At 37.0% G+C, this 57,671-nt stretch carries 52 protein-coding genes and 1 tRNA gene (1 of these 53 running past the window's edge); 24 read left to right on the forward strand and 29 right to left on the reverse strand.

Annotated elements, in window-relative coordinates; translation table 11 throughout:
- Window positions 1-474 precede the first annotated feature (474 nt).
- Window positions 475-996, reverse strand: coding sequence for an HdeD family acid-resistance protein (locus HZR21_RS06730; protein WP_003137028.1), 522 nt, complete (start codon window positions 994-996; stop codon window positions 475-477).
- A 389-nt stretch (window positions 997-1,385) separates the two neighbouring features.
- Between HZR21_RS06730 and HZR21_RS06735 the strand changes: the two genes are divergently transcribed.
- From HZR21_RS06735 to HZR21_RS06745, 3 genes are all read left to right on the forward strand, one after another.
- Window positions 1,386-2,642: a replication-associated recombination protein A gene (locus HZR21_RS06735; protein ID WP_180746995.1), complete on the forward strand. Its 1,257-nt coding sequence runs from the start codon at window positions 1,386-1,388 to the stop codon at window positions 2,640-2,642.
- 63 nt (window positions 2,643-2,705) lie between these two features.
- Window positions 2,706-3,452, forward strand: a complete 747-nt coding sequence (locus HZR21_RS06740; RefSeq protein ID WP_180746996.1) for a hypothetical protein — start codon at window positions 2,706-2,708, stop codon at window positions 3,450-3,452.
- Window positions 3,445-3,630 carry a hypothetical protein gene (locus HZR21_RS06745; RefSeq protein ID WP_003137033.1) on the forward strand — a complete coding sequence of 62 codons (186 nt, stop codon included), beginning with the start codon at window positions 3,445-3,447 and terminating at the stop codon, window positions 3,628-3,630. The genes HZR21_RS06740 and HZR21_RS06745 overlap by 8 nt, the downstream gene beginning before the upstream one ends.
- 49 nt (window positions 3,631-3,679) lie before the next feature.
- On the opposite strand, the gene HZR21_RS06750 is transcribed toward HZR21_RS06745, so the two are convergent.
- Both HZR21_RS06750 and HZR21_RS06755 read right to left on the reverse strand, forming a co-directional pair.
- On the reverse strand, window positions 3,680-4,447 hold the full coding sequence (locus HZR21_RS06750; protein WP_180746997.1) for a sortase domain-containing protein: 768 nt from the start codon (window positions 4,445-4,447) through the stop codon (window positions 3,680-3,682).
- A gap of 11 nt (window positions 4,448-4,458) precedes the next feature.
- Complete coding sequence (locus HZR21_RS06755) at window positions 4,459-5,574, reverse strand: FAD:protein FMN transferase (protein ID WP_180746998.1); 1,116 nt, start codon at window positions 5,572-5,574, stop codon at window positions 4,459-4,461.
- A 228-nt stretch (window positions 5,575-5,802) separates the two neighbouring features.
- Here HZR21_RS06755 and HZR21_RS06760 point away from each other — a divergent pair, with 228 nt between their 5' ends.
- Window positions 5,803-6,576 (forward strand): NUDIX domain-containing protein, encoded by a 774-nt coding sequence (locus HZR21_RS06760; protein WP_180746999.1) that lies wholly within the window; start codon window positions 5,803-5,805, stop codon window positions 6,574-6,576.
- Between the two features lie 89 nt (window positions 6,577-6,665).
- Here HZR21_RS06760 and acpP read toward each other — a convergent pair whose 3' ends face one another.
- Entirely contained in the window at window positions 6,666-6,908 is a 243-nt protein-coding gene (gene acpP / locus HZR21_RS06765) for an acyl carrier protein (protein ID WP_031366850.1), read from the reverse strand.
- Between the two features lie 6 nt (window positions 6,909-6,914).
- The gene (gene plsX, locus HZR21_RS06770; protein WP_180747000.1) at window positions 6,915-7,916 is read right to left on the reverse strand and encodes a phosphate acyltransferase PlsX; all 1,002 of its coding nucleotides are present in this window, start codon (window positions 7,914-7,916) and stop codon (window positions 6,915-6,917) included.
- 160 nt (window positions 7,917-8,076) lie between these two features.
- On the opposite strand from plsX, the gene HZR21_RS06775 reads away from it, so the two are divergent.
- Window positions 8,077-8,736 carry an NAD(P)H-dependent oxidoreductase gene (locus HZR21_RS06775; protein WP_374940022.1) on the forward strand — a complete coding sequence of 220 codons (660 nt, stop codon included), beginning with the start codon at window positions 8,077-8,079 and terminating at the stop codon, window positions 8,734-8,736.
- A 134-nt stretch (window positions 8,737-8,870) separates the two neighbouring features.
- Here HZR21_RS06775 and HZR21_RS06780 read toward each other — a convergent pair whose 3' ends face one another.
- The 4 genes from HZR21_RS06780 to HZR21_RS06795 all read right to left on the reverse strand — a co-directional run bounded on the left by HZR21_RS06780 (window position 8,871) and on the right by HZR21_RS06795 (window position 13,490).
- Window positions 8,871-10,679: an alpha/beta fold hydrolase gene (locus HZR21_RS06780; protein WP_180747001.1), complete on the reverse strand. Its 1,809-nt coding sequence runs from the start codon at window positions 10,677-10,679 to the stop codon at window positions 8,871-8,873.
- A gap of 11 nt (window positions 10,680-10,690) precedes the next feature.
- Window positions 10,691-11,491 (reverse strand): Cof-type HAD-IIB family hydrolase, encoded by an 801-nt coding sequence (locus HZR21_RS06785; RefSeq protein ID WP_180747002.1) that lies wholly within the window; start codon window positions 11,489-11,491, stop codon window positions 10,691-10,693.
- Between the two features lie 53 nt (window positions 11,492-11,544).
- Window positions 11,545-13,167 carry an ABC-F family ATP-binding cassette domain-containing protein gene (locus HZR21_RS06790; protein ID WP_180747003.1) on the reverse strand — a complete coding sequence of 541 codons (1,623 nt, stop codon included), beginning with the start codon at window positions 13,165-13,167 and terminating at the stop codon, window positions 11,545-11,547.
- A 167-nt stretch (window positions 13,168-13,334) separates the two neighbouring features.
- Window positions 13,335-13,490 carry a hypothetical protein gene (locus HZR21_RS06795; RefSeq protein WP_180747004.1) on the reverse strand — a complete coding sequence of 52 codons (156 nt, stop codon included), beginning with the start codon at window positions 13,488-13,490 and terminating at the stop codon, window positions 13,335-13,337.
- A gap of 306 nt (window positions 13,491-13,796) precedes the next feature.
- Here HZR21_RS06795 and trpS point away from each other — a divergent pair, with 306 nt between their 5' ends.
- The 3 genes from trpS to HZR21_RS06810 are packed head-to-tail and all read left to right on the forward strand — an operon-like array spanning window position 13,797 to window position 16,289.
- Entirely contained in the window at window positions 13,797-14,819 is a 1,023-nt protein-coding gene (trpS, locus tag HZR21_RS06800; protein WP_180747005.1) for a tryptophan--tRNA ligase, read from the forward strand.
- The gene (locus HZR21_RS06805) at window positions 14,819-15,457 is read left to right on the forward strand and encodes an HD domain-containing protein (protein WP_180747006.1); all 639 of its coding nucleotides are present in this window, start codon (window positions 14,819-14,821) and stop codon (window positions 15,455-15,457) included. Before trpS ends, HZR21_RS06805 begins: the two co-directional genes overlap by 1 nt.
- On the forward strand, window positions 15,441-16,289 hold the full coding sequence (locus tag HZR21_RS06810; protein ID WP_180747007.1) for a glycerophosphodiester phosphodiesterase: 849 nt from the start codon (window positions 15,441-15,443) through the stop codon (window positions 16,287-16,289). The genes HZR21_RS06805 and HZR21_RS06810 overlap by 17 nt, the downstream gene beginning before the upstream one ends.
- Window positions 16,290-16,313: 24 nt before the next feature.
- Here the strand turns inward: HZR21_RS06810 and HZR21_RS06815 are convergent, their stop codons facing one another.
- From HZR21_RS06815 to HZR21_RS06825, 3 genes are all read right to left on the reverse strand, one after another.
- Complete coding sequence (locus HZR21_RS06815) at window positions 16,314-16,952, reverse strand: hypothetical protein (RefSeq protein WP_180747008.1); 639 nt, start codon at window positions 16,950-16,952, stop codon at window positions 16,314-16,316.
- Window positions 16,953-17,142: 190 nt separating this feature from the next.
- Complete coding sequence (gene recO, locus HZR21_RS06820; protein ID WP_180747009.1) at window positions 17,143-17,898, reverse strand: DNA repair protein RecO; 756 nt, start codon at window positions 17,896-17,898, stop codon at window positions 17,143-17,145.
- A gap of 148 nt (window positions 17,899-18,046) precedes the next feature.
- Window positions 18,047-19,222 (reverse strand): pyridoxal phosphate-dependent aminotransferase, encoded by a 1,176-nt coding sequence (locus HZR21_RS06825; RefSeq protein WP_180747010.1) that lies wholly within the window; start codon window positions 19,220-19,222, stop codon window positions 18,047-18,049.
- 375 nt (window positions 19,223-19,597) lie between these two features.
- Here HZR21_RS06825 and HZR21_RS11605 point away from each other — a divergent pair, with 375 nt between their 5' ends.
- Entirely contained in the window at window positions 19,598-20,185 is a 588-nt protein-coding gene (locus HZR21_RS11605; protein ID WP_219605588.1) for a hypothetical protein, read from the forward strand.
- 24 nt (window positions 20,186-20,209) lie between these two features.
- On the forward strand, window positions 20,210-20,488 hold the full coding sequence (locus HZR21_RS11610; protein ID WP_219605589.1) for a hypothetical protein: 279 nt from the start codon (window positions 20,210-20,212) through the stop codon (window positions 20,486-20,488).
- Window positions 20,489-20,902: 414 nt separating this feature from the next.
- Here HZR21_RS11610 and HZR21_RS06835 read toward each other — a convergent pair whose 3' ends face one another.
- Both HZR21_RS06835 and HZR21_RS06840 read right to left on the reverse strand, forming a co-directional pair.
- On the reverse strand, window positions 20,903-21,613 hold the full coding sequence (locus HZR21_RS06835; protein ID WP_180747011.1) for an ABC-2 transporter permease: 711 nt from the start codon (window positions 21,611-21,613) through the stop codon (window positions 20,903-20,905).
- Complete coding sequence (locus HZR21_RS06840) at window positions 21,606-22,376, reverse strand: ABC transporter ATP-binding protein (RefSeq protein WP_180747012.1); 771 nt, start codon at window positions 22,374-22,376, stop codon at window positions 21,606-21,608. The genes HZR21_RS06835 and HZR21_RS06840 overlap by 8 nt, the downstream gene beginning before the upstream one ends.
- On the opposite strand from HZR21_RS06840, the gene HZR21_RS06845 reads away from it, so the two are divergent.
- The gene (locus tag HZR21_RS06845; protein WP_374940023.1) at window positions 22,299-22,796 is read left to right on the forward strand and encodes a tyrosine-type recombinase/integrase; all 498 of its coding nucleotides are present in this window, start codon (window positions 22,299-22,301) and stop codon (window positions 22,794-22,796) included. The two genes, HZR21_RS06840 and HZR21_RS06845, sit on opposite strands and share 78 nt — an antisense overlap.
- 81 nt (window positions 22,797-22,877) lie before the next feature.
- On the opposite strand, the gene HZR21_RS06850 is transcribed toward HZR21_RS06845, so the two are convergent.
- The 7 genes from HZR21_RS06850 to yajC all read right to left on the reverse strand — a co-directional run bounded on the left by HZR21_RS06850 (window position 22,878) and on the right by yajC (window position 30,427).
- Window positions 22,878-22,950, reverse strand: a tRNA-Lys gene (locus HZR21_RS06850).
- 831 nt (window positions 22,951-23,781) lie between these two features.
- Window positions 23,782-25,635 carry a proline--tRNA ligase gene (locus HZR21_RS06855; protein WP_180747013.1) on the reverse strand — a complete coding sequence of 618 codons (1,854 nt, stop codon included), beginning with the start codon at window positions 25,633-25,635 and terminating at the stop codon, window positions 23,782-23,784.
- A gap of 147 nt (window positions 25,636-25,782) precedes the next feature.
- Complete coding sequence (gene rseP, locus HZR21_RS06860) at window positions 25,783-27,024, reverse strand: RIP metalloprotease RseP (RefSeq protein WP_219605590.1); 1,242 nt, start codon at window positions 27,022-27,024, stop codon at window positions 25,783-25,785.
- Between the two features lie 6 nt (window positions 27,025-27,030).
- Window positions 27,031-28,206, reverse strand: coding sequence for a 1-deoxy-D-xylulose-5-phosphate reductoisomerase (gene dxr / locus HZR21_RS06865; RefSeq protein ID WP_180747014.1), 1,176 nt, complete (start codon window positions 28,204-28,206; stop codon window positions 27,031-27,033).
- A 103-nt stretch (window positions 28,207-28,309) separates the two neighbouring features.
- On the reverse strand, window positions 28,310-29,104 hold the full coding sequence (locus HZR21_RS06870; protein ID WP_180747015.1) for a phosphatidate cytidylyltransferase: 795 nt from the start codon (window positions 29,102-29,104) through the stop codon (window positions 28,310-28,312).
- Window positions 29,101-29,847: an undecaprenyl pyrophosphate synthase gene (uppS, locus tag HZR21_RS06875; RefSeq protein WP_180747016.1), complete on the reverse strand. Its 747-nt coding sequence runs from the start codon at window positions 29,845-29,847 to the stop codon at window positions 29,101-29,103. Before uppS ends, HZR21_RS06870 begins: the two co-directional genes overlap by 4 nt.
- Window positions 29,848-30,061: 214 nt before the next feature.
- Entirely contained in the window at window positions 30,062-30,427 is a 366-nt protein-coding gene (gene yajC, locus HZR21_RS06880) for a preprotein translocase subunit YajC (RefSeq protein ID WP_180747017.1), read from the reverse strand.
- A gap of 190 nt (window positions 30,428-30,617) precedes the next feature.
- Here yajC and HZR21_RS06885 point away from each other — a divergent pair, with 190 nt between their 5' ends.
- On the forward strand, window positions 30,618-31,364 hold the full coding sequence (locus tag HZR21_RS06885) for a DUF975 family protein (RefSeq protein WP_003139542.1): 747 nt from the start codon (window positions 30,618-30,620) through the stop codon (window positions 31,362-31,364).
- 55 nt (window positions 31,365-31,419) lie between these two features.
- Here HZR21_RS06885 and HZR21_RS06890 read toward each other — a convergent pair whose 3' ends face one another.
- Window positions 31,420-31,965, reverse strand: a complete 546-nt coding sequence (locus HZR21_RS06890) for a DNA-3-methyladenine glycosylase I (protein ID WP_180747018.1) — start codon at window positions 31,963-31,965, stop codon at window positions 31,420-31,422.
- A 148-nt stretch (window positions 31,966-32,113) separates the two neighbouring features.
- Between HZR21_RS06890 and trhO the strand changes: the two genes are divergently transcribed.
- Window positions 32,114-33,070, forward strand: coding sequence for an oxygen-dependent tRNA uridine(34) hydroxylase TrhO (gene trhO / locus HZR21_RS06895; protein WP_180747019.1), 957 nt, complete (start codon window positions 32,114-32,116; stop codon window positions 33,068-33,070).
- A gap of 38 nt (window positions 33,071-33,108) precedes the next feature.
- On the opposite strand, the gene HZR21_RS06900 is transcribed toward trhO, so the two are convergent.
- Window positions 33,109-34,149 carry a glycerate kinase family protein gene (locus HZR21_RS06900; protein ID WP_180747020.1) on the reverse strand — a complete coding sequence of 347 codons (1,041 nt, stop codon included), beginning with the start codon at window positions 34,147-34,149 and terminating at the stop codon, window positions 33,109-33,111.
- Window positions 34,150-34,206: 57 nt separating this feature from the next.
- Between HZR21_RS06900 and HZR21_RS06905 the strand changes: the two genes are divergently transcribed.
- From HZR21_RS06905 to addA, 5 genes are all read left to right on the forward strand, one after another.
- Complete coding sequence (locus tag HZR21_RS06905; protein WP_180747021.1) at window positions 34,207-34,971, forward strand: ParB/RepB/Spo0J family partition protein; 765 nt, start codon at window positions 34,207-34,209, stop codon at window positions 34,969-34,971.
- Window positions 34,972-35,331: 360 nt separating this feature from the next.
- Window positions 35,332-36,702, forward strand: a complete 1,371-nt coding sequence (gene dnaA, locus HZR21_RS06910) for a chromosomal replication initiator protein DnaA (RefSeq protein WP_180747022.1) — start codon at window positions 35,332-35,334, stop codon at window positions 36,700-36,702.
- A 169-nt stretch (window positions 36,703-36,871) separates the two neighbouring features.
- On the forward strand, window positions 36,872-38,014 hold the full coding sequence (gene dnaN, locus HZR21_RS06915) for a DNA polymerase III subunit beta (protein ID WP_180747023.1): 1,143 nt from the start codon (window positions 36,872-36,874) through the stop codon (window positions 38,012-38,014).
- A gap of 66 nt (window positions 38,015-38,080) precedes the next feature.
- Window positions 38,081-41,500, forward strand: a complete 3,420-nt coding sequence (rexB, locus tag HZR21_RS06920; protein WP_180747024.1) for an ATP-dependent nuclease subunit B — start codon at window positions 38,081-38,083, stop codon at window positions 41,498-41,500.
- Window positions 41,484-45,137, forward strand: a complete 3,654-nt coding sequence (gene addA / locus HZR21_RS06925; protein WP_180747025.1) for a helicase-exonuclease AddAB subunit AddA — start codon at window positions 41,484-41,486, stop codon at window positions 45,135-45,137. The genes rexB and addA overlap by 17 nt, the downstream gene beginning before the upstream one ends.
- Window positions 45,138-45,181: 44 nt before the next feature.
- On the opposite strand, the gene HZR21_RS06930 is transcribed toward addA, so the two are convergent.
- From HZR21_RS06930 to HZR21_RS06955, 6 genes are all read right to left on the reverse strand, one after another.
- Window positions 45,182-46,636: an oligosaccharide flippase family protein gene (locus HZR21_RS06930; RefSeq protein WP_180747026.1), complete on the reverse strand. Its 1,455-nt coding sequence runs from the start codon at window positions 46,634-46,636 to the stop codon at window positions 45,182-45,184.
- A complete protein-coding gene (gene mfd / locus HZR21_RS06935) occupies window positions 46,617-50,117 on the reverse strand; it encodes a transcription-repair coupling factor (RefSeq protein WP_180747027.1) in 3,501 nt (1,166 codons plus the stop codon). The genes HZR21_RS06930 and mfd overlap by 20 nt, the downstream gene beginning before the upstream one ends.
- Complete coding sequence (pth, locus tag HZR21_RS06940) at window positions 50,114-50,683, reverse strand: aminoacyl-tRNA hydrolase (protein WP_003137906.1); 570 nt, start codon at window positions 50,681-50,683, stop codon at window positions 50,114-50,116. Before pth ends, mfd begins: the two co-directional genes overlap by 4 nt.
- A 211-nt stretch (window positions 50,684-50,894) precedes the next feature.
- Complete coding sequence (gene ychF, locus HZR21_RS06945) at window positions 50,895-52,010, reverse strand: redox-regulated ATPase YchF (protein WP_180747028.1); 1,116 nt, start codon at window positions 52,008-52,010, stop codon at window positions 50,895-50,897.
- Between the two features lie 51 nt (window positions 52,011-52,061).
- Window positions 52,062-52,256, reverse strand: a complete 195-nt coding sequence (locus HZR21_RS06950) for a DUF951 domain-containing protein (RefSeq protein WP_003137902.1) — start codon at window positions 52,254-52,256, stop codon at window positions 52,062-52,064.
- Between the two features lie 103 nt (window positions 52,257-52,359).
- Window positions 52,360-53,262, reverse strand: a complete 903-nt coding sequence (locus tag HZR21_RS06955) for a WxL protein host-binding domain-containing protein (RefSeq protein ID WP_180747029.1) — start codon at window positions 53,260-53,262, stop codon at window positions 52,360-52,362.
- Between the two features lie 293 nt (window positions 53,263-53,555).
- On the opposite strand from HZR21_RS06955, the gene HZR21_RS06960 reads away from it, so the two are divergent.
- From HZR21_RS06960 to tilS, 6 genes are all read left to right on the forward strand, one after another.
- Window positions 53,556-53,816 carry an RNA-binding S4 domain-containing protein gene (locus HZR21_RS06960; RefSeq protein ID WP_003137899.1) on the forward strand — a complete coding sequence of 87 codons (261 nt, stop codon included), beginning with the start codon at window positions 53,556-53,558 and terminating at the stop codon, window positions 53,814-53,816.
- A gap of 106 nt (window positions 53,817-53,922) precedes the next feature.
- Complete coding sequence (locus tag HZR21_RS06965) at window positions 53,923-54,309, forward strand: FtsB family cell division protein (protein WP_003137897.1); 387 nt, start codon at window positions 53,923-53,925, stop codon at window positions 54,307-54,309.
- 47 nt (window positions 54,310-54,356) lie between these two features.
- Window positions 54,357-54,638: a hypothetical protein gene (locus HZR21_RS06970; RefSeq protein WP_180747030.1), complete on the forward strand. Its 282-nt coding sequence runs from the start codon at window positions 54,357-54,359 to the stop codon at window positions 54,636-54,638.
- Window positions 54,635-56,074, forward strand: coding sequence for a 4-hydroxyphenylacetate 3-hydroxylase N-terminal domain-containing protein (locus HZR21_RS06975; protein ID WP_180747031.1), 1,440 nt, complete (start codon window positions 54,635-54,637; stop codon window positions 56,072-56,074). The genes HZR21_RS06970 and HZR21_RS06975 overlap by 4 nt, the downstream gene beginning before the upstream one ends.
- Window positions 56,052-57,371 carry a serine hydrolase gene (locus tag HZR21_RS06980; RefSeq protein ID WP_180747032.1) on the forward strand — a complete coding sequence of 440 codons (1,320 nt, stop codon included), beginning with the start codon at window positions 56,052-56,054 and terminating at the stop codon, window positions 57,369-57,371. Before HZR21_RS06975 ends, HZR21_RS06980 begins: the two co-directional genes overlap by 23 nt.
- Window positions 57,368-57,671, forward strand: the 5' portion of a protein-coding gene (tilS, locus tag HZR21_RS06985) for a tRNA lysidine(34) synthetase TilS (RefSeq protein ID WP_180747033.1). Its footprint extends 935 nt past the window's final position; the window shows 304 of its 1,239 coding nt (coding positions 1-304); the start codon lies at window positions 57,368-57,370; its stop codon lies beyond the right edge, outside the window. The genes HZR21_RS06980 and tilS overlap by 4 nt, the downstream gene beginning before the upstream one ends.

Genomic DNA, 57,671 nt, shown 5'->3' on the forward strand with positions numbered 1-57,671 from the left:
GGGTCTCCTTTTAAACTTAATTTTTCAAGATAGTCGCTATCTCCAAATAAATTCATCTTCAATACCTCGTTAGCTTATTTTTAATCTATTATACCTCTTTTCATACGTTTTTAGAGGTGCCCTTTATTTCATTACGAATTTGAAAACGACGAATTCAAACTCCAAAGCATAATTGAACATGATTTATCCTCAATATAAGCGTTTAATCTATAAAATATAAAGCAAAATGTATCAATTATCAAACTGATACATTTTGCTTTTTTTACTCAAAAACGGTGTGAATTTTTGAGATTAATCCTCTAGCTGTATTTATTTTTAAACTTTTCATATCACGCTTGAATATGTTCAAAACGCCAGATATCTTATCTTTTCAAAAAGAAAAGACTTGATTTCTCAAGTCATTCCTATTTCAGTGAAGAGTCTATATCTCATAAACTCTAAAATTGTTATCTCACATTTGCCGACTAAATTGGATTAGAAAGAAGTCACAATAAAATCAATACCGGCAGTTAAGAAATAAAATCCTACCAAAAAGCTTATGGTTAAAGCTGAAACAATCGGATTAAATAGCATCATGATACCTAAAATTAAGCCTAAGACATTCATAACGATTTTGAACCAGTAATAGCCATTACTTGATGATTTGAAAACATCTGAAACAATCAATTCACCGATTGAGTCAATGATAAACCAAATCGCGAAAATGTATGGCAAGGCAAGTAAACCGAAATTCATATTAAACAAAAGGAACAATCCAATCAGAATATCTAAAATCCCTAATACTAAAATTGAATTTGCTTTATAGCCAGTGTACTCATGTAAACGACTACGAAAGACAAGTTGAATAATACCTTCAAACAACGCAGCAACTGCAAAAACAACAACGATTGCGACTAAACTACTCAATGGATTAAAAAATGATACCAAGCCAGTAACTAGTAAAACTAGTCCTAAAATAAAATGTACCAAATTAAACCCTTTTTTTGATGTTGACATATAATACCTCTTTCTTTCTTTTTTTCAAAAGAATTCCCTTCAGAATATAGTGTAAACCTTTGTTAAATAAATTGCAATTTTTAATAAAAATAAATAACCTCCTTCTAAAATGCTTTCTGTTCCTTTTAATTGCTAACACAAGTTTTGAAACTCTTTTTAATCGAATACCATAACACCTCCTTACGCGATGAGACATTTTCTTGATGACAATTTTGAATCTATCATCAAGCGTACTTACAACACAAATTATGATAAGTCTGATTTTCTACCTGATACTAGCCGCTAACAAATTGGGATGTTTTTAGAGCGCACAAACAGGTTCCGTTAAAAGGTAAATAGCAATAAAATGCTATAATGTAACTATGACATATTTACTAGGAGCTTAAGATATGCAAGCAAATTTGGCGCGACGTTTAAGACCGCGAACGATAGATGAGATTATCGGCCAGCGCCATCTTGTAGGCGAAGGCAAAATCATTCGTCGTATGGTTGAAACCAAGCTACTAAATTCAATGATTCTCTATGGACCGCCGGGTATTGGGAAAACCTCAATTGCCTCAGCAATTGCAGGAACAGCAGACATGGCCTTTCGGACTTTTAATGCAACATCTGACAAAAAAACAAAGTTACAAGAGATTGCAGCTGAAGCCCAGTTTTCTGGACAACTCGTTCTTCTTTTGGATGAAATCCATCGTTTGGATAAACCTAAACAAGATTTTTTGTTACCATTACTTGAAAATGGCGAGATTATTTTAATTGGTGCTACTACTGAAAATCCTTATTTTAGTGTGGTTCCTGCCATCCGGAGTCGGGTTCAAATTTTTGAGTTAAAACCTTTGACACCTGAAGATATTGGCGTTGCAGTTGATCGTGCTATCTCTGATCCTGACCGTGGTTTTGATTTTGAAGTCACCCTTGATGAGGACGCCAAACAATTTCTAATTCATTCTACAAATGGTGATGTTAGGTCTGCTTTGAATTCTCTAGAGCTTGCCGTTTTATCGAGTTCTGAACACCATGTTACCTTGGATGATATGGCTAACTCCTTGCAAAAATCTGCGGCAACCTTTGATAAGGATGGTGATGCTCATTATGATCTCTTATCTGCACTTCAAAAATCGATTCGTGGCTCGGACGTTAATGCTAGCTTGCATTATGCGGCACGTTTAATTGAGGGTGGTGACTTTCAGAGTCTCTCTAGGCGACTCATGGTTATTGCTTATGAAGATATTGGTCTCGCTAATCCCGATGCTAGTGCTCGCACTGTAACAGCTGTCACAGCAGCTGAACGGCTAGGTTTTCCAGAAGCACGGATTCCATTAGCTAATGTCGTGGTGGACTTAGCCTTGTCTCCTAAATCTAATGCTGCCTATAAAGCTATGGATGCGGCTATCGCAGATTTACACAAACATGGTGCATTACCGATTCCTCCTCATTTACAGGATGGCCATTATTCAGGTGCCAAAAAACTGGGACGAGCTGAAAATTACCAGTATCCACATAATTTCCCAGGCCACTGGATTGATCAACAATATCTACCTGATAAGCTAAAACATGTTCATTATTTTCAATCTGACGGTTTAGGGAAGTACGAGCGTGCCTTACAACTTCGTCTGGAAGAAATTAATCGCCACAAGAATAAGTGAGTATCTGAGCATACCTATTAAATATCAACCGTTTACAACTAGATTTACAGATAAAGGAGGCAAATGACTGATCTACTTTTACAAGCCAAGGATCGACTTTTAGCAGCAGTACTTTCTTATCAAGAAGCCTCTGATGCGCTCAATTTTGCGATGAATGAGCTAGAAACAGCCAAAAAAAATCGGTCTGAAGCTCAAAAAAATTTCGATTCCAAAACTTTAAACTATTCTCTCGCCATTCAAAGTGCTGGCTATTTAGAAATACAACCCTATTTATCGGAAGCATCAATTATTGCAGCCAATCATAATCTGGATGTTGCCAAAAAAGAATATGATGCTGCACAAGGCATCAATCAAGAGCAAGAAACGATCAGTCAAGCTGCTTTTTATACGGTCGTTCAAGCTCAAGCTGTCTATGATGCAGCAAAATTGGAATTTGATAGTGCTGATTACGATTACGCACGTATCTTGCGTGAGAGAAAATTACCTTTACTAGGGGAAGGTGAGCCTCTTGAACAACCTGAGATACCACCTGAAAATATTGATTTCTTGATGCAATTTCTCAATCAAACGCCCTTACCTGATTACGAGGGAGCAGAAGATTTAATTGATGAGCAAGTGGAAAATGAGACTGATTACGACGCTAGCCTACCATTTGAAAGACGACCTGCCATAGAAAAACCCGATGCTATCTCTATCACGGAAGAAGAGCTATCTACAAAAGAAAAATCTCGTACAGGACATATCACTTGGCGTTTTAAATCCCCTACACCCAATAATAAAAATGAAATGGAGAAAAAAACTGATGACTAGAGAAGAACTGGAACAACGCATCCGAACTGAATTAGATTTGCCACATTTTAAAGCACAAATTGATGATCAGCGTGATTATAGTGAGGACGACTATCAAGAATTCAAAGATAGCTTAGTCAATTACTATAAAAATTACGTTCAAGATATTGACACTGATTTTCAAGGCGGCCTTGACTAAATTAATAAAAAAACATACCTTTAAGGTATGTTTTTTATTAACTCAAAATTTATGCGGCAAAGACAATCCGTCGTGTCGTTTCATCAATACAAGTTTGTAACACGATTCTCTCACCACCACCTGTTGAAGTAATTTCTCCATACATAGAGGCACCGGTACTAACATCATTACCGTAAGTATCAACGACAACAATTTTGTAAATACTATAATTAAAAGCACGACCATTTGCATCATAAACGGTCACTATCCCACCATTACTCAAATTCATCACTGGATCAAAGGCACCCCAGTGGTGACCAATAAAGTGTGTGTTGAGACCATCTGTACCAGAATAAGGTGATGCACCTCCCCAAGTTGATGAAATACCATTAGGATCGGCATCTATGATGGCTTGTCCACTAGCCATACCACCATTTTGAAATGGTACCATCGTTCCAATCAAGGATAATACATCTGCGCTTACTGGAGCTGGCGGAGGAGTCGGTGCGGGAGCAGGGTCTGGGGTTGGCGCAGGGGCAGGCGTTGGGTCTGGGGCAGGAGCGGGATCTGGAGCAGGAGCGGCTTGCATGTCAGGTTCTACTAACTTGGGAGTAGTTTCAACATTTTGTTCTACTTTAACTACTTTTTTTTCTTCCGTAAAGCGTTGGTTAAAACGCAAGTCAATATCAATTTTTCTTGTTTCCTTATCCTTTTTAGGATCACCTTTTTCCCTAGCTAAAGTTTGTGTTGAAACAACAAAGCTAACTAAAAAAGTGACAGATAGGGTGATTATCTTTAATATTTTTTTATTTTTCATATCAATACCACAAGCTTTCATCAATTATCCTTTTAGTCTTTCGCAACACCTTCTACTACTTTAAATGTTTTATCCAATAACTCAAACTCCCCTGGAATATGTTTAGAGATATGCACTTCTTTGTTTTTGGTAACGAATACGGCATCTAATTCATCATGATCATTAACATATTTCATGCCTTTTTCTAGTCCCATATTCATCAGTACATTACTATAAGCATCATCGTAAGTCGGATTATAGCCAACCATAGTAACACTTAATAAGTCAGTCTCTATTGGATAACCAGTCTTCGTATCAAATAAATGAGAGTAGACTTTATCCCCAGCCTTCAAGTATCGACCATAATTATTTGTCGTGTTAAAGCTTGTGTGCCCACTCATCAATACACCAACAAGTGGACTATCTTGATTTTCACCTAATTGTGGATTAGCAATTCCTACTTCCCAAAAACCATCTTTATGATTTGGATTTTTCCCCATCGTATAAGCATGACCACCTAAGTTAACAACTGCTGTCGTCACACCTTGTTTTTTAAGGGTTTTTAATAATTGCTCTGCTATGAATCCTTTACCAATACCGTCTGCTTCAATCATCATGCCTTTTTTCTTGAGAAAAACAGTCTGATTTTTATCATCTATCACAATATCTTTATAGTCCACTTTATCTAAGGTTGCTTTAACTAATTCATCCGAAGGGACTTGTCCATTAGAAAAACCGATATGCCATAGCTGTGTCATGACGCCAACAGTCGGGTTATACTCACCCTTAGAACTTTTCGCATATTTTTCCAAAGCCTTTGCTAACTTAAAGGTAATATTTGAAACTTTAACTGGTTGAATGCCTGCTTGCGCATTAATTTTATCAAACTCACTCTCACCCTGCTCGTAAACTTCAAATTTTGCTGCTAATTCATTAAGTTGATCTTTAACAACCTTAAAGTCTGCATCGCCGTGCCCTTTATCGTAAATTAAAACTTGAACATAAGTACCTGTCGCAAATTCTTCATTCTTATAAGGTTCTTTCATAAGTTCGACTTTTTTTTCTGATGTTTTATTTTTAACCGCCCCTTGTTTACAGCCAGAACCACAAAGTAAAGCTGGTACCAACAGCAAAACAGCGCCTAATCGCCACCACAATCTTTTCTCCATCCAACCATCTCCTTTCAATGTGAACACACGCATCATCCGATACCCCCTCGAAATAAAGCGTTTTCAACTACTTAATATTATTTTAACTTATTTGTTATTATATAGCAACTAATACCTAACTTTTAATTAATCAAACAATCATAATATTTCTAATAACGTTGACATAACAAAAATACTACGCTAGACTTAGATAAAACGTGTTATAAACAAACCTCACAAGGAGACATCATGCGCACATTTGTAAACAAAGTAGCAGAAAAAGACTACTATGAACATCAGGCAAGCGAGAAGGAGTTTCTGGCTTGGTATGCCAAACAAGATAGACAAACCTATGAAACACCTAGCGTGACAGTTGATAACGTCATCTTTGCTTATAATCCAGTAACTAATCGGGTCAACCTCTTGTTAATCCAACGTAAGGCACATCCTGATTTACATCATTGGGCGTTACCTGGTGGTTTTCTAGATAAAACTGAAGATACAACGCAGGCTGCGATTCGTGAAGTCTATGAGGAAACCCATCTCCAGATTGCCCCAAAATTTGTGGATCAACTCAAAACAATTGCAACGCCTGGACGTGACCCCAGAGGCTGGGTGGTCACTGTTGCACATTTAGTATATCTACCTAACTTCCCACAAACTCAAGCAGGTGATGATGCTGCACGTGCACAGTGGTTTGATTTCACAATAGATCCTGAGGCTCATCAGCTGCACATTACTGGTGTATCGGATCAGTTGCTCGCCTTTGATCATGCTGATATTCTCACAAAGGCTAGTCAAGTCATTCAGGAAAGTTTTGAATCCAAACCTAAATGGCTCAATCTGCTGCCGCCAATTTTTAGCTGGCAAGCGGTCGAGACACTCGCTGAACAGCTTAGCGGACGAAAAATAAGTGAGCAAATCGCCCACTATCGTGAGATGTATATGATCCCAGTCGATACTGAAAAACACGATGATACTAATAAGCCACACGCATTTTTCAGATTAAAGGAACCTATGTAAACTCTTGATTTAGGCCATAAAATAAAACAAAAAAATACAGGATTTGACGGATAGGCCAAAACCTGTATTTTTTTATATTAAGCTGATAATTAATTAATTTTATCAGAGACGTAGTCGACAACTTGACCTAAAGTCAAGATGTGTTCTGCATCTTCGTCAGAGATTTCGATACCAAATTCGTCTTCTAAAGCCAAGGTGAATTCCATCAAGCTAATCGAATCTGCGCCTAAATCTTCAACAATATTCGTTTCTAGCGTGACGTGATCTGCATCAAGTTCCAATGTCTCCACTAAATTTTCTTTTATCTTAGCAAAAAGATCTTCTTTACTCATCGCCATTTATTTGTCCTCCTGATAATGTCGCACTAATTTCCCAACCACGTCAGTTTCTAACATTTTATGCGTTTGTTTAAGTGTCGCAAAAATCGCGTCAGCATTTGAAGAGCCATGACTCTTGATGACTGGTGCTTTTAAGCCAAACAAGACGGCGCCGCCGGCTTTTTCGTAATCTAGCGCATCTTTTAAACTGTATAAAGATTTTTTCATCAGCAAGGCACCAAGTTTTGATGTCATACCGCCATCTTTAATAGACGTTTTCAGTAATTTCATCAAGCTCGATGCTGTCCCCTCAATTGATTTGAGAACAGCATTACCAGTGAAACCATCCACAACGACGACATCAGCCACACCGCTCATCAAATCACGCGCTTCGACATTACCGATAAAGTTCAGACTCTCATCAGCAGAAAGTAGCTCATAAGTCTCTTTTTGCAATGGTGCACCCTTACTGGCTTCAGAGCCGTTGTTTAAAAGCCCGATACGCGGAGACGTCACACCTCTGACATTTGAAGCGTAAAATGATCCTAGAATTGCAAAGTTATAGAGATGGTGTGCAGTATTCTCAGCATTCGCACCGAGGTCTAACATATCGAATCCTTTACCATCCAAAGTTGGTAAGGTTGATAGCAAACCAGGTCGATCAACTTGCTTGATCCGGCCAACTGTAAAGATACCACTCGCAAGTAAAGCACCTGTATTTCCTGCAGAAACAAGTGCATCTGCCTCACCGTTTTTAACCGCTGTCGCAGCTAAAACCATGCTTGCAGTTTTCTTACGACGAATCGCTTTAACTGGATCAGCTTCACCAGAGTCAATCTTCTCAGTCGTGTGGACAATGGTAATGTTAGAATCATCGCTCAATAAGGGTCGAATCTTCGTTTCATCACCAAATAAAATAAACTCAGTGTCTGGAAACTCAGCTCTCGCCAATAGACACCCTTCGACAACAGATTTGGGTGCAAAATCTCCACCCATTGCGTCAATCGCTAATTTCTTTTTCATTCTAACAATATACCACATTTTAGTTTTTTTTTCAATTTTCTAACAAATGTGGTATGTTTCACAAATTAAAAAATTATAGGCTAGCTATTTTAATTGCAAGTTTGTAACAAAATTTACAATCGTAAACAAAGCAATTATTCTTTTTTTTTTATAAAATAGTATGGTAATTAAAAAATTTAGAAATTATGAGGTCTTACCATTGTCGAATACACTTGTTATTAAAGGGCATCCCCTTACATCTGAAACATCATTCTCACTCAAAGCGCTTGACCAATTCTTATCTACTTACAAAGCAGAAAACCCATCTGATACAATTACTGTTCTTGATGTTTTCGCTGACAACGTACCTGAAATTGATGTTGACATCGCTTCAGCTTTCAACGCAATGGCTACCGGAACTGAATTCGGTAATCTCAGTGCTGAGCAACAAGCTAAAGTCGCTCGTTTTGGTGAGTTGACAGAGCAATTCCTCGCTGCTGACAAAGTTGTTATCGCTAACCCACTTTGGAACCTTAGCATGCCAACACGTCTTAAAGCATGGATTGATACAATCAACGTCGCTGGTAAAACTTTCAAATATACTGCTGAAGGCCCTGTCGGTCTTGCTGGCGGTAAAAAAGTCCTTCATATTCAAGCCAACGGCGGCGCATACGACGGAAACGATGCGTCTTCTCAATATCTCAACAGCATCTTAAACTTCATTGGTATTGATGACATTACCTCTGTTTATATTGAAGGTCATGCCTACGAGCCTGAACGCGCTAACGAAATTTTGGCTGATGCTTTGGCTAAAGTTACTAGCATTGCAAAAGAATTCTAATCACTAAAATAGATATAAATCAAAAAAATACGCCTCGTTTGTATTAAATCAATACAAGCTGAGGGGTATTTTTTTGATTTTATACCACAAGTTGTGGGTCATGCTGATGCTATTTTAAAATATAAGAGATAGACTCATATCAAACTTGAAATATAAGTTGCTGTTTCTAGCGGATTACTAATTGGGAAAAAATGACCATCAGTTAATTTTATAACTTGTTCATGATCTATAGGAAGTGCATAACTCTTATCTTGTGTGCCCCACAAAACGTCGTAAGCGCGATGTTCCGAGAGGGTGAGAGCCATGCCTTTTAATACTTTGTTTAACTCTAAGGTCGTATTTAATATTCTGGGCGAATTAAAACTCGCTTTGACGCGTTTTAAATACCTATCAGTTTTTGCTACGTTCGTCAAAATAAGACCATTATGATTAAAGTAGTGTGCTAATTGTTTATCTGATGCTTGTTTTAGCATTAGCTTACTCAACCAAGAATACGGCTCTTTAACGTTTTTTTTGAGAGGTGGTTGTAAAAGGATGATCTTGTCACTTTCTACCAAATAATTTCGATTTGAGGCTTCCATTAATAAGGCTGCGCCAAAAGAATGACCGATAAAAACGGCACCCTCAGGCATTGCTTTTTTGATCGATGCGATCAAATCCAGATAGGGTGTTAAGCTATCTCTTGATTTAACAAAAGGTGACCTTCCAAAACCTGGCAAATCAGGTATGATAATCTCTCTAGCCGTTTGTTTATTTAAGGCTAAACCTAAGTCAAACAAATCGGTGCCATCACTAAATAGACCATGAACCAGCACAAGAGGTTTCCCTTTCCCATCTAAGCGGTAAACGGTAGCCCCCTGTAGACTTGTTCTAGTATAAGGAGCGATAAACTCATCACCATAAGTTAAACGAAAATCTATATCTGCAATCGCAAGAGGAACGTTGGAGGCAGATAGTTTGCTCACCAATTCAGGTTCAAAATCATTTTTAGTCAATTGATTATCAAATGTTCTATTCGTCAAAAAATTTAAACTACTTTTAGGAATCCCAGTGAGTTGACTTCCGCCAAATGTCATCACAAATTTTAATAGACCAAACGGAACAGTCAAACGAGGTTTCTTGATATGCATACTTTCAGAAATTGTCGTCATTAAATCTGAAATATCAGGGTCTAAAGCTTTATCGGAAACAAGCGTATAGGTCATTTTTTCTTGTGTCTCGTTAAATATCGTTTGCACGATAAACTCTGCTATGATATTTTTATTAATTAAAGGCAGTCGATAGTCTTTGCCACCAGGTATAACTGGTAAAGAACCGCCTCTAATGATTTTTATAAATAAACCAAAACCGCCTAATTGTGCCGTATCCCCAGTCTGATCATCCCCAATAACTGTTGGGGGATTAATGACAGCTAAAGGGATATGATTTTTTTTAGCTTCTTGTCGCATATAAATATCTGATAAAAACTTCATCTGCTCATATGGCGGTGTTCCGATTAAAGCTGGATGAACTTCGTTAAAAACATCAGTATCTTCCCATACAGAAGCCTCATCATTAAATGGACTCATATAACCCGCGACATGAATTAATTTTTTTAGCCCCTTTTGTTCCTGAATCTCTTTTGCCAAATCCATGACATAGCGACTGCCTTCTAAGAAGGCTTTTTTAGCCAATGTTTCTGATAAGGTAATATCCATCGGTCCCCCACAATGAAGGATCAGATCACATTTCAAAGCGGTTGCTTTATCCGTCTCATCCAATCCAAGATTCGGTTGCGTTAAATCACCTGTCACTAACGCTATCTTCGAAGGCGCTAATGCTTTCAGAGATGCTGCTCTTGATTGATCTCTCACTAGCAGGGTTAAGGAAACATCCTCCAACGCGAGTTGTTTAACAACTTCTTTTCCGATAAATCCTGTTGCACCAATCATTAATATGTTCAATTCATCCCCTTTTAGAACTGACTATTTTCCAAATAAGCCATCACAGCTTGATCTTTGTGATGACCGATGATTTCGTCTGCTATCTCTTTAATTGGCTCACGTGCATTAGACATAGCAACCGCCCTGCCTGCATAGCTTAACATCTCTAAGTCGTTCAGATTATCGCCAAATGCGACAATTTCCGAGGGCGTGATGTCAAATTTTTCAGCGAGATGAGACAAGCCTGTGGCTTTGCTGATGCCTTCTGGCATAATATCAATCGATTCAAACCCTGTGGTGACTGCCCGAACGCCTGCCGCTTGTTGATTAACCCAAGCTTCACCTTCCAGCACCCGCTCAGCTGTAAAACTGACAGTAAGTTTTAGAATATCATCCACAACTTCCGAAAAATCAGAAACTGCTTGCACCTTTTCATAGTAAAAATTCGCTTTTTTCTTGTAATAGTCGCTTGTCGTCTCTAAAATATAAGACCCATTAGCCCCGCTCAATAAAACAGAATCATCCTGGATATAGTCAGACTTTCTGACGATATCTGAGATTTCTAAAACTTTATTAAAAGGCATTTTCTCTTCAAATAAAATATCATCACGATATTTGACGATGCCGCCATTTTCTGCCACAAAAATAATCCGGTCAGCAAAATCAGCAAACATCGCCTCCAAAGCCAAAAGTTGTCGGCCTGATGCCGCCACAAAATGAATATTAGCTTGTTCTAGTTTTGTTAACAGCGCATCAAAGCGTGTTTTATCATAGGCACCATTGCCATCTAAGAATGTCCCGTCCATATCTGTTGCGATGAGTTTAATTGTCATGGTTTTATTATAACAAAAAAAGCCGTATTCCTACGACTTTAAATAACAAGAGTTTAGTCAGCCCAAAGCGCTTTAACTTTTGCTTGGACTTCATCATTTTCAAGGAACTCATCATAAGTTTCACCGATTCGGTCAATCACACCGTTTTTAGAGATCACGATGATGTGGTTGGCAATGGTTTGGATGAATTCATGGTCATGACTGGCAAAGAGTAGACTACCTTTGTAGTTAGTCAAACCTTCATTGAGTGATGAAATTGATTCCAAGTCCAAGTGATTAGTTGGGTCATCTAAGACAAGGACGTTTGATTTCAAGAGCATGAGCTTGCTGAGCATCACACGAACTTTTTCACCACCGGATAGGACGTTAACAGACTTGTTAACTTCTTCACCAGAGAACAACATCCGACCTAGGAAACCACGAAGGAAAGTATTATCGTCTTCTTCTTTGCTGGCAAACTGACGGAGCCAATCAAGGATTGTTTCGCCACCTGCAAAGTCGCGTGAATTGTCTTTTGGTAAGTAAGCTTGGCTTGTTGTCACGCCCCATTTCACCTCACCAGTGTACTCGATATCGCCCATGATGGCACGAATGAGTGCAGTTGTTTGGATATCATTTTGACCGATGAAGGCTGTTTTATCTCCTGGATTAAGGATAAAACTGATATTATCCAAAATGACTTCGCCATCAATTTTGACTGAAAGATTTTCAACTTTCAATAAGTCATTACCAATTTCGCGGTCAGGTTTGAAGTTGATAAAAGGATATTTACGAGAAGAAGGCACAATCTCGTCCAACTCGATTTTATCCAACATTTTTTTACGAGATGTCGCTTGCTTAGATTTAGACGCATTCGCAGAGAAACGCGCGATAAAGTCTTGCAATTCTTTGACTTTTTCTTCTGATTTACGGTTGGCATCACCTTGCAATTTAAGGGCAAGTTCTGATGATTCTTTCCAGAAGTCATAGTTACCAACAAAGAGTTTGATTTTACCAAAGTCCAAATCGGCCATGTGCGTACATACTTTATTCAAGAAGTGACGGTCATGGGAGACAACGATGACTGTATTTTCGAAGTTAATCAAAAATTCTTCTAACCAGTTAATCGACTGGATGTCCAGACCATTGGTTGGCTCGTCAAGAAGGAGAACGTCTGGTTTCCCAAACAAGGCTTGAGCTAAGAGAACTTTGACTTTTTCACCATTGGTCAATTCTGACATGTTTTGCATGTGCAAAGCGTCAGGAATTCCAAGGTTTTGCAGCAATTGTGCTGCATCAGATTCTGCTTCCCAGCCACCAAGCTCAGCAAATTCACCTTCGAGTTCAGCTGAACGCATACCGTCTTCATCTGTGAAGTCTTCCTTCATGTAGATGGCATCTTTTTCAACTTTAACGTCATAGAGGCGTTGATGCCCCATCAAAACAACGTCCAAAACAGGGATGTCTTCATAGTCAAAATGATTCTGACGTAGAATACTCATCCGCTCATCTGGTCCCATTGACGTGTGGCCAGTGCTTGGCTCAATATCGCCTGCTAAAATTTTCAGGAAAGTTGATTTTCCTGCACCATTGGCCCCGATTAAACCGTAACAGTTGCCTGGTAAAAATTTAATATTCACTTCATCAAACAGTTTACGGTCTGAAAACTGCAAACTAATATCGCTTACTTGTAGCATTTTTGTCCTCTTATCTTCAATTTACGTGTTATTTCTATTTTAGCATTTTTAGTAGGAAAATGATAGGCGCTGATTGGATTTTCGACTGAGTTTGTCAGGAAAATCCTGTGCAAGGATCAAAATTGTCGACAAAATAAGCCTTGCCGTCCTGACACCTTGACATTCCCTTAGAATAATCGTAAAATAAAACCATTAGCAGAGTAAGTAACTTGGTCGATATGCGTACGTGTATCCGAATTTTCAGGGACTTGTCGGTCATTGCGAGACAAGAATTCAACCAAGTGAATGGCCTGCGAAAAGAACTGATGTTCAATTTGATTCAAAACGATAAGAATCACGGCCGTGCTCGATACCGCACAATCCCTTGTTTGAGGGAGCTAAGAGACGGAAAGTATTTTTTCCGTAATTTAAGGTGGCACCGCGTGTTAACGTCCTTGACAAATGATTTTGTCGAGGACTTTTTTGTTTATCAGATTTTCATCACCTCAACTATATACTAATCGAATTTCGGCTCCTTGAGACTAGGAAAAAAGATAAAAGTCCGAACGAACTCCGTTCGCTTACGTCTTTTCCTATTTTTCATAGCCTCAAAGCAGTCGCCTCAACATCTTACAGGAGAATTTATTCATATGAAACCCATTATCTTAACCGGAGACCGTCCAACAGGAAAACTTCACATCGGCCACTATGTTGGCTCATTGAAAAATCGTGTGCTCTTGCAAAACGAAGACAAGTACCAACTCTTTGTCTTCCTAGCAGATCAACAAGCCTTGACTGACCATGCCAAAGAACCCGAAAAAATCATCCAATCTGTTGGTGAAGTCGCGCTTGATTACCTAGCTGTTGGCCTTGATCCAGCGCAGTCAACAATTTTCATCCAGTCACAAATTCCTGAACTCACTGAGCTGTCGATGTACTACATGAACCTCGTGTCGTTAGCGCGTCTCGAACGCAACCCGACTGTTAAAACAGAGATCGCCCAAAAAGGCTTTGGTGAGTCTATCCCAGCTGGCTTCCTCGTTTACCCTGTTTCTCAAGCAGCGGATATCACAGCTTTTAAGGCCAACCTAGTCCCTGTTGGCAATGACCAAAAACCAATGATCGAGCAAACACGCGAAATTGTCCGCAGCTTTAATCATGCCTACCAAACAGATGTCCTCGTTGAACCAGAAGGCCTCTACCCTGAAAATGAAAGTGCCGGTCGCTTGCCAGGTCTTGATGGTAACGCCAAGATGTCCAAATCCCTCAACAACGGCATTTTCATTTCTGACGATGCCGATACCGTTCAGAAAAAAGTCATGAGCATGTACACTGACCCTGACCACGTCCGCGTCGAAGATCCAGGTAAAATCGAAGGCAATATGGTTTTCCACTATCTCGATGTTTTTGGCACACCCGAAGATGCTACAACCATTGCTGAGATGAAAGCGCAGTATCAAGCTGGTGGCCTCGGCGACGTGAAAACCAAACGCTACCTACTCGAGGTCTTAGACCGTGAATTTGCCCCGATTCGTGCCCGTCGCTTAGAATACGCCCAAGACATGGGACAAGTCTATGAGATGCTCAAAAAAGGCTCTGAGAAAGCACAGGCTGTCGCAGCTCAGACTTTGGATGAAGTCAAGTCCGCTATGGGGATTAACTATTTCAAATAATGGAAAAAATCATGGCATTTGCCAAAAATAGACACGCACACCTGACAGATGGTCACGGTTTCGATCATATCTTTCGTGTCTATAAATTGGCTGAACATATTTTAGCAGACTATCCGCAAGCCAATCGTGACTTAGTTTTAACGGCTGCGCTTCTTCATGATACCTATGATGACAAACTATTTGAGGATGTTGTCGTAGCCAAGCAAGAAGTCGTTGATTTTCTCACGACGCTTGAGCTGCCCTACATTGACCAAGTGTTTGAGATCATAGATAATCTCTCTTTCTCAGCCAATCTTGATGGGACTGCGCAGGCACTTGACATCAATGGTCAAATTGTCCAAGATGCCGACCGCTTAGATGCCATTGGGGCTTTCGGAATCGTCCGAACCTTGCAATATGGCTTTGATCGCAAGCGTGAGCTTTATAATCCCGATAAGTTGCCACAGACTTTTACCTCAAAAGCAGCTTATCATGCCGCTGAAGGCACAACGATCAATCATTTTTATGAAAAACTCTTTCAGATTTCTGAAAGCTTGCATACTGAAAAAGCCAATCAACTCGCAAGGGCGCGTGATCACATCATGCGAGAATTTGTCACCGCAATTGAAAAGGAGTGGGCAGATGTTTACGGGGATTAAAAAATGGTTTCACAGAAACCGTGATTACTTTAAGTCACGACGGGCTAGATTTCAAGCCAGCATCTATCATCTGCTCCATCAGGATCCTGTCGAAACGCAGATTTTCGCCCACCGTGGCAGCAAGTCCAATCGACCTGAAAATACCCTAGCAGCTTTTGCTGAATCCATCAGGGTAGGTGCTGACGGCATCGAGCTTGATGTCCATTTAACCAAGGACGGTCAACTCGTTGTCATTCATGATGAGTCCATTGACCGCACCACAAATGGTACTGGACTCGTTCGTAACCTAACATTTTCAGAAATCCGCAACTATTCTGCGGGGGCTTGGTTTGATAAAGACTATGTAACTGAAAAAATTCCTTTATTGTCTGAGGTACTAGACTTACTGATCCAGATGCAGTTCACAGGCGTGCTCAATGTTGAAATCAAGACGGATAAATTTCAGTATGTTGGCATTGAAAAAATGACCAGTGACTTGCTCACCTCACAGCACTATCCTTTTTCTCATATCTACTGCTCCTTTAACCTCGAATCACTCCAACGCCTGTCTGAGCTTGAGCCAGGTGCAGATTTATGCCTCCTCATGTCGACCTCGGAACAGAAAATTAAGCTAGCTTTGCAGACGGATTATATCACCCACCTGCATCCTCGGTTGGACTGGTTACAAAAAAATTCAAATCACTTAAAACAACTCACCAAACCCTTGCGACCTTGGACTTTAAATAATGATGTTGACATGTACTTTGCCTTTAATCATCATTTAGCAGGCTTTATGACTGACTATCCAGCCCTCGCAGTTGAGATTAAAAAACGCTATAATCAAAAAAAATAAGCTAGATTCAGCTTATTTTTTTATTTATTTACCACCCAACATGTAAGCTATCACTTTTTCCATATCCGAATCAGATAGAGCGTAAACTTTATCTTGTTTCTTAACTTTTACGGTCATCTCTTTTTCAGTACCATAGGTTGGATTTTTAACTGCTTGTTTCATAAAATCAATTGTTATTCCCATTGCCCATTCATTTACTGCAGTTTCATTTGTCACGTCAACACCAGATTTCTCAATCGCCTCTGGTGTCACTTGTTTTTTAAGCTCCGATTCCAGATTATCAAAACCAATAAACGGTTTAACTGTAAGCTTAACATCAAAACCATCTTTTATTTTTTCAGCTGATTTGACATCATATTTTGAAATTTTTAATAAATCAAGCATAACTGTTTTGAGTTCTGCTTTAGCTGAATCAGTAACACCCGGTCCCTCAAAACTTTTGAGCATCTCATTAATGCCGTCCTCATATTCTGATTTTGCTTCTTTTTCAGTTTGTTTGGTAATTTCAGCATATTTTTTCATATCGCCTTTTGTAAAGGCGTTTAAAGAGGTTTTTACATAATCTACAGCATCTGAAGTTTTCCACTCGGCTGAACACGCTCCTAGACTAATCACCGCTAGTATGCTTACAAAGACTAACCCTACTTTTTTAAAGTTCTTCATTTTCTAATCTCCTTATATTTTACGTTTACTCCTTTTTAATTGTAACATATTTACTTTAAACAATTCATCATCTATTGCTTTTTTTTTACTTAAATTAGTCATAAAATTGAGAAATAAAAAGTCATTAGATATTTTCTGACTATCCCGAAAAACATCTAATGACTATTTATCACCATCATAATTGACACCCTTATCTCATAATATCAGCCCAGCCATCCAAGCCATCAATAAATTTCTTAGCCTTAATCTGCACACCGATATAGTGGTCATAGAGGGCATCGACAAAGACACGAATTTTCTTTTTCATGTCATCAGACAGGTTGATACTCGGCAACTTTTCTAAGTCCATTGCCATAAAAGAGTAGCACAGAAAAATCACATTAGGATCCAAGTGCGACCGCTTCATATCTTCATCAAAATGATTTCGACAAAGACAGCCATTAAACTTGTAAGAAAAATCCATTGGTAAATCCTTACGGTGACAAAAAACGCATTGCCCAAAATCTAACTGGGCACCAAAACGCGACATGACCTGTAGCTCAAAAATATAAGTCACCACCACCATATCAATCTTCTCTTCAATTAAATCAAGCGACTTCATCAAAAAACCATAAAGCGGCGCGTCATAATGATTATCAGGCAGCGCCACATCCGAAAGACCAACCAGATAACTCGCATAAGCCTGAGCAAAAATATCCGAATTAATAAACTGATAAGGCCTAGCCTCACTAATATCAGAAATAAAACTCAAGCCATCGTCATTAATCGTCCCCAACAACTCAAGCTGCGTAAAATTCTGAAGACTACTCGCAAACCGCGACTTCCCAGCATTTTTCACAAAAAACATCCGCTTACCAAAACGCTCCGTAAAAATCTTAACTAATTTATCTTGCTCACGGTAATGCCGACTAAACAGCACTAAACCGCGCGTCTCAACGTTTTTCATATCCCTAAGAACCTCTCCACTTCATTATAACAAAAAATTGGGCATCTCTAAAAACTCAGATCCAATAAAAAATTCCCCAAAATTGGGGAATTTCAATGCTTGCTGGAGATTAAGCAAGCTCAGGTTCACTTGATAAAAGATGAGTAGATTATAACGCACGCTTTTCAGTCACGTATGCTGTCAAGCGCGCCATGGCTTCTGTAATCACCGTCATACTCGCCGCATAGCTCAAACGGATATAGCCTTCACCATATTTGCCAAAAGCTGACCCGGGAATAAAAGCCACTTGCTTTTCATTAGCAAAATCAATCAAGAAATCAAAAGAATTTTGTTCTAAATCTGCAGGAATTTTAGCGAAAATATAAAATGCCCCGTCTGGTTTCGCAATCTCAAAGCCAAGCGGTGTCATCTGTGAGATGATATAATCTCGCCTAATCACATACTCTTTTTTCATCGCTACTGCATCATCTTTACCATTGGTCAAAGCCTCAATCGCCGCAAACTGAGAAACTGTCGTTGCTGCTGTCACAAAATACTGATGCGTTTTAATGATCTGGCTAGTCAAAACCGCATCCGAGAAGATGAAACCAATCCGATAACCCGTCATAGCATGAGATTTAGACAGGCCATTTAGCACAATCGTCTGCTCACGCGCAAATTCAGCGATTGACACATGTTTCTCACCTGTATAGTTCAACTCAGAATAGATTTCATCCGAAATAACAAAAACGGGATATTTCTGAACGACTTCAGCCAAAGCCTTGATTTCTGCGCGATTATAAGTCACACCCGTTGGATTTGACGGATAATTCAAAATCACAGCCTTCGTTTCAGGATTGGCAATCAAAGCTGCCTCTAGCATCTCTGGTGTCAAGACAAAGCCATTGGTCGTCGTATCAATCTCAACCATCTCAGCACCTGCAAGTTGAATTAAAGGCTCATAACCAGGGTACAAAGGCGCAGGCGTCAGCACCTTATCGCCAGCCACTAAGATAGACATGAGACTAGCAGAAATCGCCTCCGTCGCACCAACCGTCACCAAAATCTCTGATTCTGGATCGAACTGTAGGTCATATTTTTCAGCAACAAACTGACTCGCCGCCTCACGCAAAGCCAGCAATCCTGACATCCCAGTATAATGACTCTCATGTGCACGAACAGCAGCCACAGCAGCTGCTTCAACATGCTCAGGCGTATTAAAATCAGGCTCTCCTAGCGTCAGTTTCAACATACCAGGAATCTTTGACACCTCCTGATCAAAACGACGAATCGCCGAAATTTTGATTTTATCCAAATTCGAATTAAAAAGATTAGACACATCCATTAGCTTACCTCATTTTCGTATGAAAAAAGGCACAACACTGCGACATGCCCTTCACATTTTTATTCAATTATACCTTTTTTTTAGCATCTTTGCTATCTTTAGACAACAACATCTGGATAGCGTCATCCGTCGCAACATTTATTATTTCTACCATTCTTCTTTAAATAATCTATATGTCATATGGTCTTTCAAGTCTTTTTCATGCAAATCCTGTTCTCATTTTTTATAATATGGACAAATATAATACAGATAACATTAATACTTAAAGTAATATAAATCTAATGAAATTTGATATAATAAAAGAAAAATATTATTTATAAAAAGCTAAAGGAAGGAATAAATAGAGTATATGAAAAATAATGATAAAAAATTGATGTGGCGTTTAAAAAAACATTAGCAAAGAGTTGGGGAGAGACATACGATAATATTAAACCTGAACATTGCATTTTATGTGGGGAAAGAAAAACAAGTTATTGTAATTCACATACAATCCCTCAATTTGTTTTAAAAAATATTGCTAAATCCGGGATGATTGGCACCCTTAATGCAATTATTGAATTACCAATTAAAAATTTCGAAAAAGATGAAAAAGGTGTTAAAAAGTCAGGTGTCATACATTCTATCTGTATTTCGTGTGATTCTAAATATTTTAAAGACTATGAAAATCCGGAGAATTTAAAAAATGTAATTACAGACAAAATGTTGGCAGAAATTGCCCTCAAAAACTTTTTAATGGAAATAGTTCGAACACGTATAGATAAAGAAGGACTAAATAATAAGATTAAAAATTTAGAGGTATTTACCAATAGACCCTCTGAATTACTAAATTTTCAAGATTGGGACCTTGAAGATTTCGAGAATGAAGTTGAAGAGCATAAAAATAATATTGTTAAAAATCATACTGGAGCATATCAAATAATATTTCATGAAGTACTTCCTTATAAGGTTCCCCTAGCATTTTAAGACTCAATTTCGGTAATTGAAGATATGGATGGATTTATTATAAATAACACAAAAAATCTAGCCAAAGAAAATCGAATTCAAAAATTGCATTTAGCAATACTTCCCTTAGAAGACAGTACTTTTGTTTTAGCTTTTTACCATAAAAAGGATAAAAAATACAGTAACTTAAGGCATCAATTTAATAGTGTTTTAAAGGATAAAAAATTGGCTTTTATAAACTATTTAATCTTTGCCTACTCAGAAAATTGTTTTTTCTCTATAGAAAGAAAAGAAGATTTTACATGTAATTCCAAGTTATCCTAATTGACTCAGGAGTTATTTGGTGAACCTAATTTAGGTTTTCAAATTCTTGGAGATAGTTTTAAAAAGAGCTACAAAAAAGTTCAACCTCATGAAATACCAAATTTTTTATCAAAAGATTGGTCATTAGAAGACTAAGTTTTGAAAAATAAAAAACAATAATATAGTAAATTTCCTAATAGTCCCAAAAGTAATTACATAAAAATGATTTATTAACCTTAAATTATTTTAAACACAAAAAAATCCCTATACAACACTGTATAAGGATTCTTTTTTATGCCCCTGCAGATATATTCAACACTTTATATAGAAACTTTACGCATTATAAAGGCATTTAGGTTCTTTCACTTGAACTATTTCTACTACATTTTTTTTTTTTGGTGAAAATAATTCCTATAATTAATAAAAATCTATTTATCAATCATGTTCTTTTCTATTCCAAGCAAAAGCAAATTTAGTTAAAATGAATAGCCCTACAATCCATAGCAGCATGCTTAGAATACTACTATCTGTTATTTTGAAATGTTCCAATTTACTAAAATATTCTGTATTGGCACCAATAAATGACCACTTAACAAAATATTGAACTAACTGATTTGATGAAAGATCTGCTAATATCGGTAAAAAGTTAGCTACCATAACAATGCCAAGACTAAATAAAGAGGCGTGTATTTGACTTTTGGCTAATAAACCAATGGATAAATTGGTTAGAATAAAAATTAAGGTTGTTGAAATTGCAATGATAAAATAGATTGGCCAACTTGGAATAACAACACCGAAAAGCAAAGGAAAATAAATGCAAGCAGAAACAGAAAATAGAAACGGAAAAATAACAATAGATAAAATATACTCATACATCTTAACACCACTTAGTATCAACGTTCGTAAATTTTTCTTTTCTTTCTCTTCCCCTATCATCAATGAAACAAAAGATCCTGCCGTTAAACTATAGACAAAGGCTAAGGCTGAACTTAAAAAACTTATATTGCCATGAAACTTTGGAATGAGTGACAGCAAAGTAAAATCTCCAATAGGCGTACCTACACACATATATAATAAAGCAATGCTGCTTTTCAAATATTGTTTTCTTAACCATAATAAGCTTTTTAGTCTATCTATTCTATTCATTTTTAAATGCCTTTCCTGTCAACCGTACAAAAATAGATTCCAAAGATGATTCCATGGTATGGATACTGACAACATATTGTCCAAGATAGTTTGCTACCTCCTCTTTAGGAACCGTAATTTCTTTACCATTTTGGAATCTAATCACAACTTTATTTTCGTCACTATATTTATCAATGATAGATTGTGGTGCCCCATACTCAATAATATTGCCTTGATATAATAAGGCAATATTATCACATATTTTAGTCGCCTCATTCATATCATGCGTTGTTAAGAATATCGTCACACCTTTTTCTTTTAAATCAAACAAAATATCATGCACTTTTTGCGATAAAGTCGGGTCTAATCCAGAAGTTGGTTCATCTAAAAATAAGATTTTTGACGTATGGAGAATGGCACGAATCAAGAATAATCTTTGTTTCATACCTGTTGATAAATTCTCAGCTTTTTTATCCTTATCTTGATATAAATCTAAGGCTTTTAACAAATCATCGAGTACTTCAGTCGAAATATTATGAAATCTAGCAAAAAATTCTAAGTTTTTATAAAGAGACATTTTTTCATAAAAGCCAACGGTATCACTCATAAACCCAATATTTAAAAGATCGTCAGCAGAAATAGCCTTTGCATCTTTACCCAAAATAAAAGCTTGTCCACTATCCTGAACCAATTGCCCTGTTAAAATATTAATCGTCGTTGTCTTGCCAGCACCAGAAGGTCCAAGAAAACCAAATATTACAGAAGATACAACACAGGAACTCATCAATTTGTTCCTCCGAAAAATAAAACATCAATACGAACTGTTCCAATTGACGAAAAAAGCCTAATCATCTTAAAATCTCTACAAGCTCAACAAAAAAGAGCTAATAACGAATTAGGGGTCGGTAATGAAGAAAATTTCATATTTCAACACCACTCTCTCAGATATGATATACCACTCATTGAAACAGTTAGTAAAGCAATCAAAGAGATGTTAAAAATTCTAAAAATCACTCCATTATTGTCAACTAAAGGAGCTAGACATACTTATGGTTCTGTCTTACTACATAGAGGAATTGACATGGGTGTCATTGCTAAATTATTAGGTCATAAAGATATTAGTATGTTAATTGAGGTTTATGGTCATACTTTGCAAGAACGTGTAGAAGAGGAATATCAGGAGGTCAGAAATATTTTAAAATAAAATGGGACAAAACATGGGACAAATTTACAAGTAAGTACGAGAAAAGCCATACACAGCAACAACTGTCTATGGCTTTTATGATGCCCCCTGCAGGGCTTGAACCTGCGACCCATGGATTAAGAGTCCACTGCTCTACCAACTGAGCTAAGAAGGCAATCTTTAAGAGAAAAGCATTTCTCACCAGTTCATTATACCCCAAATACACCTGAAAATGCAAGAATAAACTCATACAAGTCAAACACAGTTTTTTGAAAACTTTTTACCAAGAATTCGTAGCATAAAAGACTTACAAACTCAAGGTTGTCAGTCAAAAGCTAACGAAGACATCACACCAACATAGGAAAGTTTTTTTGCGATTTTTGGGCTGTGAGGTCGAGGCAGCTAAAGCGCAGAAACCTTGAGGTTGTGAGCTGAAAGCTAACGAAGACATCACACCAACATAGGAAAGTTTTTTTGCGTTTTTGGCTGTGAGGTCGAGGCAGCTAAAGCGCAGAAACCTTGGGGTTGTGAGCTGAAAGCTAACGAAGACATCACACCAACATAGGAAAGTTTTTTTGCGTTTTTGGCTGTGAGGTCGAGGCAGCTAAAGCGAAGCAACCTTGGGGTTGTGAGCTGAAAGCTAACGAAGAAATCACAGTCAAAAACGCAAAAAAACACTGATTGAATGCCGTTGCTTACTCAAGTATTGAACCCGCTGTCAATGTTAAACAGGTGGGCGTCTCGCTCTTACTGAAGCAGCTTCCATCTAAAATGGCTTGCACGCTGTAAGATGTCTCAAAGACTCCCGAGGTAATACGATTTAGTCGGTCAAAAATGTGAGTAAGTTCGCACATTCCAGTGCTTTTCTTTATATTTATATCATAGCATGGTTCCATTTTTTTTGCAAACAATATGTCGGAAAACGCTTTCTTTTTTGCCGATAAATTAATTTAAGTCCTCAAAAAAACAGAAAGTCGACACGCAACTTTCTGTTTTTCATAGTCTTTTATTGATTCAAAATCGCAAGGGTTTCTGCCAAGTCATCGACATTGACTTCAAGTGTATCGCCTGTTGCACGAATCTTAACTTCAACAATACGGTCAGCTGCTTTTTTACCAACTGTCACGCGCACCGGCAGGCCAATCAAGTCGCTATCAGCAAACTTAACGCCGACACGTTCTGCACGGTCATCTTCAAGGACTTGTAAACCTGATTTTGTCAAAGTCTCTACGATTTCTGCTGACAAAGCAACAGCTGTTTCATCTTTGACGTTCACTGGAATCACGTGTACATCAAACGGTGCTAATCCTTTAGGGAAGTTCATTGACCAAGAGAATTTGTAGTCTCCCTTAAATGTTTTCTCAACATTAATCCGCGCAAATTGCTCTAAAATCGCTGATAACATCCGGCTGACACCGATACCGTAGCTACCCATGATGATTGGCTTAGCTTTACCATTTTCATCTAAAACATTGGCGCCCATACTTTCAGAATAACGCGTACCAAGTTTAAAGATGTGGCCAATTTCGATACCACGTGCAAATTTCAGGTGTCCACCACCATCTGGTGCTGGCTCGCCTTCTTTTGCAGTCCGCAAATCAACAAATTCAGTAACTTTAAAGTCACGGTCTAAGTTGGCATTTTGATAATGGAAACCATCTTCATTAGCACCAACGGTAACGTTGACAATGGTTTCAACCACACGATCAGCAATTACTTTAACATCTTCTGGCAAGCCAACTGGTCCTAATGAACCGAATGTTGCACCAAATACTTTAATTGTTTCTTCTTCTGTCGCAGGTTCAACAAAATCAGCACCTAAATGGTTGGTTAATTTAACTTCGTTTAACTCATCATCACCACGGAGTAGGACAACCACGATTTCACCATCTGCATTGTAGACAAGTGTTTTAATGGTTTGCTCAGTTGGCACGTCAAGAAAGGCTGAAACTTCCTCAATCGTTTTCACGTCAGGAGTTGCGACTTTTGTCAACTCAAGATGTTCAGTATAAGCAGTTGGTTTAACAAATTCAGTCGATGCCATTTCCAAGTTTGCTGCATAATCTGAGCCGTCAGAATAAGCAATGGTATCTTCCCCTGCAATCAACCAGTTAGAAAGTTCTTGCTTGATGTCTTTGATCACAAAGTCTGGGATTTCTGAAATATCAGCAATTGATTTATCTAAAATCAACCATTGTGACAAGTCCGTACGGTCGGGTGTAATCGCCATAAATTCTTGCGAATCTTTACCACCCATAGCACCGCCGTCACCAATGATACCTTTAAAATCAAGGCCAGCGCGGGTGAAAATATTCTCATACGCCTGTTTATAATCCAGATAAGTCTCATCTAGCGATTCATAATTAGCATGGAAACTATAACCATCTTTCATGATGAACTCACGACCACGAAGTAGACCGTAACGCGGACGTTTTTCATCTCGATATTTCGGCTGAATTTGGTAGATGTTCAATGGTAGTTTCTTATAAGACGTGATTGCATTTCTGACAAGTGCAGTCATTGTTTCCTCATGCGTTGGGCCGAGGATAAAATCTGATGAATCGCGATTTTTTAGCTTATAAAGGTCAGCGCCGTAAGTCTCGTAACGACCACTTTCTTTCCACAAGTCTGCGGTTAAAAGAGCGGGTGCTAATAATTCCACCGCCCCAATGGCCTCAAACTCTTCACGCATGATGTTCTTGAATTTTTCAAGCACGCGATTAGCAAGTGGCAGATAAGCGTAGATACCTGCTGAGACTTGACGAACGTAACCTGCACGTACGAGAAGGGCATGACTGATGACTTGCGCATCAGACGGCATTTCTCGTAAGGTAGGAATAAGCATTTTGGATTGTTTCATGTGTGTGATAGTTGGATAACCCTATCAAGCCCTGCGCTTGGAGATTATCCTTTCCTTTCATATAGTGTTTTTATTATATCAAAAAAAGCGTTGAAAATCAGCACTTTTAAGTTAAGTTAGTGTTGATAAGCGTATCAAACATAAGAATCACCGAAACAATCGCAAAATATCATTCCAAGTCACCGCAATCATCAAGACAACCATAATGCCGACACCTACAAGAGTAATGATACTTTCATGCTCTTGTTTCATCGGTTTGCGACGAATCGCTTCAATGATATTCATGACAATTTTACCACCATCCAAAGCAGGAATCGGAATCAGATTGAAAATCCCCAGATTAATGGATAAGAGTGCCATAAATCTAATAACCGTCAGGATACCTTCACGCGCTGCCTCACCAGACATCTTATACATGGCAACCGGTCCACCCAATTTATTAATGTCCGGACGTAAAATCAAATCCTTCAAAGCATTAACAATCGCAAAAGCAGATGTCCAGGCCTCTTTTAGACCCCCAGTTATTTTGTCTACAAAACCTGTTTTAAGAAATGGTGTAATCCCAATGACATACGACTTATCATTCTTTTTAGGTGTAATCGTAAGCGTTTTGCTATCTGTCTTAACTTGAATCGCCTTACCATCAGATTGGCCAATTTCCTTAGACAATTCCGACCAATCAGAAATTGGCACACCATTAATCGACTCAACCTTATCACCTGTCCGCAACCCCGCCTGATAAGCTGGATAATTGTGGTCCGACACCGTGATTTGGTTGGTCTTCAAATCCTGCACGCCACCTTGCATAAAGACAACCAAAACAAACGCCACCGCACCCAAAATAAAATTATTGAGCGGTCCAGCAAAGTTCGTCATCATCCGACCAGGCAAACTTGCGCTCTGATACTGCACATCCAAAGGCGCAATGCGCAACTCCGTACCATCTTCCTCGACAACCGTCGCATCATGATCCACCGCATACGTCACAATTTCACCATTAACCTCGCCGGTAATGGTTAGAGCCTTTTCAAAATCATAATCTGTAACGAGCATCGGTAGCGCTTGACCAAACTGCACCTTATTACTGAGATTAATACGTGTCACCGTCTGACTTTGGGGATTCAACGTCAAACTTACCGGTGCCCCAGTCTTAATCTCAGTTTCATCTTCACCCCAACCAGCCATGCGAACATAACCGCCCAGAGGCAAAATTCGAATGGTATAGAGTGTGCCATCTTTCGCTTGGTGAGCATAAATTTTAGGTCCCATACCAATCGAAAATTCCCGCACCAAAATACCTGCTTTTTTAGCGAAAAACAGATGACCATACTCGTGTACACAAACAATAATACCGAAAATGATGATAAATGTGACTAAACTTTGAATCATATTTTTTTATTTCCCTTTTTCTTGAATTAAATCTTCTACCCACTGCGACACTTTTTGACGTGTTCTTTTATCAGAGGCTAAAATTTGATTTAGGGTTTGCCCATCAAATTCCATATGCTCAAAAACTGCACGTGTAATTAATTGTTCAATCTCTAAGAAAGTAATTTTACCATCTTGGAAAGCCTGATTAGCAACTTCATTTGCTGCATTATAAACCGCTGGATAGCCACCGCCTAGTTTACCTACTCGATAAGCTAAATCTAACATTGGAAAACGAACCAAATCCATTTTTTCAAAATGTAGAGCACCAATTTCAGTCAAATCAAACGGTGTTTCATGGTGCATGGTCAAATGTTTTGGATAAGATAAGGCATACTGAATTGGCTCACGCATATCCGTTGCCCCAAGCTGGGCTAAAACAGCACCATCTTGTAACGTCACCATTGAATGCACGACAGATTCCCGATGCAAAACAACATGGATATCATCATAAGGAACACCAAATAAATGATGTGCCTCAATCACTTCCAACCCCTTATTAACCATAGTCGCAGAGTCTAGTGTAATCTTCGCACCCATCGTCCAATTCGGATGAGCTAAAGCATCATCGAGTGTTACATCAAGCAATTCCTCACGCGTTTTATCACGAAATGACCCACCTGACGCTGTAATCGTTAAACTGCGAACATCACTTTTTTGAACACCTTGGAGCACTTGGAAGATCGCTGCATGCTCACTGTCAACAGGCAAAATTTTACTACCTGTCCGAGCTGCTTCTGCCATAATTGTATAGCCTGCGACAACCAACGTTTCCTTGTTAGCCAAAGCAATATCACGACCAAGCTGAACCGCTTCAATCGTTGGTGGAAGACCAACAGACCCCACAATCGCATTGAGCAAAATATCATAATCCTCTATTTTTGCTAGCGTGATTAACCCTTCGTTTCCGACATGAATCTCAACATCTGGAAAACTTTCAGCAAGTGCGATTTGTGATGATTCTTGAGCTGCAACAACGACTTTAGGTGAAAAAGCTTGAATAATTTCACGCGCCTTCTCAATATTTTTGCCAAATGCAAAGCCGACCAATTCAAATTGCTCCGGATGTGCTGCAATCACATCTAACGCCTGCACACCGACACTTCCCGTCGCCCCTAATAAAATAATTTTTTTCTTTATCATATCCTAAAATGCCTCCTCCATCTCATTTCTAAAAAGTCCCTATCCACGCTTGCGCCATGGCCCCTATCACACAAGCACAAACTTTATATTAAATTAGATTAGATTAAAATAAACCAAGTAAATGCATCATCGGAAAAACAAAAATTAGACTATCAAAACGGTCTAGAATACCACCATGACCTGGTAAAATTTTACCTGAATCCTTCACACCAAAATGACGTTTCAAACTAGATTCCACCAAATCTCCAAGTTGCCCAACAACAGAGAAAATAGCTACCAAGACAATTAAGTGTAGCAGACTAATAGCAGGTGCCTGTTTAGGATAAAGAAATACCATTATCAGAGCAACAACAACAGCTGAAACAATCCCACCAAGGGAACCTTCCACTGTTTTATTAGGTGAAACACTCGGAATCAATTTTGTTTTACCAAATTTTCTACCAACAAAATAAGCACCTGAATCCGTTGCCCAGACAATAAAGAGAGCTAGAAACAAAATAAATAAACTATTTTCACGCGCCGCTAGTAAATTCTGAAAACCAATCCCAATATAAAAAGCTGACAAGAAAGGAAAACCTAAATCTTCAAAAGAATATTTACCCTTGGTAAAGACCATGACACCCATCATGATAAATAAAAATAAAGTAAACAAGGTAAAATTGCTATCTGTGCCAAGTTGCGGGAAATATTGCGTTGTTGGTAAAGACAAAGAAAGGGCAGCAAGTGTTGCTAAAATTCCTTCAAAAGATAGAATTTCTAACTTGCGCATTCTGAACAATTCGCCCATAGCAATAATAACAAGTAGGGCTACCAAAATATGAAAAGGTGTATTTCCTAGAATCGCTAAGCCTAAAAAGACAGCTCCTGCGACAACACCTGTAATAATTCTTTGCGTCATTTTTTGATTCCTCCATATCTGCGATCTCGTTGTGAAAAGACGTCAAATGCTAAATCTAACGCAGCCTCATCAAAATCTGGCCATAATGTCTCTGTAAAATATAATTCGCTATAAGCCGTTTGCCACGGTAAAAAATTACTCAAACGATTTTCACCTGACGTTCGAATGACAAGGTCAGGATTTCGATAAGCTTCTGGCAAAATCGCTGTCGTTAATTGCTGCTCAAAGTTATCTTGTGTCATCTCGTCTACTGACAATACCCCTTCTTGGACTTTTGTCGCTAGTGCTTTGACAGCATCTAAAATTTCAGCTTGTCCACCATAATTCAAGGCAATCGTCAAAATCATCCCTGTATTTTGCGCTGTATCAACCATCGCTCTATCAATAGATTTCAGTGTAGCTTTTGGCACACCTTCTCGTGTACCAATCATAGCAATTCTGATATTTTCACGATTTAAGGTCGGCACAAATCTTTCATAAAAATCAATCGGTAAACTCATGATGAATTTAACTTCTGCAGCTGGTCTCGACCAGTTTTCTGTCGAGAAGGCATAGACAGTCATCACTTTGACGCCACGATTTTGGGCGTGAATTGCAATCGTCTGCAAGGCATCCATACCCGCTTTATGACCAAAAATACGTGCTTTCCCCTGACGTTGAGCCCAACGTCCATTACCATCCATAATAACTGCCAAATGATTTGGGATTTTTTGCATTGCTGCTTTATCTGATGTTTCTGTCATCTTATCTATTTACCTCTAAATTCATCGTTACTAATTGCTCACTAGCATGTTGTAAAAAGTTAAAGTCATCTCATTTGATATTACTTGTGACATTTTAAATTCTAAAAATGACCTGTTAAACCTTGCCATCTAGTTTACGAGCTTCCCTTAATTTTAACACATTTTCAGTAAAAATTCTTAAAAAAAATAAGCCAAATGGCTTATTTATCTTGTGTTATTCAAATGGTGAGTCTTGTTTGTCAGCCGTTTCACTTGACGCAATAGCCTCAGTTTTAGCATCAGCAATCACACTATCAATCGTTTCAGTTTCGTCGGTAGCTTCAGTAGCTACAACAGGTTTAACTGTTTTAACTGCTGCACGATCTAAAGTTAGAATGACCCCTTCAGCATCTAATTCAATCGTCCCTTTTGTTTTATCAACGCTCGCCAAAATACCGTGCAATCCGCCAATCGTCACAATTTCAGAACCCGGTTGCATATTGTCAAGTTGTTCTTGACGTTGTGCAGCTGCTTTCTTTTGGTTACGTTGCATAAACCACATCATCCCACCGAACAGAATGATCAAAATTACAAATTGCATGTCTTTACCTCATTTATTTTTTATAGTCTCTATTATAGCAGATTATGCCCAATAAAAAAAGCACAATACTTGAGGTAGATTTCGGAGTACCATTAGGAATTACAGTTTATTTTTGATAATTTAATCGATAAATGCTATGATGATTAGGTTGTCATGTATATAAATACAGTCAAACAAGGAGGGAAAACAAATGACTAGCTCAGAACTCAAACAAGCCGCACGCTATGCACTAAAAGACAATTTCTTCCAGAAAATGCTTTTAATGATTGTCCCATTGCTACTTGCAATTTTTTCAAGTCGTGCTACTAATTCATCTTCAATCAACTTGCAACATCAATTAAATGATGCCAATATTGATTTTTCAGGTAACTCTGATGCTTTATCAAATGTTGATTGGGGCTTAGTCCTCAGTATTGCTATACCAATTATTGCTTTTGCCATGATAACTAGCTTTATCGTTATGATTATCGCTACAGTTTTTAAAACAGCTAGTATGTTTAACTATTTGGAAATTTTCCGAGGCGAGAAAGAAGAAATTAATTTATCATCTGATATCTTACGAACATTTAAAGAAAATTCTTTCTGGAAAATTGTAAGTTTGACAGTTGTGACACAACTCATCATGTTCCTACTTTTCTTTATTCCAGTTGTTGGTTGGGCTATTGCAATTTATCTTGGTTTATCTTGGTCACAGGCTACTTATGTTTTATATGATAAACTTCAAAACAACAACTATAAAGGTGTTTGGGATGTTCTTAATACCTCAAGCCAAATGATGACCGGTTACAAGTTTAAATATTTTGTCTTTAACTTAACCTTTATTGGTTGGTACATTCTAGGTGCTCTTTTCTTTGGTCTACCTCAAATCTGGACTATGCCGTATACAGAAATGTCTATGGTTGCTTTCTACGAGGCACGAATCGAAGAGCGTTTATAAGACAACTTTAAAACATATAAAAAACAGCCTCGGCTGTTTTTTTATTTTGAATCATTCAACGATAATCACACGATACAAGATGATCATTAACTAAACCAACTGACTGCATATAAGCATAACAAATTGTCGGACCGACAAATGAAAAACCTCTTTTTTTCATATCTTTGCTCATTTTCTCAGAAATAGGTGTTGTTGCTGGTACTTCCGAAAAATGATGATAGTCATGCTGTATCGGTTTACCTGAAACGTATTGCCAAAGGTAAGTTGAAAAACTGCCAAATTCTGTTTGAACTTGAATAAACGCCTTAGCATTTTTGACGATTGCTTGCATTTTGAGTCGATTGCGGATCAATCCTGCATTTTGTGGCAACTCATCTAACTTATCTTGATCATAATCTTTGATTTTTTGCGGATCAAAACCATCCAAAGCCTGACGATAATTCTCGCGTTTGGCCAAAATCGTAGACCAGCTAAGTCCAGCTTGCATCCCTTCAAGAATCAACATCTCAAAAAGCATCGCATCATCATATTTCGGTTTTCCCCATTCTAGATCATGATACGGAATCTCTAACCCTGATTTTGCCCAATCACATCTCGTCATATGACATTACCATTTCCCTTCGTACTTATTCTTAAATTGCATCATATTTTTTGTGCAAAAGAACACAAGCGAAATGGTTGCTTTACATCTATAAAGATGGGTAAATGGTAAGTGATAGATTTTTATACAAAGGACAAAGGGGAAGAAAATGACACAAGATTATCGTGTGCTATTATACTATCAATACGTACCAATTGAAAATGGCGAGCAATTCGCTAAAGAGCATCTAGCAGCCTGTAAAGCTTTAGGCATCAAAGGCAGAATTTTAGTTGCAGATGAAGGGATTAATGGTACTGTTTCGGGTACATTTGAGCAAACTGAGGCTTACATGAACATGATGCATGCAGATCCTAGATTTGCTAAAACCATTTTTAAAATTGATTTATCTGAAGATAACGCCTTTAAAAAAATGCATGTCCGTTACCGCAAGGAATTAGTCAGTCTTAACTTAGAAGATGACATTGATCCTTTAGCATTAACTGGTGCCTATTTATCACCAAAAGAGTTTAAAGAAGCTATGCTAGACGATAATACCGTTGTTATTGATGCGCGCAATGACTATGAATTCGATTTAGGTCACTTTAGAGGTGCTGTTCGCCCTGACATTCGTAGTTTTAGAGAGTTACCACAATGGATGCGTGATCATAAAGAAGAATTTATGGAAAAACGTGTCCTCACTTACTGTACCGGTGGGATTCGCTGTGAAAAATTCTCAGGTTGGTTAGTCAGAGAGGGCTTTAAAGATGTTGGTCAACTTCACGGTGGGATTGCAACTTATGGTAAAGATCCTGAAGTGAGAGGCGATTTATGGGATGGTCAGATGTATGTCTTTGATAGCAGAATTGCCGTGCCAATTAACCAAAATGAACATGTCATCGTTGGTAAAGACTGGTTTGACGGCACGCCTTGTGAGCGTTACATCAACTGTGGCAATCCAGAATGTAATCGTCAAATCTTAGCATCTGAAGTTAATGAAGCTGCTTATCTCGGTGGTTGCAGCCATGAATGTCGTGTTCATCCACGTAATCGCTATGTTATGAGTCACAATTTATCAGAAGCAGAAGTTACAGAGCGTCTACATGCCATTCATGAGGTCGTTGCTTAAATCAAACAAAAGAAAAACAGCTGCGGCTGTTTTTTTTATCATCTAAAAGACTCAATTAAACGCGCGATATTTTGCGCTGTATTGGCCATATTTTTTAAAGTCGTTTGAGTCATGATAGCATCATCTAAACTGATTGGTCTTGTCTGGATACTAAAGGCTGCTGTCAAATCGTTTTCAAGCATTCCTAAATCATCTGAACGACTACCAACTAAAGCAACACATGGTTTACCATGCTTTTTCGCCAATTTAGCAACACCTGAGACAACTTTACCTTGACTACTTTGATAATCCAGATGTCCTTCGCCTGTCAAAACAAGGTCTGATTCTAAAATAGCTTGCTCTAAGTGAACTAAATCAGAAATGAGTTTAAATCCCGAAATCAATTGACCACCTAGTAAAGCAATCGCACCACCAAGTCCACCAGCTGCACCTGTTCCTGGTATTTTTTGTAAATCAATGCCACGATCCCTCAATAGCTCTTGTGCAAATCGTGCATCACGCGCGTTAAACTGAGTTATCTGTGCTGCAGTTGCACCTTTTTGAGCTGCAAAAATAGTGGCTGCACCATTTTCCCCGTAATAAGGGTTGGTCACATCACTTGCCCCAATAAGGGTCACACCTGATAGATCAGTTGTCTCTAAACTTTTCAAAAAGCCTTGCCCGCCGTCAGAGGTTCCAGTGCCTCTCAAGCTCACAATAATTGTTTTGGCACCTGCTTGAATGGCAGATTGCACAACTGCACCTAATCCGAAGGTTGTTGCGCGTGAGATGCTTTCAGAGCCTACTGTTACTAAGTCAATCCCGATGATTTTGGCTGACTCAATAATTGCTGTATCTCCTAATAGTAGATAAGGTACCTCAAGTTGACGTCCCAGTAAATCAGTTGTTTGAATCGTCTTTCTGATAGCATTTTCCTGATAAGCAAGCACATCTAAAACGCCCTCGCCGCCATCAGCAATCGGTATACTCTGTACTTGTAGGTCAGGAAATGCTGCTAAAATACCAGATAAAGCTGCAGTATTCAGCTGCTCAGAAGTGGCGCTGCCTTTAAATGAATCAATCGCTGCTAGAATTTTCATAAGTTTAGTATAGCAAAAATCACGCACAAGACAAGTAAGACATGGTAAAATAGCACTATGGAAACTATTCAAATGCTATCGATGTCAGATATTGTCAAAAATCCCTATCAACCACGTATTGTGTTTGATGAGAGTAAATTACAAGAGCTTAGCGACTCGATTAAGGAAAATGGTGTATTGCAGCCAATCATTGTTAGAAAATCACCAATTATTGGCTATGAAATTTTAGCTGGTGAACGCCGTTTCAGGGCCTCACAATTAGCTGGCCTAACTAAAATTCCGGCCATCATCCGAGAATTATCCGATGATAAGATGATGACACTAGCCATTTTAGAAAACTTGCAACGCGATGATTTAACACTCTTAGATGAAGCACGTAGTTTACAAAATCTTATCACCAAGCAGGGGTTGACACACACACAAATCGCTGAAAAATTAGGAAAATCTAGACCTTACGTGACCAATGCAATTCGTATTTTGAATCTACCAGAACCTATTTTACAACTGATTGAGGCGCAAAAAATTTCCCAAGGTCACGCGCGACTTTTACTCGGTTTAAAAACACCTCAAGAACAATTGGTTTGGGCACAACGTATTGATCAAGAGCAACTTTCTGTTCGCGCACTGGAAAAACAATTAAGCAAACATTCTCACCCCACTGAGTCCACTGCACCATCAAAAGATGTGTTTATTAAAGCAGCTGAAACAGATATTGCTAAATCATTAGGCCAACCAGTGACGATTAAGTCCAAAAAAATTGAAATTGGCTACGACACACTAGAAGATCTTAACAGACTTCTCCTCATTTTGACCCAAAAGTAATCCACAGGCTATCTGTGGATTTTTCTTTTTAAACAAAGTTATACACAGTTAAAAAGAAAACCACACCTTGTGCATAAGTTTTACACAATAGTGAATAACTTTCAAAAAATCAAGCTATCTCTTACTTTTTACACAAAAATACCTGTGATTAAACTGAAATTTATCGTTTTTTTCCACATTTTCCACAGTCCTGTGTATAATTATTAACTCACGTGTTGATTTTTCTTTTTATTTTTGAATAATTGTGGAAAACTTTCTAGCAACATGATATAATTTTTTTAGCTACAAATTATAGTTGCATTGATTTTGTACCGATTAATTCAGATATTAAACATCTGATAATAGATAGAAAGGAGTCAAATGTCTCTAACAAAAGATGAGCAAAAATTCTGGACACGTGTCAAAGCACTTGCCCAAAATAATTTAGGACAAGCCTCCTATGACTTTTTCATTGAACCAGCCAAACTACTTGAAATCACCGATCATAACGCTAAAATTTATCTCGATAATAACATGCACCGAGATTTTTGGAAAAAACAAGATGACCTCATCAAAACAGCCGGTTTTGAAATATTTGGCGCCGAAATTAGCTTTGCCCTTTATTCAGCTGACGATATTAACCTTGCCGATTATGAAAATGCTGACAAGATTACAGAAACGTCTGACATTCAAGAGACGAATCAATTGGTTAGCTCAGAACTCAAAAATGGTCTGAATCATAAATATACCTTTCAAAATTTTGTTCAAGGTGAAGGAAACCGTATGACACTTGGTGCTGCCATTGCTGTCGCAAACGATCCAGGCGGTATGTATAATCCCCTCTTTATCTATGGTGGACCAGGACTTGGTAAAACACATTTAATGAATGCCATCGGTAACGAAATCCTAAACGATAAGCCGGATGCTCGCATCAAGTATGTCTCATCAGAGAATTTCGTCAACGATTATGTTCAAAGTTCCCGTAAAAATCAAATGCAGGAATTTACAGATGAGTACCGCACCTTAGATTTACTCCTATTGGATGATATCCAATTTTTTGCAAAAAAAGAAGGCACGATTAATGAATTTTTCCAAACCTTCAATACGCTACATGATAAGGGTGCACAAATCGTCATTTCTAGTGATCGGCCACCAAATGAGCTTAACGAATTTGAAGATAGACTTAAATCTCGTTTTAGCTGGGGACTAACCACTGATATTACAGCGCCAAATTACGAAGATCGGATGGCTATTCTACTTAATAAAGTTGATGAGATGGACCTTCAAGTCCCTTCTGAAACACTTTCTTATATTGCTGGTCGCATTGATTCCAACGTTAGAGATTTAGAGGGTGCCCTAAAAAATCTCAAATTTTATGCCAATACCTATCATATTGATACCATTGATATTGATACAGCAGCTAAAGCACTAAGTAATTTAGAATCCACTAAAATCACACAAGATAAAGATATTTCTTCTCAAAAAATTCAAGAAGAAGTAGCGAATTTCTACAAAATCTCAGTTACTGATATGATCAGTAAAAAAAGACCTAAAGAAATTGCCTATCCGAGACAGATTGCCATGTACTTAATTCGTGAGATAACAGGTAAAAGCTTACCTGCCATTGGCAAAGAGTTTGGTGGGCGTGATCACACGACAGTGATTTATGCCCATAAGCAAATTTCTGATAAAATGAAGACAGATACAAGCCTTCAAAAAGAGATGGATACGATTAAATCTCATTTGAAGTAGTTCCTATTGGATGTGGAAAATATTCACACTTATACACAGCTTATTATTTTTTATCCACAGCCCTTCAAAGTTATCTTTAAAGTGTTTCTATAACTTATCCACATGATTCACAGCCCCTATTACTATTACTAACTATATTTATTAACTAATAAAAGAAAGAGTTCTCTCGATGATTAATTTTTCTATCAACAAAACTGCTTTTCTCAATAATTTGAGAATTACAAAACAAGCTATTTCAACTAAAGTTGCTATTCCGACATTGTCAAAAATTAAAATTGATGTCTCAACTGAAGGTATTACTTTAACAGGTTCAAATGGTCAAATCTCAATCGAAAATTTTCTATCGAAAGATGATGAAAATGCAGGCATGCTAATTACAGAACCTGGTAGCATTTTATTAGAAGCAAGCTTTTTTGAAAGTGTTGTGAATAACTTACCAGAAGTGACTTTTGATTTTAAAGAGATTGAACAGAATCAAGTTGTCCTGACTTCAGGTCAATCAGAAATTACCCTTAAAGGTTTAGATGTTGAGATGTATCCTCGTATCCAAGAGATGCCAACTGAAAATCCACTTAAAATTAAAGCAGGTGTTCTAAAAGAAATTTTTACAGAAACAGCATTTGCCGTTTCGACACAAGAATCTCGTCCTATTCTGACTGGTCTTCATTTGACTTTAACAGATAATAAAATCCTCAAATCTGTTGCGACTGACTCGCATCGAATGAGTCAACGTGTGATCACACTTGATAAATTAAGCGAAAATTTTGATTTAGTATTGCCGAATAAATCAGTGAATAGCTTTAAATCAGTGTTTTCTGATGATGATACCGAGTTAGATATTTTCTTCTCAAGTAATCAAATCTTAATTCGCAATGAAACGATTTCATTTTATACAAGACTAGTTGAAGGTAACTATCCCGATACTAACCGTCTGATTCCTTCTGATGCCGATTACACGCTTGATTTGACCTTTGACGTTGCTAATCTTCGTCATACTATGGACCGTGCTAAATTGCTCTCTAACGCGACGACAAATGGTACTGTAAAATTAAGCATCACTGGTGATCAAATTGTAGCAACAGTTAATTCTCCAGAAGTCGGATCGGTTCATGAAGAAATTACGCCATTAGCTAAATCTGGTGATGATTTAACGATTTCTTTCAATCCTCAATATTTAATTGATTCTTTAAAAGTTATCAAAGAACCAGAAGTTCGTATTCGTTTTATCTCACCAGTTCGACCATTTACCCTAGTACCTAAGAGCGATACCCTTGATTTCGTTCAATTGGTAACACCAGTTCGCACCAACTAATCAACAGTTTTAACTGATGAGAGCTATCCCAAACATGATATAATAGACCGAGAGGTCTATTTTTTTATGAAAGTTATCCACACTGATATTTACGGTCATTTAACAGAGTTTTTGGTCGATGAAGCGCGTGATCATATCGCCGCTGGCAAGAAAATATTTTATATTGTGCCATCATCTCTTTCTTTTGAAAAAGAAAAAGAGATTTTGACGCGTTTTAATGCTGGCCAAGATGGCGCTCTATTTGATTTAACTGTAACCAGACTTAAGCAATTACCCTGGTATTTCGATAAAAATCAAGATAATGATCGAAAAAGTTTATCTACGATTGGACTGGCTATGCTCATGCGCCAAACTCTGAATCAGATCCCAGATAAACAAATTCCAATCTGTCGTTTTATGCGTGACAAGCATGGTTTTATCACGCAGTTAGTTGATCTTTACCAGGAGTTAACAGCCGCTAATCTAATGCCCGAGGATCTATTGCTAGCATCAGATAGTAATAAAAATAAAGAATTAGCGCTCATATTTGAAGAATTCGAGTATCAATTAGGGCATTTTTCGAACGATAATAAACTTCAGAGGTTTATTGACAAACTTGTCAACAATGAATTGACACTTGAGTTACAGGATTATGTTTTAATCATTGAAGGTTATTCACGTTTTTCTGCAGAAGAAATGACTTTGATTGATACACTATCTAGTCGTGTGTCAGATATTATATTAGGAATTTATGCCTCTAAAAAGGCAATTTGGGCTACCTTTATTGAAGGTAATGTTTATCAGCAGTCGGTTGAGTTAGTGCAAACTCTAGCTCAAAAATATAAATTGGAAGTTGTTTACAAAAGTGTCAATGACGTTGATAACACCTTTACGGAACTGTCAAGGTTAATGGAGAAAGCATCAGATTTTACATTAACAGAGTCTGATAAGCTTTTAAAACATGAAGGACTAGAAATCTGGCAAGTTGTTAATCATAAAGAGGAGATAGAACATGTTGCCAAACAGATTCGTCAACTCCTTTTTAATGGTGTCAAGTACAAGGATATTTTAGTTCTATTGGGAGATGTTGAATCAGATCATATCTTGCTACCTGAAATATTCAAGACTTATGATATTCCTTTTTTCTATGCACAAGAAAAGTCAATGAAGGATCATCCTTTAATTGTTTTAATTGAAGCCTTATTAAAAATAAAAACGAATCATTATCAACTTAATGATTTATTGAATTTATTGAAAACAGAGCTTTATACAAGCCAACAATTAAGTTTACAAGATGTTTACAAGTTTGAAGTTTATAGTTTACAGCGCAATCTCAGAGGTAAGCCTAAGTTTACGCAAGAATTTGAGGACTATAAAGCAGAAAAAGTGAGATCGACATTAATTGGTCCTTCTTCTCCTTTGCAGGTTCTATTGGAAAGCCAACCACAAAAAGGACAGGCTTGGGTTAAAAAATTTCAATCCTTTTTGGAAACCGGACAGATTAAAGAGAAAATCGAGCAACTCTATTTTAATGCTGAAGCAAGTGGTTACTTTGAAAAAGCATCTGAGCATTTAGAAGTTTGGAAATTACTGATGACTGTTCTAGAAGAATTTACAGCTGTCTTTGGTTTAGAAAGATTAACTATTAAGCAATTTTTAGAGATTATAGAAGCTGGAATTAAAAATGCTGCTTATCGTCTTATACCAGCCAATGTTGATGTTGTTCAAGTGAAATCTTATGAGTTAGTTGAACCCCATACAGCTGACTATGTTTTTGCGATTGGTTTAACACAATCAAATTTCCCTAAAAATAAGCAGAATACCAGTCTCATCTCTGATGGTGAACGCGCCGAGCTTAATCAAAAATTAAGTGAAATTGAGTCGGACAGTCTGAAATTTATAGATGAACCAAGTTTTATTAACTATAAAAAAAATAGCTTTACAGCTTTACAATTATTTAATGCAGCTAATAAACGATTAGTTCTATCGATACCTGAAATCTATGCCAATGAACAAAGTGATTTATCACAGTTTTTACAATTTATAATTGATATCAGTGCTCAAAAAATTGATGGCAAGTATCAAACGATTGTTGAATATAAAGATAGTATTAATTTAGGTGACAAGCATAGTGTCAATCAAGATGACAATAATCTTGTCTACCAAAATAACACAATTATGCAAATTGGTAATTATGACGGTTTATTAGCTAATCTGGGACGGATTGAACGGTTACTCATGTCAACTCCTGAGTCAGAAGAGACGCGTTTATCAAGGTCTTTTTGGATTAGCTTGTTTAGAGTCATGACTAAAAATCCAGACTATCAACATGTCTTATCATCTGTCAAGACTGATCAGTTAGAGGAAAGACAACTTGAATCTTCAGTGATAGCGGCGCTATACCCAACAGACTTAAATGCCTCTGTATCAAGTTTTGAAAACTTTTATAATTGTGAATACCAGTACTTTATTAATAATACTTTACATGTTAAGGCATTTGAAAAGATTGATTTAGATTCTAGAATTTCGGGTTCTTACTTTCATGAAGTCTTTGAGCACTTGATGCGTTCAGATCAAGTAGAGGCTACTTCTTTTGATGCGGCGTTGACAAATTCTTTACTGGAAGTTGACAGTAAATATGAAGATTTCTTTAAGCGAGATGCAACAAGTCGTTATACATGGACTAGATTGAAAGACATTATCAAGCAAACATCTACAATGCTGAAACAAACATTAGAGAATACAGGGATTCAATCATTAGCATTTGAGCAAGCTTTTGGCTTTGATCAATCTGGTCTTAAAACCTATCAAGTTGATTTACAAAATAATAAAAAATTAAACTTACGTGGTATTATTGACCGTGTTGACCGTATTTTTGAAACTTTAGGTGCTGTTGATTATAAATCAGGAGATAAAAAGTTTGAGTTGCAGTCAGCCTATGATGGTACAAGCTTACAGTTTTTAACTTACTTAGACATTTTACGTCAGAATGCAAAACAGTTTGGCACATCACAAACAATTTGGGGTGCCCTTTATTTACATCTACAGAATCCTATAATTGCACTTAAATCAGTAGATCAAGTCGCTGATATTTCTAACGAACTTAAAAATAAAATGCGCTATACTGGTTTCTTTAATGCAGATTTAGCGAGTCACTTAAAAGATAATTTTGATCACCTATTTAACCTAGGTCAATTTACCAAAGAAGGTTTACCTTATAAAAATAATTCAAATTTTTATAGCGAGTCTGAAATTTCTGCTTTGATGACCCATAATGAAACATTGTATCAAGAAGCAGGTCAGAAAATACTATCTGGTAAAATTGAAATTAATCCCGTTGTTGTGAAACATCATGCCAAAGGGTGTCAATTTTGTCAATTTAAGTCAATTTGTGGGTTTGAAGCAGATAACCATTTACCATCAGGCCGAAAAGTTAATCTGAAATCAAAAGAAGAAATAAGAGCATCTTTGCTGACAGGAGGAAAAGAAAATGCGACAACTCACTGAGCAAGAAATTGACTTGTTACAGAAAGCTGAAATTGGTAAAGAGATACCTAAAACCCCTGAGCAAATTGAGGCTATTTATCGAACGGGAACTAATATTTTAGTGTCAGCATCTGCTGGTTCAGGGAAAACATTTGTCATGACTGAGCGAATTATCAATTTGATTTTGAATGGTGTATCAGTTAAAAACTTGTTTATTTCAACATTTACTAATAAAGCAGCAGCTGAATTAAAACTACGTTTAGATAAAAAGATTAGAGAAACACGTGCAAGTGAAAACTCATTTGAAAAGAAACAACTTTTGACAACTGCATTACAGGAATTGTCAACTGCTGACATCGGAACAATGGATAGCTTTACACTCAAGTTTCTTAAGGAAAATTTCTATCACAAAAATCTGGATCCAACTTTTAGATTGTTAGTGGACAGTACGGAACAGGAAGTCATTAAACGAGATATCTTTGATCAATTAGTGGAACAGTCGTTAGAAGGAACAGGTGTCCTTAGTAAAGAACGATTTACACAGGTGATGAATAATTTTTCAACCGATCGTAAAATTGACGCGTTCTATCAAGTATTGAATAAAATTAACATCTTTGCTGATAGCCTAGAAAATCCAATTGATTGGCTAGAAAATGATTTTTTAAATGGTTTTTCTAACTTTAAACACTTTTCTGATTTACCAGATACATTTACAAATGGTTTACAAGAAAGCTTAAAAGAAATTTATACTGCACTTCAGGAAAATTTATCTTCTGGTGTTATTTCAGGTCCAGCAAAAATAAATAACACTGAGGAATTTTTGGCGAATTTTGAGTATTTGCGTGAGTGTCTGAATCAGAAAAAATTCCAAAAATTTGCTGAAATGTATCGTCAGCTGAAGTTTCAGTTTGTACCAAATGCTAATAATAAAGAAAATCGTGATGAAGTAGTTGAATCACAAAAAGTGAGTTTAAAAACGCTGATTTCTACGAATAAAGCACGACTTGATCAGTTTATAAATGCCATCAAGCATCAAGAAATAATTGAAAAAAATCATCATTTAGCTAGTGAGTTGACAAGTGATTTACAGGTTGTTGCTTTAGCATTTTACCAACGTTATCACGACTATAAACTCAAAAATGCCTGTCTTGAGTATGCTGATGTGACCCACTTGACGATTGAGATTTTGCAAGAACACGAGGATTTGCGTGTAGTCTATCAAAAACAATATTTCGAGGTCATGGTTGATGAGTACCAGGATACTAATCATCTGCAAGAAGCAATGTTACGTTTACTTTCTAATGGCCATAATTGCTTTATGGTAGGAGATGTTAAACAGTCTATCTATGGTTTTAGATTAGCTGATTCTTCACTTTTTATGAGTAAGTATGAGGCCTACCAACAGCCTAATGCCGGTGGTAAATTGATCAGATTGAAGGAAAATTTCCGTTCTTATCCTGAAGTTATTGATTTTACTAATCACATCTTTGAACATTTGATGGATAAACAGATTGGTGAGATGGTCTATGGTCCGCAAGAAAAATTAGTTGTTGGCGATCCCAAGTTAGCCCAAAAAACTTCACCTGAATTAACGGCTGAACTCTTGATTTATAAGGATGAAAAAAACACTAGTTTAGAAACTGATGATGCAGTAACAACAGATGAACTTGTCGTAACTGCCCAAGCCATTCAGCAACTTATCAGTAACGGTACACAGCCAAAAGATATTGTGATATTGGTTAGAAGTAAAACCAATAATGCTGAAATTGAACGTGTCTTGCAGTCGTTTGATATTCCTGTTGTATTGGATGAAGGGAAAATGAATTATTTGCAATCAATGGAAGTCTTAGTCATGTTAGATATACTGAGAGCCATTGATAATCCCTTGTTCGATGTATCATTTGTCGCCCTTCTTAAATCACCTCTATTCAATTTTAGTGAAAATGATTTGGCAATTATCAGTTTACAAGCCTCAAATGATTTTAATTTCTATGACAAATATCAAAAAGCGCATCAAAAAAATGGTCTGAAAGCAGACTTGATTGACAGTAATCTATTAGCTAAACTTCAACATTTTAATGACCTATTTAGTAAATGGTGTCAACTAGCACATCAGGAAAGTTTACATAGTTTGATTTGGGAAATCTATCGAGATACTCATTATTATGACTATGTTGGTGGCATGAAAAATGGTCGATTACGCCAAGCTAATTTAGCAGCTTTAGCTGATAGAGCCGCTTCTTATGAATCATCCGGATATAAAGGTCTCTTCCAATTCATCAAAATGATTGACAGTTTCATGTCAAGTCAAAATGATTTAGCTGCTGTCAATGTTTCTTTACCAAGTGATGCAGTTCGTGTGATGACCATTCATAAATCAAAAGGGCTAGAGTTTCCATATGTCTTTCTTTTGAATGTCAATAAAAAATTCAATACAAAAGATTTAACGAGCGATTTAATTCTATCCAGAAAAAATGGTGCGGGGATTAGTTTTTTAGCTGATTTTAAAAAAGAAATCGACACTGAGTTTCCATATGCCATGGTCAAGATGACGACTTTACCCCAGATGGCAAACGCCCTAGAAAAAGAGTACCAGGCTTTAGCTGAAGAGATGCGGATGCTTTATGTTGCATTTACACGAGCTGTCAAGAAGATTTACATGGTCGGGAAGGTAGAGGCCTCAAAACTGGATGAAGATAATCAGTTCATCGCTTATCAAACAGCTGCTTTTGATGGAAATGGTATATTAGAAGACACGATTAGAAAATCTAGTCAAGGTTATCTTAATTGGATTTTAGGGATTTATCAAGCTACAACGGTAAAAGCTGCATTAGGTCTTAAAGTTCGTGTGATTGAAGATATTGACTTACAAGAGATGGTACCTGTCAATCAAAAAAATCAATTGTCTTTTGAAACTTTATTAGAGGAATCAAAACACTATGATGGCGCAATGGCAACAATTGAGGATGTAAAATTAGCGAAACAAATTTTAGATTCTTCTCAAATCCTAAATGACAAATATGCAGCCGGTATCCAGTTGCCGACCATTCAAACACCTAGTCAAATCAAGAAACGTTACGAGCATTTGATTACAGAACAGGATGTAGTCGTAAGTAATCTTCCAAAATACTCCCAGTTTGAATTTTTAAAAACTGATAAAAAAGTATCACCGACAGAATTAGGATCAGCTGTGCATGAATTAATGCAGTCACTTGATTTTTCAAATGTTACACGTGAAACATTAAGTCATACCATTCAAACATTATCTGTTCGAGATGAAGTCAAGCAAAAAATTAAGAAGGCACAGATTTTAAGTTTATTTGAGACGGATTTTGGTCAAATGATGGTTGAATATCATAAACAAATGACGCGTGAAGCACCGTTTTCAATGCTGAAAACTGATCAAGCCTCAGGTGAACAATACGTGATTCGGGGAATTATTGATGGTTTTATTAAGTTATCGGATAAAATAATTCTATTTGACTATAAGACAGATCATTTTACAAGTTTAGAGGATATTCCTCAAATTAAAGCACGTTATCAGATGCAAATGGACCTATATGCAGAAAGTCTTTCTACTGCGTTTAAGGCAGATAAGATTGAGCAATATTTAATTTTATTAGGGGGACCAGATAAGGTTTACATTGAGCAACTTTAAAAAGCACAAGAACACTTCATTAATTGAAGTCATCTTGTGCTTTTTTAATTTAAGAACTCTCTTGGACTCACATTGAACACTTTGAAAAAGGTTGCAGCACCTAACCCACTTAGAATCGTCAGTTTGAAAAGCGCTAACCAACGTTCACTAATCGTAAGAATATGATTACCTAATATAACGACAGCTCCCATCATCAAAATGGCGAACCAAAAATGAAAGTTAAATAATTGTCGAGGTAATTTTCTGCTGTATAGACTGTAAAAAATGAGGACTAAGAGTAAACTGATGAGACTGGATAAGGCAGCACCGTTTAAACCATATAAGACTGTTAATGGATAAACACTCACTAATTTTAATACTAGCCCACTTAATAAAATCAAACCTGACATTTTATTTTTTCCCACCAAGAATAGGTCATGATGATAAAGTTGGATCATTGAAATGATAGGGATTTGACACACAAAAATCTGTAAACTTAGCACATGTGCATGACTTTTAAAAAGAACGTCGTTCATTTCTGGTAGTAAAATGACAAGGCCGACTGTTAAAGCGATTGCTAAGTAAGTGACATTATCCCAGATTTTTTTAGAAATTTGCTTAGCTCTTGTCAACTTTGGAAGACTATCAGTCAAAATTGATGTGGTAAAGACTAAACCTAATTGTAAGAAAGGTTGACCACGATCATAAATACCTTTTAAAATTTCTGCCTGATTTGATGTTTTGATTTGGGGCAGATGCATCAAAGCATTTTTTACAAAGAAAACATCAATCATCTGTAAAATGAGCATATAAACCATAAAAAAGGTAAAGACAAGTGAGGATAAACCAAATTTTTGAATGATTTTACCTTTAGGTTGTAAAGCAGTAAAGTTTGTAAATAAACCTTGAAGTTTAAAGGGACTAAAAAACATCAGATAGACAAGCGCAACAAGCCCACCAATAAAAGAACCTAGCATGGCTAAGAAAGAAATCGTATAGACATTAGTTGACAATCTTGTAAACATTAGTGCAGCACAAATAATTAAGACAACGCGTATAGATTGCTCAATAACTTGAGAGACAGCAGTTGTCACCATATCTTGTTTTGCTTGCGCACGACCTCGATATAAAGATAGAAAAGGTACTAATAAAAGTGGTAAAATGGCCATCACAAATGGTCCCGCTAATTTTTCTTGTCCCATCAATTTTGCAATAGGTTGACTCAAAAGTGTCAAGACAACAAAACTTAAAACGGATAGTATAAGAGAAAGTTGGAAAAATTGATGTGTTTCTTCTTTTGGCTGATTAGAAGAATGAATCAAGCTAGACAAAAAATTAGGCAAGGCAATTAATGATAGAGTGGTAATGATGGCGTAAAAAGGATAGACCTGTTGAAAGGCATAAAAGCCCTGATCGCCAACTAAATTTTGATAAGGAAAACGGTAAAGTGCAGCGAGGATCTTAGATAAAAATCCTGCGAGTGCTAGAACACTTGCCCCTTTAATTGCCAGTTTTTTCATTGGTTTTCTCATCTCTAATCGCACTCAAACGTTCAGTAAAGGACATTATTTCTGAAAGATATGTGGCTGCTGATAAGTTTCTGATATCAAATCTAATAACCATTTGCCCAGATGTTTCACCAATTTTGGCTTTTAGTTGTGTTTTCGATAGGGCATCAAAATAATCTTGTGGCATAAAAGTATGAGTTGCAGCTTTACTCATCGTGTAAACAATAGTTGCCAATTGCTTGTCAATCTTATCAACAAGAGCTTGGTCAGCAAAATATTTTAGTAAGCCAATTTCAAGGAGATATGCTACAGTGTCAGGGTATTCACCAAATCTGTCAATCAACTCATCTTGTAAATCTTGATAGTAAGTTCGACTCTCAATTTCCCGAATTCGTTTATAAATTTCAATTTTTTGACGTTGATCCGAGATATAATCTGAAGGAAGAAAAGCATCAATTTCTAGATTTATTTCAGTATTGGATTTTCGTGTTTTTCTTGATTTACCTAAACGTTTGTTGACTGCTTCTTCTAACAATTGTGAATATAAATCAAAGCCAATAGAATCAATAAAGCCAGATTGTTCAGCACCTAAAAGATTACCAGCTCCACGAATTGACAAATCTCGCATGGCAATTTTAAAACCAGAGCCTAATTCAGTAAAACCTTTTATGGCATCAAGACGTTTTTCGGAGACGTCAGATAATGATTTTTCTGGCTGATAGGTAAAATAAGCATAGGCTACTCGGTTAGAGCGTCCAACCCGTCCACGGAGTTGATAAAGCTGGGATAAGCCCATATGGTCTGCATTTTCAACAAATAGTGTATTGGCATTAGGAATATCTACACCAGTTTCAATAATTGTTGTTGCAACTAAAACATCATATTCACCATTGATAAAGTCAAGTAGCGTATTTTCAAGTTGTACTTCACTGAGTTGACCATGAATGAAACCAACGCGTGCTTCAGGGATTAGTTCTGAAATTTGTGATACTTTTTGCTCAATCGTGTCAACACGATTGTAAATGTAGAACACTTGCCCCCCACGAGACATTTCTCTTAAGACAGCATCTCGAAGCACACTATAATTAGTTTCCATGACATAGGTTTGAACTGGGTAACGGTTAGTTGGCGGTGTTTCAATCACTGATAAATCACGAATTCCCATCATAGACATATGTAATGTTCTAGGAATTGGAGTTGCTGTCAAAGTTAAGACATCCACTTGTGTTTTTAGCTCTTTCAAACGTTCTTTGTGCTTGACACCGAAACGTTGTTCTTCATCTATAATCATCAAACCAAGATCGAAAAATATGACATCTTTTGAAAGTAAACGATGTGTTCCAATTACTAAATCAATTCGATCCTTTTTAAGTTTATCTAAAATATCGGCTTGTTCTTTTTTAGTTTGAAAACGGGACATGACAGCGATATTGACACCAAAATCATTAAAGCGTTCACGGAAATTATTATAGTGTTGTTCAGCTAAAACAGTTGTCGGTACTAAAATGGCTACTTGTTTATGATCGTTGATTGCCTTAAAAGCCGCACGCATAGCTACTTCTGTTTTACCAAATCCAACGTCACCGACTAGCAATCGGTCCATCGGACGCTCACGTTCCATGTCTTTTTTGATTTCGACTACAGAGCGAAGTTGATCATCTGTTTCGGTATAGGCAAATGCTTCATCAAACTCACGTTGATTATCATCATCTGGTGAAAAAGCAAAACCACGTTGACTTTCTCGAGCAGCATACAGTTTAATCAAATCTTCTGAAATATCTTCGATTTGTTTCGTGACAGACTTGACAGTTCGTTTCCAACGGCCATCATTTAACTTATTGATTTTAGGTGGTTTACCTTCACCTGCTGTATATTTGGTGAGCAATTCAACCTGGTCAACAGGAATCGAAATGGTGTCATTGTTTTGATATTGAATTGTTAAGTAATCACGATGAATTCCTGAAATTTCAATCGTTTCTAATCCAAGGTATTTACCAATACCATGTGTTTGATGAACAACATAATCGCCTACTTCTAATTCATTATAGTCTTGTAAACGTTCGGCATTGGTAATGTTTAATCGTTTGGTACGACGTTTTTTAGTTTTGCCAAAGATCTCAGTTTCAGTAATGACGGCTATTTTTTCATCAAGTAGATTGAAACCATTTGTCAAGTTTAGACTGACAATATTGACAACTTTCGTTTGAAGTTTATCAACCCGTGTCAACGTAAAGGGGACGTCAACATCATGTAAACCTCTTGTTAATTTTGTTTCTTTTTCTTTTGATACAGCAAGGATAACTGTGTAATCTGTTTTAATGAAATGCGCTAACTCAACTTGTAGTAAAGGCATCTGACCAAAAAACGACTGCATACTATGTTGATTAAAGTTATGTAGAAGATCAAATTTGAGGTTACCTAAACCTTTTTGAAAATTTGAGAAAAAAGTTGCAGGTTTATAGTTTCGAAGTTGATGGCTGTTATCTGCTAGATAATGCATGCCATCAATAGATCGATTGAGTAATTTTTCTGACAGGATAAATTCTGCAGTTTCCTGTGTGATCTTATGATCCATTTCATTAATTTTTTGAAAGTCATCAATAAAAATTGGCGCATGTTTTGGTAGATAGTCGAGTAATGTCCATTGTTGTTCATAGAAAAACTCACTAAATTTTCTCAAATCAGCATGATAATTTTGGTGTTTTGCTGCAGCAATAATTTCAGCCAAGTAAGAACTTTGTTTCTCATCTAAGTTAGTTAAACTTGACAAGTGATTTACACCACGTTCAAAATCAGCAGAACTCAAAATAAAATCTGATGATGGTTTAATATTGATTGTGTCAAGTTCCTGTAAAGAGCGTTGGTTCTCAACATCAAAATATCTGATACCATCAATCTCATCTCCAAAAAACTCAATCCGAACAGGATTTTCAGCATCTAAAGGATAGATATCTAGGATATCACCTCGTTTAGAGAATTCACCTGGACTCATGACTCGTTGTGTTTTTTCAAAACCGATAGTTGAAAACTGATTGATAAGGCCATCACTATCGATTTCTTGACCTACTGAAAACAGAAGATTGAATGATTTAAAACTAGCAGGGTCTGGCAGTAAATTACGTAAAGCAAAAATCGGTATGATTAAAAAGCCATCCGCTTGTTTGTTTTGTAAAAAAGAAAGCGCATCTAACCTATAGGCTAGACGCTCTTTACTAGCAACGGCGTATTCAGCAAAAATGTTATCATCAGAAAAATATTGAAAGACCTTTTCTTCACCAACGAATTCCGATAAGTCATTATAAAGCTCACTAGCATGATATTGATTGTCTGTAATAATAATATATTTATCAGGTTGATTATCGAAAGCAGTCGCCATCAAAAGTGTTTTGATGGTTCCTTGAATGCCAGTGAATAAAGTACGTGTGCTTTTATTTAGTTCACGTTGCCATTGCATTAATGCACGATTATTAGCTAATAAATCTGTAAGTTTCATCCGTTAAATTGGTTTCCTGTTTGATTAAAATCATTATTTTCAATGAAGGCTTCTACCGCATCAGCAGCTCGTAAAATACCAAGCTCAGCATCTGCTTTATCTTCTTGATCAAATCGACCTAAGACATGATTAACAACAGACATACCGTGCTTAGGTCTACCAATGCCAACTTTAATTCGCTTAAACTCTTGGCTACCAAGGTGCGCAATAATTGATTTAATACCATTATGACCGCCAGCAGAGCCTTTCTGACGAAGTCTAAGTTTACCAACCATCATATCAAGATCATCATAAATAACAACTAAATCGTCTGCAGTAAGGCCATTATAAGCTAAAAGAGGTTTAACCGCCTTACCTGATTCATTCATGAAAGTTACTGGTTTAACTAATATGAGTTTTTCGCCGCGGATAAATGTAGAGGCAACATCTGCTACAAAGGTTTTATCTCGGTTAAAAGTTAGGTTTAAACGATTTGCCATGACGTCTAAAACATCAAATCCTATATTATGTTTGGTGTGGGCGTATTTATCACCAGGATTTCCTAGCCCCACAATCATTTTTGTCATGTTGACATTCCTTTCTTTGATTTCACTTTATGAAATCTTGAAACTTGGTCTATACGGAAGTTTCATTTAAACAGTATAAGTCAGTATAAGTGTGATGAAACTCCTGTATAGGTCCTTTACAATAAATTGACAGTTAGTTGACTAATAGTTTACGATGTTGTAAACGTCAAAAAAGACTGAAATCAATATTTCAGCTTCTTGATTATTTAAATTAGACATTAAAGCGAAATTCTAGAATATCACCATCTTGAACAACATATTCCTTACCTTCTTCACGAAGGCGTCCTGCTTCTTTTACTGCTTTTTCAGATCCGTATTTGATTAAATCATCATAAGACATAGTAACTGCACGGATGAATCCTTTTTCAAAATCTGAATGTATAATTCCTGCTGCTCCAGGTGCTTTGATACCACGTTTGAAAGTCCAAGCTCGTACTTCTTTTTCACCTGCTGTAAAGTAAGTGCCAAGTCCGAGTAAATGATAAGCAGCTTGTGTCAACTTATCAACACCTGATTCAGTTAAGCCAATTGCTTCAAGAAATTCTGCTTTTTCATCTTCTTCAAGTTCAGCGATTTCTTCCTCAACACGTGCTGAGATAACTACTGTATCAGCGTTTTCCGTTGCTGCAAAGTCACGGATTTGTTTGACATAATCGATATTGTCAGGGTCACCCACTTCATCTTCTGAAACATTGGCCACATATAAGACGGGTTTAGTTGTTAATAAGAAGAGTGACTTGACAACTTTTAGTTCGTCTTCTTCAAAGTCAACTGTTCTAGCAGATTTGCCAGCTTCAAGTACAGGCTTGATTTTTTCTAAAACCTTAAATTCAAGTACGGCATCTTTATCTTTTTGAGTACGCGCAATTTTTTCAACACGTGCGTAACGTTTGTTAACAGACTCTAAATCAGCTAAAATCAATTCCAGGTTAATTGTATCAATATCCGCTATCGGGTCAACAAAGTCACTTTCGCGACCTTGTTCACGCATGACATTCTCATCATCAAAAGCACGAACCACATGAACAATGGCGTCTACTTCACGAATGTTGGCCAAAAATTTGTTACCGAGGCCTTCGCCCTTAGAGGCACCTTTGACAATACCTGCGATATCTGTAAATTCAAATGTTGTTGGTATTGTTTTTTTAGGTTTGATGAGTTCAGTAATCTTATTGAGACGCTCATCAGGAACTTCTACCGTCCCGACATTAGGGTCAATCGTTGCAAAAGGATAGTTGGCTGCTTCTGCTCCTGCTTGTGTAATTGCATTAAAAAGAGTTGATTTCCCAACGTTTGGTAAACCAACGATGCCTGCTGTTAAAGCCATAATTTAGATGTTGAGCTGTCAGTGATGAAAATAACAGCCCAATCTCCTTTCTTAGTCCAGTATTTTTTTTATTTTTTTATTAAAATCATTGCGTGGCATCAAGACGATGTGGTCACAATTGGTACAACGAATCTTAATGTCAGCGCCCAATCTCACAATTTCCCAGTGATTAGCTTTTTTTCCTGTTGATTTGACGACACAAGCGTGTGGTTTTTTCATTTCAACAAAATCACCTAACTCGTACATTGACACCTCCATCACGATGAAACATTTTCACTACATTCTAACAAAATAACCGCAAAAAAACAACCATCTGGTGCCAATGGTTGTGGTGATGATGCGTCGTATATTATATCCGATTGTGCTTTTGAATAAAACGAAATTGGAAGATGATTGTCAGGATTAGTAAGACAAATAAAACACTCACATAGTAAAAGGTTTTTGAATGTTTTCCTTTATGGATAGGCTGCTCTTTACCATTCAGCAAATTAATCTTTGAAGTTGAGAGTTTAAACTGACTTTTGAGCTGCCATGTCCGACTTGCAGTTTGTACGGAAGTCATGGTTAAGTATGTTCCTGCTTTAAACTTCTCAGAAATAGGAATCAAAATTTCAATTTTACTATTAGGAGCAATGCGACTAAATTGATGAGACTCAGATTGCTTAGTTGCTTGGTCTAAAATATGACTATCAATTAAAACATTATTTAACCAAGCATTGCTATCATTTTTAAGTAGAATTCGAATAAAGCTTTTTTGGTTAAGTGTTGTGGCCTCGGATTTTTCAACGATGATGTTCTCAGTATCTTTATTATCGTTTTTTCGAACATTTACGATGTAGTTAACACTTTTATCACCCTGACAAAAAAGAACGGCATTTGCAATCTCACCATCAAAATCTTTTTTGAAGGCTTCGGGTTTATAATCAATCGTAATGTCTTGACTACCTCTTGGGGGCAACGTAATTGTTTCAGGTGCCTTTAAAAAAGTATTGCAATCAGAAAAAATTTGATTGCCCTTACTATCAAGGTCTGGAATTGCAGTTTTGATGTTAATGTTAATCGTATCGTCGGTGTCATTTTGTAGGTTAAAACCTAATGATTGCTGTGCATGATATTTTGCAGAAATGATTTGGTTTACCACCGTCTGATTACCCTCTAGAATGGGTGTGACAGTGAAGTCGACTTCGTCAGCAGCGGTTTTAGTGGCAAAAAAACTTACCATTACAATAAATAGTGTGAGTATATTTTTCATATTTCCCTTTTTTTTGAGGTGTAATATTTAGATGATAAGTTATTTTAAAATGATATCAAAAGGCAGTTTAATTAATATTCTAGCTAAAAAATACCAATTTCAATTGTTATTAAAATTACATCTTGTGTTTAATTATATCACATTTGAACACTTTTAAGAAATCTTATACAAAAAAATGAGACATAATTATAAAATCGAAAAAAGCGAAATTATTACTTTTTAAAAGTAAAATGTCAGTCATTGACTATTCAAGATATGTACAAGAATACTGGTTTTATGATATAATAAGTGCTATGAGATTAGACAAATATTTAAAAGTTTCACGAATTATTAAACGTCGAACAGTGGCTAAAGAAGTTGCCGATAAAGGGCGGATTAAATTAAATGGTATTCTGGCTAAAAGTTCATCAGATGTAAAATATCAAGATGTCTTGACTATTACTTTTGGTAATAAAATTTTAGAGGTCAGAGTTCTTGATATAAAAGATTCAACTAAAAAAGAAGATGCGGATAAGATGTATGAAATCTTGTCAGAAACCCGTGTAAATCCTTAAATTTTTAGGTTTAAGTGTAGAACATCAGGAAGTTTAAAACAATCAAAGTGTGTGACTACAGGCTAACTAGACGATGTAAAAGTTATCTGTAGGATAGAGGTATATCATGGCAAAACAAAAGAAAATTGTCCGGTTAAATAATGAGTTTACAACGCAACAATTAAATCAAATGCAACAAACAAATAAACAGGTACCAAAACGCCGTTATTTAGGTTTAATTTTGGTAGCTGTCATTTTAGTTATGGTTTTGCCGACAATTAATCTTGTTAAATCATATCAAACATTACAAAGTCGATTAGAATTAAAAGCAAAATATGAAGAAAAATCAGTAGTTTTGGACAAACAGTTAGCGATTGAAAAAGCTGATATTGCTAAACTTAAAGATCCTATCTTCATTGAAAAATATGCACGTTTGAGATATTATTCAAAAGATGGTGAAAAAGTATTTTTAATTCCAGAATTATCAGATGGTGGGGTTACAAAAATAAAATGATTGGTCGAGTTAAATCTATTTCTCGTTTCGGTATATTCATCACATTTTTGGCCTCGGAATTATCGTCAGAGGAACGTACGTTTTTTGAAGATGTGTCTGACACACTTTTTTTGACAGGCTTATTAAGATGGTCTGATGTTCCCAAAGGTGAAAGAATTCAAAAAAATGATGCCGTAACAATCGCTGTAAAAGAGATTCAAAACGACGGTAAAATTGATTTAACATTAACACAAGAAGATTTCAGAGAAAAATATGACAAAATACTTGCTAGAACTGGGAAAATGCTACAAGTATTGCGACTTCAAAATCAAAGGGGGATCAATCAATGACGACTAAAAATGGGCAACTCAATGATGGACGTGAGGTTTATCTTAATGGTCATCGTGTTATTGATATGGCAAGTGAGCCTGTATTTTCAAGAACATTAGAAGTTATTCAGCGTTATTATGATTTGCAAAAGGAAAATAAAAACCACACTTTTTTTAACAATGGTATTGAATCTTCATTGATGTTTTTAGCTCCTAAATCGGTTAAAGATTTAGCTAAGAAACGTCAAATTTATGAAGAGGTTGCAAGAGAATCATATGGTATGTTGGGTCGGACGCCAGATTTCATTAACGCTGGTGTTGCTGTTTTAGGCAACTATGCGGACGATTTAGGAACGCAAGGTAAAATAGACTTTGCGTTCAATGCGAAAAATTGGGCCAATCATGTCAAATATGATGATATCTTTGTCAGCCATGCTATTCAAAATCCACAACTAAATCGTCAAAAAACTTTATCACAACTCTTGAATGAAGGACAGGAATTTGCTGGTGTTTGGATTAAAGAAACACGAGAAGATGGCGTAATCATTCGGGGAGCTAAACAAGTTAATACCTTAGCACCGCTAGCGGATGAACTACTCATTTTCAACCTTCCAGATTTAAAGCCTGAAGACAAAAAATTTGCTTTAGCATTTGCACTTCCTATCGCAACATCTGGTGTTAAAGTCATCTGCCGAAAACCAACGTTGAAATCAGATCAATCACTAGCTGATTATCCATTGTCTCAAGCTTTTGATGAGATGGATGCCTTCCTTCTTTTTGATGATGTTTTTGTACCCAATGATGCCTTATTCGTTTGTGGCGACGTTGAACAATCTAACGCTTTCTTTGAAGTAAGTGGTTTATTTAATCATACAGCACATCAAGATGAGGTACGTGGGTTTATTAAGTTAGAGTTTGTGACAGGGATTGCTGTTCGACTTGCGCATCAGCTAGGCTTATTTGACTTTCAGCGTGTTCAAGAAAAATTGGGAGAATTATCTGTTAACTTAGAGATGATTCGGTCTTGTATCATTGCAAGTGAGGTTACAGGTAAAATGCAAAATGGTGTATTTACACCTAATATGCAAACCCTCTTGGCAGTTCGTGCTAAGTTGACAACTTATTATGATGAGGCTTTGCGAGTGATTGCTGAGTTTTCTGCGGGTTCGGCAGTCGGTGTTCCTGATTTTCGTAGTTTTAGCAATCCAGACATAGCAAAGATGCTAAAATCTGCTTTAACTAGTGATTTAATGATTGCAGAGGAGCGGATGCTTTTGCTAAATCTTGCTTGGGATATTACGAGTGAGAGTTTTGGTCAGCGACAACGTGTGTATGAATTTCTACATGGAGGTAATCCAATGTTTATTCATTTACAACATCTCAGACACACGGATTTAACACAGGCTAATCAGATGATTGATAAGGTTTTAGACAATGCAAGAAATGGTAAAAAATAAAAAAAATTATCTTCCGTTACAATGGCTGGTTTTTGCGGCAATGGTCCTACCAGCCTTTTTAACGTTTCCAGAGAAAACTGATATTGTTAGCTCGCAAACTTATACGCCAAGACTACTATCGGATAATGCTAAGTCATCTAAATGGTCAGAGTTGCCTAAAAGAGCTGTCACCTTGACAGAAGTACAGAGCTATACAGATGCAGAGTTACACACTAAGGCTAAGAAAATACCCGCTAAAACACAGCTGGTATTGAGTGGTTTAGAGGGGCAATCAATTAAATTATCAGATGGTACTTTTGTTTCGAATAATAAAAACGAGATTGGCTCTGATATTGTTCTAACGACAGAAGAGATCAGTCAAGCATTTTATGTGATACAAGATGCAGATATTCTTTACACACCCTTGACAACTTTCGACAATCAGATTTACAGCAAGTTGACGAAAGGGAGCAAAGTCTATGCGACCAAAAAGGCAACGACGAATTGGGGAACATATTACCAAGTAACTTTTGAAGGTGGTAAAACTGGTTGGATAGATAGTAAAATAGGAACTTTTAAAAATCCAAAGCTGGATAGGGTTCAGAGTTTATTAAATGAAAAATATCAGCAAAGTGGCTATTCGATTTACGTCAAGCAACTTGACAGTGATTTTACAGTAGGTGTCAATCAAACAAAAAAAATGTACTCAGCTAGTTTGAGTAAAATTCCAATTCTTTATTGGACACAAAAACAGATTAATGCAGGTAATGCTAGCCTTGGAGATAGTCTAGCCTATAATGAATTAGTCAATGGTTGGCAAGGTGCCTTTAAAACAGAGGGAACTGGATTTCTACCTAAGACACATGATTATCAATCCTATAGTGTATTGGACTTGATTAACCGTACTGCTAAAGATTCCGATAATGTGGCAAGTAATATGCTAGCCTACTATGAAACTGGTAGATTTTCAGAAAGCTACCAGTCTGAGATTGCAAAAATAGCAGGCGAACCATGGAATCCAATAGAGCGCGAAGCATCGTCTGAAATGGTTGGTCGAGTGCTTGAAGCACTTTATCACGAAGGTGGGGCGGGCTATAACGCTATGATTGGTACTGATTATGATGCAGAACGAATTCCTGCTAAACTACCCAAATCGATTCAAGTAGCTCACAAAATTGGTACAGCGGACGAATTTAATCATGATGCTGCTTTGATTTTTACGTCAGAGCCATATATCTTAGTGATAGAAACAAACAACGATGCTGATAATGAAGAGCTTGCAAATATTTCCCAAGCCATATATGAGGTAATGAAATGACCCCTTACGAGAAATTTATAAAAATAGTTGATGAGGCGCATTATTTTGATCAACATCAAGAAGTTTTAGTTGCCTTATCAGGTGGCTTAGATTCAATGACACTTTTTAATTGGCTTTACGAAGCTAGAGACTTACTTAACATATCTTTATCTGTTGCGCATATTAATCATCAACAACGAGCAGTCTCTGATTATGAAGCAAAAGCCTTACAGGAAAAAATGACTGATTTGGGGATTCCTTTTTATATAGCAAATTATGTGGGGTCTTTTTCTGAAGAAAAGGCACGTGATTTCCGTTATG

The sequence above is a fragment of the Pseudolactococcus laudensis genome (genome assembly GCF_013449735.1).
GTDB lineage: Bacteria > Bacillota > Bacilli > Lactobacillales > Streptococcaceae > Pseudolactococcus > Pseudolactococcus laudensis.

Coding starts and splice junctions, on each gene's coding strand:
- HZR21_RS06735 (WP_180746995.1), top strand. CDS start 1,386: ATGCAAGCAAATTTGGCGCGACGTTTAAGACCGCGAACGATAGATGAG.
- HZR21_RS06930 (WP_180747026.1), bottom strand. CDS start 46,636: ATGAAAAAACTGGCAATTAAAGGGGCAAGTGTTCTAGCACTCGCAGGA.
- HZR21_RS06840 (WP_180747012.1), bottom strand. CDS start 22,376: ATGAGTTCCTGTGTTGTATCTTCTGTAATATTTGGTTTTCTTGGACCT.
- HZR21_RS06870 (WP_180747015.1), bottom strand. CDS start 29,104: ATGACGCAAAGAATTATTACAGGTGTTGTCGCAGGAGCTGTCTTTTTA.
- dnaA (WP_180747022.1), top strand. CDS start 35,332: ATGTCTCTAACAAAAGATGAGCAAAAATTCTGGACACGTGTCAAAGCA.
- HZR21_RS06905 (WP_180747021.1), top strand. CDS start 34,207: ATGGAAACTATTCAAATGCTATCGATGTCAGATATTGTCAAAAATCCC.
- HZR21_RS06890 (WP_180747018.1), bottom strand. CDS start 31,965: ATGACGAGATGTGATTGGGCAAAATCAGGGTTAGAGATTCCGTATCAT.
- HZR21_RS06975 (WP_180747031.1), top strand. CDS start 54,635: ATGACGACTAAAAATGGGCAACTCAATGATGGACGTGAGGTTTATCTT.
- HZR21_RS06740 (WP_180746996.1), top strand. CDS start 2,706: ATGACTGATCTACTTTTACAAGCCAAGGATCGACTTTTAGCAGCAGTA.
- HZR21_RS06730 (WP_003137028.1), bottom strand. CDS start 996: ATGTCAACATCAAAAAAAGGGTTTAATTTGGTACATTTTATTTTAGGA.
- HZR21_RS06950 (WP_003137902.1), bottom strand. CDS start 52,256: ATGTACGAGTTAGGTGATTTTGTTGAAATGAAAAAACCACACGCTTGT.
- pth (WP_003137906.1), bottom strand. CDS start 50,683: ATGACAAAAATGATTGTGGGGCTAGGAAATCCTGGTGATAAATACGCC.
- plsX (WP_180747000.1), bottom strand. CDS start 7,916: ATGAAAAAGAAATTAGCGATTGACGCAATGGGTGGAGATTTTGCACCC.
- HZR21_RS06855 (WP_180747013.1), bottom strand. CDS start 25,635: ATGAAACAATCCAAAATGCTTATTCCTACCTTACGAGAAATGCCGTCT.
- rexB (WP_180747024.1), top strand. CDS start 38,081: ATGAAAGTTATCCACACTGATATTTACGGTCATTTAACAGAGTTTTTG.
- HZR21_RS06815 (WP_180747008.1), bottom strand. CDS start 16,952: ATGAAGAACTTTAAAAAAGTAGGGTTAGTCTTTGTAAGCATACTAGCG.
- HZR21_RS06825 (WP_180747010.1), bottom strand. CDS start 19,222: ATGGATGTGTCTAATCTTTTTAATTCGAATTTGGATAAAATCAAAATT.
- HZR21_RS11610 (WP_219605589.1), top strand. CDS start 20,210: ATGGATGGATTTATTATAAATAACACAAAAAATCTAGCCAAAGAAAAT.
- acpP (WP_031366850.1), bottom strand. CDS start 6,908: ATGAGTAAAGAAGATCTTTTTGCTAAGATAAAAGAAAATTTAGTGGAG.
- mfd (WP_180747027.1), bottom strand. CDS start 50,117: ATGAAACTTACAGATTTATTAGCTAATAATCGTGCATTAATGCAATGG.
- HZR21_RS06750 (WP_180746997.1), bottom strand. CDS start 4,447: ATGAAAGCTTGTGGTATTGATATGAAAAATAAAAAAATATTAAAGATA.
- HZR21_RS06955 (WP_180747029.1), bottom strand. CDS start 53,262: ATGAAAAATATACTCACACTATTTATTGTAATGGTAAGTTTTTTTGCC.
- HZR21_RS06885 (WP_003139542.1), top strand. CDS start 30,618: ATGACTAGCTCAGAACTCAAACAAGCCGCACGCTATGCACTAAAAGAC.
- trhO (WP_180747019.1), top strand. CDS start 32,114: ATGACACAAGATTATCGTGTGCTATTATACTATCAATACGTACCAATT.
- HZR21_RS06835 (WP_180747011.1), bottom strand. CDS start 21,613: ATGAATAGAATAGATAGACTAAAAAGCTTATTATGGTTAAGAAAACAA.
- recO (WP_180747009.1), bottom strand. CDS start 17,898: ATGAAAAACGTTGAGACGCGCGGTTTAGTGCTGTTTAGTCGGCATTAC.
- yajC (WP_180747017.1), bottom strand. CDS start 30,427: ATGCAATTTGTAATTTTGATCATTCTGTTCGGTGGGATGATGTGGTTT.
- HZR21_RS06805 (WP_180747006.1), top strand. CDS start 14,819: ATGGAAAAAATCATGGCATTTGCCAAAAATAGACACGCACACCTGACA.
- HZR21_RS06785 (WP_180747002.1), bottom strand. CDS start 11,491: ATGACAATTAAACTCATCGCAACAGATATGGACGGGACATTCTTAGAT.
- HZR21_RS06980 (WP_180747032.1), top strand. CDS start 56,052: ATGCAAGAAATGGTAAAAAATAAAAAAAATTATCTTCCGTTACAATGG.
- HZR21_RS06965 (WP_003137897.1), top strand. CDS start 53,923: ATGGCAAAACAAAAGAAAATTGTCCGGTTAAATAATGAGTTTACAACG.
- HZR21_RS06960 (WP_003137899.1), top strand. CDS start 53,556: ATGAGATTAGACAAATATTTAAAAGTTTCACGAATTATTAAACGTCGA.
- HZR21_RS06745 (WP_003137033.1), top strand. CDS start 3,445: ATGACTAGAGAAGAACTGGAACAACGCATCCGAACTGAATTAGATTTG.
- dnaN (WP_180747023.1), top strand. CDS start 36,872: ATGATTAATTTTTCTATCAACAAAACTGCTTTTCTCAATAATTTGAGA.
- HZR21_RS06790 (WP_180747003.1), bottom strand. CDS start 13,167: ATGCTACAAGTAAGCGATATTAGTTTGCAGTTTTCAGACCGTAAACTG.
- HZR21_RS06900 (WP_180747020.1), bottom strand. CDS start 34,149: ATGAAAATTCTAGCAGCGATTGATTCATTTAAAGGCAGCGCCACTTCT.
- uppS (WP_180747016.1), bottom strand. CDS start 29,847: ATGACAGAAACATCAGATAAAGCAGCAATGCAAAAAATCCCAAATCAT.
- HZR21_RS06810 (WP_180747007.1), top strand. CDS start 15,441: ATGTTTACGGGGATTAAAAAATGGTTTCACAGAAACCGTGATTACTTT.
- ychF (WP_180747028.1), bottom strand. CDS start 52,010: ATGGCTTTAACAGCAGGCATCGTTGGTTTACCAAACGTTGGGAAATCA.
- HZR21_RS06775 (WP_374940022.1), top strand. CDS start 8,077: ATGGTAATTAAAAAATTTAGAAATTATGAGGTCTTACCATTGTCGAAT.
- HZR21_RS06755 (WP_180746998.1), bottom strand. CDS start 5,574: ATGGAGAAAAGATTGTGGTGGCGATTAGGCGCTGTTTTGCTGTTGGTA.
- addA (WP_180747025.1), top strand. CDS start 41,484: ATGCGACAACTCACTGAGCAAGAAATTGACTTGTTACAGAAAGCTGAA.
- rseP (WP_219605590.1), bottom strand. CDS start 27,024: ATGATTCAAAGTTTAGTCACATTTATCATCATTTTCGGTATTATTGTT.
- dxr (WP_180747014.1), bottom strand. CDS start 28,206: ATGATAAAGAAAAAAATTATTTTATTAGGGGCGACGGGAAGTGTCGGT.
- trpS (WP_180747005.1), top strand. CDS start 13,797: ATGAAACCCATTATCTTAACCGGAGACCGTCCAACAGGAAAACTTCAC.
- HZR21_RS06760 (WP_180746999.1), top strand. CDS start 5,803: ATGCGCACATTTGTAAACAAAGTAGCAGAAAAAGACTACTATGAACAT.